Origin of the sequence: Iodobacter sp. BJB302 (assembly GCF_002735645.1) — a bacterium.
Taxonomy (GTDB): Bacteria; Pseudomonadota; Gammaproteobacteria; order Burkholderiales; family Chitinibacteraceae; genus Iodobacter.
Map to the genome: position 1 here is coordinate 1 of NZ_PDZG01000031.1, position 53997 is coordinate 53997.

Below are 53997 nucleotides of genomic sequence, written 5' to 3' on the forward strand. Positions count from 1 at the left end.
TAAGTAGTCAGATATTCGAATCGAATCTTCCAAATGTGCAGCTCTGCTCGCCATACTTCATGATTAATGAAAAAAAGAAATTATCTATCAATTATCCATCATTTGACTATAAAGTGAACAGCATTGCGGTCATACCCTTTAGTAAAACAGATCTCATTTATATCATGCCAAATTCATGCATGACATAAACGTAATCAGATAAGATCAGCGTTCTTCACACACTTAAGAGATGCTCATGACTCAGGAATATAAAGGTGCATGTTTATGCGGTGCAGTGCAATTAAGTGCAAAGGCAAGGAACCCCAAAATTGGGGCTTGTCATTGCAATATGTGCAGAAAATGGACCGGAGGCCCTTTTCTGGCCACAGACTGTGGCACCGATGTCACGTTTTCAGCTAGGAATATGATCAGCCGCTATGCCTCTTCTGAATGGGCAGAGCGGGGTTTTTGCAAACAATGTGGCAGCCATTTATTTTATTACTTAAAAGAAGCACAGCAATATATTGTTTCTGCTGGTTTATTTGAGCAACAGGACGAGTTTATTTTTGATCACCAGATTTTTATTGATAAAAAACCTGCTTTTTATGATTTTGCTAATGCAACCCATAATATGACCGAAGCCGAAGTTTTTGCCCAGTACGCGCCAGGCGAAGAATAAGCGGAGCACGGGGCTGAATACACTTTAAAACAACGGTCTAATTTTTAGTCTTAGGCAAAATACCCGTGTTTTTTGCCTCTTTAATTGTTTTATTAAACGCATTTAAAAAAGGCTTCATATTCATTGATTTGTGAAAGCCAAGATAAACGGGATCATAAATCAGGGGGTGCTCTAATATCACAAACTGATCCTGATTAGCCAGCAGTTCGGGGTCTGAATTCAGTGCTTGCAGCAGCCCCTGCTGCCCGCCACCAAACACCACACAATCCACGCGGCCATGCAGTAATTTTTTAAACCTGGCAGCAGACAGGTAATTAAAATCGGCAGAAAAAAGGTGTGCCTCAAGTGCTGCGTTAAACTCTGCACCATAGCTGGCCCCATTGGTCATCCCGACCAGCTTACCTTTTAAATCATTAACTGACCGAAAAGGGAATTCTTTTCCTTTCTTAACGACTACAGTCACAATCACATCATAAACAGGCTCTGAATAATCAAACAAAGATAAGCGCTCTTTGGTTTTTGAAAGCCCGATAATCCCACCCTGCCCCTTTAATGCCAGCTCATAAGCACGCCGCCATGAGCTCATCTCTAGTTTAATTTTGTCGCCCGTACGCAATTCATGCCGTTTAATGATTTCAGATGCCACACCAGAAGCCATGCCATGCTGATCTTTGTAGCTAACTGGCCGGTATTCCTCATTGGCAAAAATAGTAAGCTCCACCGCGGCACATACTGATGCAATCAGAGCCATGCATAAAAATGGAATTGAATATTTCATGCCCATACCTCATGCAAAGACCATCCCGATCCGGGATACTGCTTCAAATTGATAGCAAGCCAGTGATTAAGGAATCATTCCTTTTTGCTTTGCATCCTTAATCGCACGATTAAACTCAGTTAAAAATGCCTGCATTTTCATTGATTTATGAAAGGCCAAATGAATAGGATCACGTACCAGCGGCTTACTCAGATAGACAAATTGATCGCGCTTAGACAGTAATTCAGGATCTTTTTTCAGCATAGAATCCAGGCTATTTTCTGCATTATTAACAACTGCACAATCAACCCGGTCATAAAGCAGTTTTTTTAAACGCACATCGGATGTGTAATTCACATCAACCTGAAACAGTTTTGCTGCCAGCGCATGATCAAATTCTTCACCGTAACTGGCCGTATTGGTTACGCTGATTATTTTTCCTTTTAAATCAGCCACCGAGTTAAAAGGAAACTCTTTCCCTTTTTTTACCACCAGCCCCACGATAGATTCATAAAAGGGTTCGGAATAATCAAAAATCTCCAGCCTTGCTTTTGTCTTAGACAGCCCAATAATGCCTCCCTTGCCTTTTTCTGCCAGTAGATAGGAACGTTTCCAGGAGGCCATATCCAAGATGACTTTATTGCCACTTAATTGTTCGTAATGCTTAAGCACGGTATAGCCAATTCCATCTTCCTGCCCTTGATCATTGCGAAAAGTGACAGGCCGGTAATCATCACTGGCAAAAATAGTCACTTCTTCCGCCCAAAGCGCAGAGCAGCAAAAAAACCATACGCATAAACAAACCCCAAGCCTGAATTGCATGCTCTGCACTCCTTAGCAAACCCGAACTAATACCAGACTAGATCATTAAAAACCGGCTCGCCGTGTCTTACTCCCAATAAAAAAGGCTATGTCTGCGTTAAATGTTGAAATTTAGTTAAGTGGATACTTACGCTTTTAGGGGGTAAATTGAAAATTTTTTCTTAAAATTTTTAATTTAAAGCGTAATTGCCACTAAGCAAAAAACAAAAAGACCTTTTTAGTGCCTTCGGCACGTTGATTTTGGGGCGGTAGCCACCGCAGGGCCTTCCTTTCTTGTACGGCCAAGAAACGAAGCCAAAGAAGGCCGCCCCGACCAGCACGAAGGCCCCTCACTGCGGACAATCGAGGCGGCGGCTGCGGGACTCGCTTCGCTCAAACATCCTCGCCGAAACCCCGCCCCGCTTGTTCCTCGCTTCGGCGTGCTTCAAGGGGAGGATTTAAGCCCTGAGCGAAGAGCGCGTTTATTGCATTCCCTGCTGTTTGCTAATAACAAACCTTAATTTCAGTTTTCAACTGTTAACGCAGACATAGCCATAAAAAAACCCCGGAATCTCTTCCGGGGGTTTTCAGGCGTTTAATTCAAAAAGAGAATTAAATCATGCCTTTAGATTTCAGCAGCTCAAGCATAGTCGAGCCCAATTCTGCCGGGCTGCGTGTGTAGGCAATACCTGCACGCTCAAACGCTGCAAATTTTTCTTCTGCAGTGCCTTTACCACCAGAGATAATCGCACCAGCGTGGCCCATGCGTTTGCCCTTAGGCGCAGTTACACCGGCGATATAGCCAACCACTGGCTTAGTCACGTAGGACTGAGCAAATTCAGCCGCTTCTTCTTCGGCCGAGCCACCGATTTCGCCGATCATAATGATGGCATCGGTATCAGGATCGTCCTGGAATAAGCGCAGTGCGTCGATATGGCTGGTACCCGGAATTGGATCGCCACCGATACCGATACATGTAGACTGGCCCAGACCCAGTGCAGTGGTTTGTGCAACTGCTTCGTAAGTCAAAGTACCGGAACGGCTTACAATACCGATGCGGCCTGGCTGATGGATATGCCAAGGCATAATACCGATTTTGCACTCACCCGGAGTAATAATACCCGGGCAGTTAGGGCCAATCAGACGGATGCCGGCTTCATCAACCGCTTTTTTCACGTACAGCATATCCAGTGTTGGCACACCTTCAGTGATACATACAATCAGCTGCACGCCAGCATCAATGGCTTCCAGAATCGAATCTTTAGCGAACGGAGCCGGCACATAGATCACCGATGCGTCTGCTTGTGTTTCACGCATCGCATCTTTCATGGTGTTAAACACGGGCAGATCAAGGTGACGTGAGCCGCCTTTACCTGGTGTTACACCGCCAACCACTTTAGTGCCACACTTCAGTGCTTGTTCTGCGTGGAATGTACCGTTTTTACCGGTGAAACCTTGCACCAATACTTTGGTGTCTTTATTTACTAAAACGCTCATTATTTTTTCCTTTCAGCGGATGTCAGATTAAAGCGCAGCAACAGCAGCGACAATTTTCTCGGCTGCATCGTTTAGGCCTTGAGCCGAAGTCAGCTTCAGACCGGATTCGTTCAGAAGCTTAGCGCCCAATTCTGCGTTATTGCCTTCCAGACGTACCACAACCGGCACAGTTACATTCACTTCTTTCACTGCAGCAATAATCGCTTCAGCAATCATGTCGCAACGAACGATACCGCCGAAGATATTGATCAGTACGCCCTTCACCGAATCATCAGCCAGAATCAGCTTGAACGCTTCGATTACGCGATCTTTAGTTGCACCACCGCCTACATCCAGGAAGTTGGCTGGCTGGCCGCCTTTCAGTTTGATGATGTCCATTGTGGCCATTGCAAGGCCAGCGCCGTTTACCATACAACCGATATTGCCTTCCAGCGCTACGTAGTTCAGCTCGAACTCAGAGGCTTTTACTTCGCGCTCGTTTTCTTGCGATTTATCGCGCTGAGCTAACAGCTCTGGCAGGCGATACAGCGCATTTGAATCCAGACCAATCTTGGCATCCACGCAGCACAGCTCGCCGTTTTCACGCAGAGCCAGCGGGTTGATTTCAAACAGTGCGAAGTCGTTAGCAATAAACGCTTCGGCAGCGCCCAGCATCATTTTAGTAAAATGAGCCACTTGCTTGCCTTCCAGACCCAAAGCAAACGCGCAATCACGCGCCTGGAATGGCTGCATGCCAACCAATGGATCAACCGTTACTTTGATGATTTTTTCTGGTGTTTCTTCAGCGACTTTCTCGATCTCAACACCGCCTTCGGTGGAAACCATAAATACCACGCGCTGGCTGGAGCGATCTACAACCGCGCCAAGGTACAGCTCGCGCTGAACCGGGTACATATCTTCACAAACCAATACGGAATGCACAGGCTGGCCCGCTGCATCTGTCTGGTATGTTACTAAGTTTGTGCCAATCAGGCCCTTAGCAATTTCTGCGGCTTCTTCACGGGATTTAACCACTTTAACGCCACCCGCTTTACCACGGCCACCGGCGTGAACTTGCGCTTTAACTACCGCAAATTTGCCACCTAAAGTGTCGTATGCCGCAGCAGCTTCTTCAGGCGTATGCGCCAGAATGCCGCGTTGTACTGGAAGACCGTATTTAGCCAATAATTCCTTGGCTTGATATTCATGAAGATTCATCTGAGACCCTTTGTAAGGAGAATGTTGTAGGGTGGATTAGGCGGCTTTATGCCCTAAGCCACCATTGGTGCCATGGTGAGTTAGACCTAAACAGCGGAGCTAACCCACACGTATTTACAAATTAAGAATGCAAACCACGCTTATCGCATGCTAAAGCCGCTTCGTGAAGCGCTTCAGACAAGGAAGGATGAGCATGAACAATACGGGCGATATCTTCTGACGATGCGTTAAATTCCATCGCTACTACCGCTTCAGCAATCAGCTCTGAAGCAAACGGGCCAACGATATGAACACCTAAAATGCGATCGGTAGTCTTATCCGCCAGCATTTTAACAAAACCCTTACCCTCGCCCAGCGCTAAAGCACGGCCATTTGCGGAGAACAAGAATTGACCTTTCTTATATTCAACGCCAGCGGCTTTAAGCTGCTCTTCGGTTTTACCCACCCACGCAATTTCCGGGCTGGTATAAATGACCCAAGGGATATTGTTAAAGTCGATATGCGGATGCTGGCCAGCGATACGCTCTGCCACGGCCACGCCTTCGTCAGACGCTTTGTGCGCCAGCATTGGGCCGCGTACCACATCACCAATCGCCCAGACGTTTGGCAAATTACTCTGGCAATCGTCGTTCACATCAATCTGACCGCGATCTGTCAGCTTCAGGCCAACGGCATCTGCGTTCAGGCCAGAGGTGTTTGGCACACGGCCAATCGCCACCACCAGCTTATCAAATACGCTGACCTGCTCTGCACCTGCTACATCAGTCCAATGCACGGTGACGTCTTTTTTGCCGGTTTTAATTTCGCCGATTTTAACGCCGGTATTGATGACCAAACCGGTTTCTTTGGTCAGGAATTTCTTGGCTTCGCGCGCGACTTGCTCGTCTGCTGCGCCAAGGAAAGCCGGCATTGCTTCAAGCACAGTCACGTCACTACCCAAGCGCTTCCACACCGAGCCCATTTCCAAACCAATCACGCCAGCACCAATCACGCCCAAGCGTTTTGGCACAGAAGGAATCGCCAGCGCGCCTTCGTTATCCAACACCAGATGATTGTCGATGGTTACGCCTAGCAATTGGCGAACGCTGGAGCCCGTCGCAATAATCACATGCTTGGCGGTGATTTCTTCAACCGCACCGTCAGCCAGCCTGGCTTCCAGCAGATACGCATCGCCCGCTTTAGCTTTAAACGCGCCAACGCCATGGAAAGATGTGACTTTGTTCTTTTTAAAGAGGTAAGCAATGCCGCCGGTGTTTTTAGTAATGATTTCCTGCTTACGCGCCAGCATCTTGGACACGTCCATTTTCAGCGTGCCGGTAGAGATCCCGTGGTCGCCAAAATGGTGGGCTGCATTGAAGTAGTTTTCTGACGATTGCAGCAGTGCTTTGGAAGGGATACAACCCACATTCAGACACGTACCACCCAGGCTCGCCTTGCCGTCTTTGTCTGAGGTTGCATCGATACATGCAGTATTAAAGCCCAGCTGCGAGGCGCGAATCGCTGCCACATAGCCACCAGGGCCGCCGCCGATTACAACAACGTCAAATTCTTTGCTCATGGTTTGGAAACCTTTGAGATGTGAAGGTAAATGATAAGCCAACACAATATGCGTCTATTTAAGCCAAGCTAAATCTTAAACCACAGAGTAAAAAGAGATCACAGAGCGCCACAGAGAAAAGCAAACCTTGTGTTATCTCTGTGAAACTCTGTGTTCTATGTGGTTCGAGATTTAGCCCCCTTAAATCTAACGATGCATTAGCCTACCTTTATTGCAAACGATTAAATATCAAGCAGCAAACGCGCTGGATCTTCGATCACTTCTTTGATGGCAACCAGCGACAATACGGCTTCGCGGCCATCGATGATGCGGTGATCGTAAGACTGAGCCAGATACATCATCGGGCGAATCACCATTTCACCGTTTTCTACCACCACACGCTCTTTCGTTGCGTGCATACCCAGAATCGCAGATTGTGGCGGGTTGATAATCGGTGTCGACATCATCGAGCCAAAAGTACCGCCATTAGAGATGGTGTAAGTACCGCCTGTCAGCTCTTCAATACCCAGCTTGCCGGCTTGTGCACGTTTACCAAAATCAGCGATGGTTTTTTCGATTTCAGCCAGGCTCAGCTGGTCTGCATTACGAATCACCGGCACCACGAGGCCACGCGGGCTGCCTACGGCCACGCCAATATCAAAGTAGCCGTGGTAAACGATATCGTTACCATCAACAGATGCATTCAGGATCGGGTATTTCTTCAGTGCGTGAACCGCAGCTTTAACAAAGAAGCCCATAAAGCCCAGCTTCACGCCGTGGTCTTTTTCGAATTTATCTTTGTATTTATTACGCAGATCCATTACCGGCTTCATATTGATTTCATTGAAGGTAGTCAGGATCGCGTTAATTTGTTGCGATTCAAGCAGGCGCTCGGCCACGCGTGCACGCAGGCGGCTCATCGGCACACGCTGCTCTGCGCGGTCGCCTTGCGGCACTGGAGCAGATGCCGGAGCGGCTGCAGGTTTTGCCAGATGATTCTGTACATCTTCTTTCAGCACACGGCCACCACGGCCAGTGCCGCCTACATCTGCGGTATTGATGCCCGCATCTGCAGCCAGTTTTTTAGCGGCTGGCATCACGGCTGTGCCAAAACCAATTGCGCCAGCTGAAACACCGGCTTCTTTAGCCGCAGCTGCAACGCGAACGTCTTGCTCGGTCTTTACGGTTTCAGGCACAACATTGGCCGGTGCAGCAACGGTGGCTTCGGTATCAATCGTTGCAATCAGCTGCAGGCTGCCAACGGTAGCGCCCTCCTGCTGAACAACAGAAGCCAGAACACCGGCTTGCGGAGCGGTGATTTCTAATACAACTTTATCGGTTTCGATATCAATCAGCTGCTCATCACGGGCAACCGCTTCGCCTACTTTTTTCTTCCACTGTAAAAGCGAAGCTTCAGAAACGGATTCAGGCAATTGTGGTACTAAAATTTCGATAATCATTTTTCACTCCAAGCGAATCTGGCGAGTCAAAGCGGCGCACGGGGCGCCGCCTCTGGTTTACAGTGTCATTGCTTCTTCAACGAAGGCTTTAAGCTGTGCAGTGTGCTTGCTCATATAACCCACAGCTGGCGACGCCGACGAGGTACGGCCTGCATACAGCAGGGTTTGCTTAGGATGCATGCACGCTTCTAAGCGATGGCGAATCTGATGCCATGCGCCCTGGTTGCGTGGTTCTTCCTGTACCCACATCACTTCACGCGCGTTCGGGTATTTTTCGATCTCAGCTTTAAGCTCTTCCGTCGGGAATGGATAAAGCTGCTCGATACGCACAATTGCGATGTCTTTGATATCGCGCTCTGAGCGGCCTGCCAGCAGGTCGTAATACACCTGACCCGCACACATCACAACGCGTTTCACTTTCTTCGCGTCCAGATTGCCCTGATCGCCAATCACCGGGCGGAATTCACCCTTGGTGAAGTCTTCAATCGGGCTGGATGCCATTTTCGCTTTCAGGAGCTTTTTGCTCATGATGATAATCAGCGGCTTACGGCTTGGGCGCAGCATCTGACGGCGCAGCGCGTGGAACATTTGCGCGGCTTCAGACATCATTAGCACTTGTACATTGTGCTCTGCACAGAGCTGCAGATAGCGCTCAACACGGGCAGATGAGTGCTCCGGGCCTTGGCCATCGTAGCCGTGCGGCAACATCATGGTCAGGCCACACAGACGGCCCCATTTTGTTTCGCCCGAGGTAATAAACTGATCGATCACCACTTGCGCGCCGTTGGCAAAATCACCGAACTGCGCTTCCCAGATCGTCAGCTCATCAGGCGCCGAACATGCGTAGCCGTATTCAAAAGCCAGTACCGCTTCTTCATTCAGAATCGAATCAATGACCGTAAAGTTGGCTTGTTTCTCAGCCAAGTGCTGAAGCGGAATATGAACACCCTGATCCCACTTCTCACGGTTCTGATCGTGCAATACCGCGTGGCGGTGATTAAATGTACCGCGACCGCAATCCTCACCAGAGATACGTACTGCGTAGCCTTCGGTTAAGAGTGTGGCGTAGGCCAGGTGCTCAGCCATACCAAAGTCAACCGGCTGCTCGCCGCTTACCATGGCGATGCGTTCCTTAATGATTTTGTCTACGTTCGAGCGCAGCTTGAAATCATCAGGCACTTTGGTGAATTTTTCAGTCAGGCGAACTAAATCTGCCTGCGGCACGGCTGTTGCCACCGGATGACGCCAGTGCACACCCATATAGCGCGAGAAATCAATCGCATGCGAGCGTTTGTAATCGGTCAGCGTGGTTTGCTCTACGTGCTCACCGCGATCCAGCGCTGCGCGATATTCCTGGATCAGGCTATCCGCTTCATCGCTTGTCACTACACCTTCGGCAATCAGGCGATCGGCGTATTTTTTACGCGCACCCGGATGCTGGCCGATTTTTTTGTACATCATAGGCTGAGTCACAAACGGATCATCCGCTTCATTGTGACCAAACTTACGGAAGCACACCAAATCCACCACCACATCACGGTGGAATTTCATACGGAATTCCAGTGCAGCCTGCATCACCAGAATCACACTCTCAGGATCATCGCCATTCACGTGGAAAATCGGCGCTTCAACCATCTTGGCGATATCAGTACAGTAAATCGTCGAGCGGGTATCGCGGGTGTCCGATGTAGTGAAACCAACCTGGTTATTCACCACCAGATGCACCGTACCGCCTGTACCGTAGCCACGGGTATTGGCCAGGTTAAACGTACCCTGGTTAGTACCCAGGCCAATAAAGGCCGAGTCGCCGTGGATCAGTACCGGCAAGACTTGCTCACCCAGCTTATCGCCACGGCGTTGCTGACGCGCACGCACCGAGCCTTCAACCACAGGGTTGACGATTTCAAGGTGCGATGGGTTAAACGCAAGGCTTAAGTGAATCGGGCCGCCCGGTGTCGGGATATCGGCCGAGAAACCCATATGGTATTTCACGTCACCAGAAGACAAGTCGCTGACCGAGCGGCCTTCAAATTCGCTGAATAAATCACGCGGCTGCTTGCCCAGCGTGTTCACCAGTACATTCAAACGGCCACGGTGCGCCATACCGATAATCAATTCCTGCACACCCACTGCGCCTGCGCCCTGAACTAAATAATCCAGTGCCGGGATCATGGAATCGCCACCTTCCAGCGAAAAGCGCTTTTGGCCAACGTATTTTTTATGCAGGTATTGTTCGAGTGTTTCTGCGGCTGTTACTTTTTGCAGTGTGCGTTTTTTTTGCTCTGCACCATAGGATGGCGTTGAGCGGCGGGATTCAAACCATTGCTGCACCCACTTGCGTTGTTCTGCATTGGTGATGTGCATATATTCCAGACCAATATTACCGCTGTAAGTTTGCTTTAAAAACGCAATGACTTCAGCAAGGGTGGCACGCTCCATCCCCGCAATATTAGTGCCAAAGGTGGTTGCCATATCGGCATCGGTAAAACCATGGTGCTTTGCATCAAGCTCAGGCAAACGCGCCTGATCCATACGCTGCAAAGGATCGAGACTTGCCTGACGCGAACCCATAATGCGGTAAGCAGAGATTAAACGAAGCAGATTGACCTGCTTACGCGTAGCCTCTTCGTCAACTGCGCCACCTTGCTGTACATAGCGGGGTTTGCGAGTCAGCTGGCGGAAGGATTCTTCAATCGGCGCTCGTGGAATATCACGATCAACCACACCCGGGCTTTGCTGCATCTTATCGAAGTAGGAGCGCCATTCCTGATCAACCAGTTGCGGGTCACTCAGGTACTGCTCGTAAAGCTCCTCAACGAAAGGAGCATTCCCGCCAAAAAGGTGGGAATTAGACCTCAACTCTCTCATCATCGCCGTAATCAAATCCAGTAATTTAGCAGGCTTAACACCATGCAAGACCGCCGCCCCTTAGCGAAGCGGCTCAAAACCAATCCATCTTCAGGGTGGACAAGAGGCTTTTCCTGCCCACCTTTCAAACAATTCACAAACTGAGCGAAAAACCCAGTGCTTAGGCACCGGAGGCCTTTAACCTCCATCTCAAAAAACCAGGATTTACTTTTGTAAATGAGGATTTTGAGAGATCTTTAACGCCGCCTTTGGGTTCGCCGCCGTTTGTTAACCGCGCTGATCTGCGGGTACGTAATCACGCTTGGTCGCGCCAGTGTATTGCTGACGCGGACGGCCAATCTTCATGCCAGGATCGGCAATCATTTCATTCCAGTGGCTGATCCAGCCCACAGTACGCGCCAGGGCAAAAATCACGGTAAACATTGGTACAGGGATGCCCAGAGCAGACTGAACAATACCTGAGTAGAAATCGACGTTTGGATACAGCTTACGTTCAATAAAGTAGCTGTCTTCCAGCGCGATTCTTTCCAGCTCCATGGCCAGCTTGAATTTAGGATCATCCTGCAGACCCATTTCATTCAGTACTTCATGGCAAATACGGCGCATAACGCTGGCACGCGGGTCCATGTTTTTATATACACGGTGACCAAAGCCCATCAGCTTATGCGTCTTGGCTTTTACGCCTTCCATAAAGGCCGGTACTTTATCTACCGAGCCAATTTCATCCAGCATCAGCAATACGGCTTCGTTAGCGCCGCCGTGCGACGGGCCCCACAGGCAGGCAATACCCGCTGCAATACATGCAAACGGATTAGCACCAGACGAGCCAGCTAGACGAACAGTGGATGTTGAAGCATTTTGTTCGTGATCAGCGTGCAGGGTAAAGATCACATCCAGCGCACGCACCAAGACCGGGTTAGGCACATATTCTTCGCAAGGCGTAGAGAACATCATGTGCATAAAGTTGGCGGTATAGCCAAGGTTATTGCGCGGATAAACAAAAGGCAGACCCTGGTTATAGCGGTAGCACATTGCAGCGATGGTCGGGATCTTAGAGATCAGACGGAACATCGCTACTTTACGGTGCTCTTCGTTATTGATATCCAGGCTGTCCTGATAGAACGCGGATAATGCACCCACCACACCCACCATCATCGCCATAGGATGCGCATCGCGGCGGAAGCCGTTAAAGAAGCGGGTCAGTTGCTCATGCACCATGGTGTGGCTCATGACCGTTTTATTAAATTCAGCGCTTTGTTCCGGTGTTGGCAACTCGCCGTTAATCAGCAGGTAACACACTTCCAGATAATCGCTTTGCTCAGCAAGCTGCTCAATCGGGTATCCACGGTAGTAAAGCTGGCCCAAATCACCATCGATATAGGTGATCTTGGATTCACAGCTGGATGTCGCCAAAAAGCCAGGATCGAAAGTAAACATACCGGTCTTGGAGAATGAGCGGATATCCACCACATCCGGCCCAAGCGTACTCGGTAAAACTGGCAACTCAAGCGAATCTTTGCCGTCGTTGTAAGTCAGTGTGACTTTCTTTTCCATATCAAATAGCTCCTGGGGTTTCGGTTTGTACCGCTTGTCGTTGTGCGCTTCGTACTTGTTCCAGCATCGGTCTGAGCCGCTCGTCCGGACATTCTGCTTTGCAATTCAGGTAATCAAGCAGATCGTTATCAGAGAGTAAAAGAAGATCCTGAAAAAGAATCAAATCTGTCCCGGATAAAGTGGGAAGCACTTCTTTTACAAAACGCTCCAGCTGAAGATCTACTTCTAAAAGACCTCGGCGTGAGCGCCAGATTATCCGTTTTAATTCAATTTCATCCATCAAACTCTTCCTTACCTCTGACACTTCAAAAGGGGCAAAGCTGCCCCTCTGTTGATTAGCTCATGCGCTTAATCATTAAATCTTTAATCTTGCCAATGGCCTTGGTTGGGTTGAGTTCCTTAGGGCAAACATCAACGCAATTCATAATGCTGTGGCAACGGAACAAACGATATGGATCTTCCAGATTATCCAGACGTTCGTTGGTTTTTTCATCGCGGGTATCCGCAATGAAGCGGTAAGCTGCCAGCAAACCAGCCGGGCCTACAAATTTATCCGGATTCCACCAGAATGACGGGCAGGATGTCGAGCAGCAAGCACATAAAATGCACTCGTACAAACCATCCAGCTCTTTACGGTCTTCCGGCGATTGCAGGCGTTCGCGATCAGGCGGCGGATTATCGTTTTGCACATAGGGCTTAATCGAGTGATATTGCTTAAAGAACTGAGTCATATCAACGATCAAGTCACGAATCACCGGCAAACCTGGCAGTGGGCGAATCTCCACCGGCTGCTTCAGGCTGGCGATGTCTGTAATACAGGCCAAACCATTTTTGCCATTGATATTCATCGCATCTGAACCGCAAATTCCTTCGCGGCAAGAGCGGCGAAAGCTCAGGCTGTCGTCTTGTGCCTTCAGGCGAACCAGTCCATCCAATAATTTCTTGTCGGACGGTTCCAGTTCAACGAGGTAATCCTGCATGTACGGCTTAGCGTCCACATCAGGGTTGTAGCGATAGAGCTTGAAATGCATCTTCATCGGTTTTCTCCTGATGCTTTTAGTAAACGCGTTTTTGCGGTTCGATATAATCGACCGTCAGCGGTTTGGTGTGAACGGGCTTATAAGACAGCGTACGGCTTGTGCCATCAAACATGGTGTGCTTCATCCACTCGTCATGACGATCCGGGAAATCATCATGCGCATGTGCACCACGGCTTTCCTTGCGCGCTTCAGCACAAATCAGCGTTGCAACCGCCACTTCGATCAGGTTATCCAGCTCCAGCGCTTCAACACGCGCGGTGTTAAATACTTTGGATTTGTCTGCAATCTGAGTGCGTTTCACGCGCTCTGCCACAGCTTTGATTTCTTCCACGCCCTTGGCAAGATTCTCTGAGTTGCGGAATACACCGGCACGCAGTTGCACCACTTTTTGCATGGCATTACGTACATCAGCCACTTCTTCGCCACCGGTTTGGTTTTCCAGACGGGCCAGACGGGCTAAGGAAAACTCAGCCGCATTAGCAGGCAATGGACGAAGCTCCGGGCGCTCGTTCTTGATGAAATCAATAATCGAATTACCCGCAGCCTTACCAAACACCACCAGATCCAGCAGAGAGTTTGTACCCAGGCGGTTTGCACCGTGCACCGAAGCACATGCACATTCACCGGCCGCGTAAAAGCCTTTGACGCGCACTTCCGGATCATCACCAATCGGCGCAACCACTTCACCCTTATAGTTGGTCGGAATACCGCCCATTTGATAGTGGCAGGTTGGCACGACTGGAATCGGATCCTGAATCGGATCTACACCGGCAAACTTAATGGCAATTTCACGAATGCCTGGCAGGCGTTGCTTGATGATGTCCGGGCCCAAATGATCAAGCTTCAGCAATACATGGTCTTTTTCTTTACCACAGCCACGGCCTTCCAGAATTTCCAGCGCCATTGCGCGTGAAACCACGTCACGGGACGCTAAGTCTTTGGCGTTTGGAGCGTAGCGCTCCATAAAACGCTCGCCCTCAGAATTAAGCAAGATGCCGCCTTCGCCGCGCACGCCTTCGGTAATCAATACACCCGCACCGGCCACGCCGGTCGGGTGGAATTGCCAGAATTCCATATCTTCAAGCGGAATACCTGCGCGCACGGTCATGCCGAGGCCATCGCCGGTATTGATAAAGGCATTGGTCGAGGCTGAGAAAATACGGCCAGCACCACCGGTGGCAAACAACACGGCCTTGGCATGGATAATCGACACTTCGCCGGTTTCCATTTCTAAGGCAGTCACACCAACGACTTCGCCTGCTTCATCACGAATCAGATCCAGCGCCATCCATTCCACAAAGAATTGAGTATTGGCGCGCACATTGCGCTGATACAGCGTGTGCAACATGGCGTGGCCGGTACGGTCGGCTGCGGCACAGGCGCGTTGCACCGGTGTTTTACCGAATTCGGCCATATGACCGCCGAACGGACGCTGATAAATTTTGCCGTTTTCAAGGCGGTCAAAAGGCATACCAAAGTGCTCAAGCTCCACCACGACTTCGGGGGCCTGACGGCACATAAATTCAATCGCATCCTGGTCGCCCAGCCAGTCCGACCCTTTAACGGTGTCGTACATATGCCATTCCCACTTGTCTTCCTGGACATTACCAAGAGAAGCGGAAATACCACCCTGCGCCGCAACAGTGTGCGAGCGGGTTGGAAATACTTTGGATAAAACAGCGGTTTTCAGGCCCGCTTCTGAGAGCTGCAATGCGGCACGAAGGCCTGCGCCACCTGCGCCAACAATGACAGCATCGAATTTACGAATAGGAACGGTCATCGCTTATGCACCCCACACAACTTTAATCATATAAACCAAGCTACCTGCCAGCCATAACAGCGTCAGCACGTGCATCGTTAAACGTAAACCAACGTGCTGGAGATAATCCATCCAGATATCACGCACACCCACCCATGCATGCCAGAGCAATGCAAACAGGCTGATGGTGGTCAGCACTTTCACCCATGTACAGGCAAACAGCTGCTGCCATGCTTCAAAAGAAGTGCCGCCGGCCAGCAATAAAAACGCAACCAGGGCAACGGTGTAAACCAGCATAATCACGGCAGTTACACGTTGAACCAGCCAATCTTTCAGGCCGTAATGGGCCCCGACTACTTGACGATTTACCATACCAGTCCCCCAATCACGACCGTCAGAACCAAGCTTACCACCAGCACAATTTTGGCTGTAAGGCGTGCCGTTTTCAGCTCCAGGCCCTTATGAATATCTAAAAACAAGAAACGAACGCCTGCGCAGACGTGATGCAAGAAAGCCCACAAAACACCCAACAGCGCAATTTTTACAAGGGGGTTTGAAATACAGGATCTGAATGCATCAAAACGCTCACTCGAGGCTAAAGAACCTTCCAGGGCGTAGAGCATAAAGGGAATCGCCAGAAACATCAGCGCGCCACTCACGCGATGAAGAATGGAGATAATCCCTGGCAAAGGAAGACGAATCTTCGCGATCTCCAGGTGCTTGGGGCGTGTTTTTTGCATGCGCACTTCCTCTTTAAGTTTTACTTCTGTCAGCGTGCACGATCTGTTTCTTAAACCGTCCGACATCACCGACCTGCCTTTTACTACTTACTCAACTACAAATTCATGAAACTCAATTCTGTTTGCAAATTAAGCCTGCTCAGGCGGAGCCTGAAAAGCCAATTGCTCTGATCTGAACCAGGCCACACTCCAAACTTGCGGCTTTCCATCAAAATCTCTTGCAAGACGCACAAGCTGAAGTAAAGGCTCATGTACTTCAACTTGTAATAATCTGGCTTCAGCACTGGCTGCGGGCACTGCACGATAGCGAACCTCGCCATCTTTTAAACGCATCCCAAAGTCACGCCAGCATAGTTCACGCAAATTACCGCGTAACTCCCGAATTCTGCGCATTTCCAGATTCGGAAAATTAGCCTCGGGCAAAAACATTTCTTCCAGACCAATCACAGCACCTGCAACACGTAATAAGCGCCTGACTTGCCATAAGGCTGCACCACGCCTTAAACCCAATATTTCTGCCAGCTGCTCGCCTGCATGAATTCGTACGCAGCCCAGCATTTCAATTTTTGGCTTTTCACCGCCGTAGCCAGATAAAGGGACAAACATCGCCTGCGCCAAAAAATCACTGGCATCCGACACAAAAGTCCCCACACCTTGGCGGCGATATAGAACGCCTTCTAACACCAGCACATCGAGTGCTTTTCTCACCGTTCCCTGGCTTACGCCGAAACGGTGAGCTAAATCATTTTCGCTAGGCAAACTTTCATCTGCATTCCACTCGCCAGCATCCACTGCCGTAGTAACTTCACGAATAACCTGACGATATAAAGGGATGGCTGCAAGTTTGCTCATTGAGGATAGGTTGCTTTTTATCATGTTGTAGCATCATAGTCTACTACAGTCTTATATAAGACAAAAGATACACAACAATATATTTGCTCAGGCAGCAAAACGTGCGCAAAGCACGGATACGCGTGATAAACTTTCTCTGCTAGGCTTACAGAGTAGCTAAAACATACTTTAAACCGTGTAAAAATAAGCATGCGGGGTGTACTGCAGCCGCACTTCATAACAAAGCAGGATACTCACATTTGCTCTACAAATAAGCAGATAAGTGCGTCAGGTCAGCCAGTCCAATTTCTGATTATTTACAAACAAAGTGTTATCTGTGCGGTTGAAGTGCAAGCGCTGAAAACCCCAGCATCGTTCACACACCAATATCGGAGTGATCCTCATGAAGACCCCTATTCGCGTTGCCGTAACCGGCGCTGCCGGCCAGATTGGTTATAGCCTTTTATTCCGTATTGCATCAGGCGCGATGCTTGGCGCAGATCAGCCTGTGATCCTGCAATTGCTGGATATCACCCCTTCCCTGCCTGCACTGAACGGTGTGGTCATGGAGCTGGATGACTGCGCTTTTCCACTCTTGCATGGCATTGTGCAAAGTGATGATCCAAAAGTGGCGTTTAAAGATGCAGACATCGCCCTCTTGGTTGGCGCACGTCCGCGTGGCCCAGGCATGGAGCGCAAAGACCTCTTGGAAGCCAACGGTGCAATCTTTACCGCACAGGGTAAAGCGCTGAACGAAGTGGCTTCACGCGATGTAAAAGTACTGGTAGTAGGTAACCCAGCTAACACCAATGCCTACATTGCCATGAAGAATGCACCGGATCTAAACCCGGCTAACTTCACCGCCATGATGCGTCTGGATCACAACCGTGCCCTGACTCAAATCGCACAGAAAACATCTGCAGCGGTAACCGATGTCAACAAGATGATCATCTGGGGCAATCACTCAGCCACCCAATACCCTGATCTGTTCCATGCAACAGTGAAAGGCCAAAGCGCTTCTGCCCTGATCAATGATCAAAAATGGCTGGAAACAGACTTTATCCCTACTGTTCAGCAACGCGGCGCGGCCATTATTAAAGCGCGTGGTTTGTCTTCTGCGGCTTCTGCAGCCAATGCAGCAATTGACCATATCCGTAACTGGGTACTGGGCACTACAGATGGTGACTGGGTCACGATGGGTGTTCCGGCCAATGGCGAGTATGGCTACAGCGATTTGATTTTTGGCTACCCTGTTACTTGTAAAGACGGCAAGTACACCATTGTTGAAGGCCTGGAAATCAGCGACTTCAGCCGTGCCCGTATGGATGCAAGCGCAAAAGAATTGTCTGAAGAGCGTGATGCAGTGAAGCACTTACTTGCTTAATTATTTTTAACTAAAAAATTTACGTTCTGTTGTATAAAGCACACAACGTAAAAAAGGCGAACCCGAGGGTTCGCCTTTTTTATTCCCGCTAAAGCAGAGTTATTTCGCTTTAATGGTATAGAGCGCTGTCTTACCTGCTTCTACATGGCCAGTTGCAAACTGTGCCACGCTGTCAAACTGATCAACGTTGCTCAACACAATCGGGCTGATGATTGAAACTGCATGTTGTGACAGGTATTCCAGATCCAGCTCAAGCACCGCATCACCCGCTTTAACGCGCGAACCTTGCTCAAGTAAGCGTGTGAAACCCTTGCCGCCCAGCTTCACAGTATCCAGACCAATGTGCACAATCAGCTCAGCACCATTGTCTGCAATCAGTGCAAATGCATGGTTAGTGTTAAAGATTTTAGCAATCACACCATCCACAGGAGCCAGCACTAGGCTGCTGCTTGGACGAATCGCCAGACCTTCACCCACAGCCTTGCTGGAGAACGCCGCATCAGGCACATCCAGCAGCGCCACAACTTCGCCACTCAAAGGAGCAAGCAATACTAAATCGCCTGTAACTTTTTGAGCCGGAGCCGCAACAGCCGCCTTAGCAACAGGAGCCGCTGGCGCTGCAGCAGGAATTGCTGCGCTAATACCTTTACCTGCCAGCAACTGAGTCATGCGTGTTGCAATCAGCTCGGCCTTTGGTCCAACGATAATTTGTACATTTTGTTTATTAAGCTTGATTACACCTGAAGCACCAAGACGCTTAGCTGCAGCTTCATCCACGCCAGCAGTATCGTTCAGTGTTAAGCGCAGGCGGGTAATGCAAGCATCAATCGCCACAACATTTGCAGAACCGCCAATCAAAGCGACATAAGCATGAGCCAGTGAATCTGTATCACCACTTACTGGCGAACCATCACTTTCTGCAGCGCCTTCTTCTTCATCTTCCTGACCCGGTGTTTTTAAGTTGAACGCCTTGATCGCAAAACGGAAGCTGAAGTAGTAGATCGCAAAGAATGCAAAGCCTTGCACGATCAGCATCAGAATATCTTTAGCCAGCGGATTCTTAGTTGACAGCACCAAGTCAACCAGACCGGCACTGAAACCAAAACCAGCAATCCATTGCATACTTGCAGCGATATAAACTGACAAACCAGTCAGCACAGCATGCAGCAAGTAAAGCAGCGGAGCCACAAACATGAATGAGAATTCAAGCGGCTCTGTCACACCAGTAAAGAATGCAGCAAACGCAGCAGCAATCATCAATGACGCAACGCGGGTTTTGTTTTGTGGTTTAGCAGAGTGATAAATAGCTAAAGCTGCACCTGGCAAACCGAACATCATGATCGGGAAGAAACCAGCCTGATACATACCGGTTACACCCAGCACAGCCTTACCTTCAGCAAGGGACTTAGCGCCACCCAGGAAGTTAGGAATGTCGTTAATACCCGCAACGTCGAACCAGAACACGCTGTTGAGTGCGTGATGCAAGCCAACCGGAATCAGCAGACGGTTAAAGAATGCATAGATACCAGCACCCAGAGGGCCCATACCCATAATGCTTTCACCAAAATGTACCAAGCCATTAAATACAAGTGGCCAGATATACATCAGCGGGAAAGCAACAACCAGCATCACAACCGAAGTGACGATAGGCACTAAGCGGCGGCCACTAAAGAAAGCCAGTGCTTTATGCAGCTCAACACCACTAAAGCGGTTATAAAGCTCAGCAGAAATTACACCCACCAAAATACCAACAAACTGATTGTTGATTTTGGCAAAGGCTTTAGGCACCTGATCCAAAGGGATACCCTGAATCTGCGAAACTGCGCCCGGTGAAAGTAATGTGGTCAGTACGTAATAACCAACCAAGCCAGATAAAGCCGCCGCACCGTCTTTATCTTTGGACATACCATAAGCAATACCTACGGCAAATAAAATCGACATATTGTCGATAATTGCAGCACCCGATTTAATCAGGAAGGCCGCTAATGCACTATTGCTCCCCCAGCCGTTTGGATCGATCCAATATCCGATACCCATCAAAATGGCAGCAGCTGGCAATGTAGCCACCGGCACCATCAGCGCACGGCCGATTTTCTGTAAATAGCCCAGAATATTCATAACATCCCCTTTTTATCTTGCTCAAGCAACGAGTGTAAGCGCAGCTTTAATCGTTGAATAACCGCTTTGAAGTGCGAGGCGGCAAAGTTGTCATACCCTTGCAAGTGACCGTAGTCGATACACCTTACATCACCAAACAAAGTGGATTATTCACTGCGCGGTAGTAATTGGCAATCAAAAGATAAACAAGCCCTTGTATAAAAATGACTTGCGCTAACAAATAGCAAGAATATGAAAAAAATAATGCACCAAATTAAAACAACATGACAAATTTTATTAACATAAAACAAATGCTTAACAAATAAACAATCAAAAAGACCACATGATTAATCACTTATTTTTACGCATTGAAATCTACAGAATTCACCTTATGCAGGTATTGAGAAAACTCAAATGCCGGGATCATTCCGGCTGCAACTTACCTTTTGTTACTTTTCTCCCCACCAGGACAATCCAAAATCAGCCTCTTGCAACAAAAAATTACAAAGCAATAAATAAACGCAAATAAAAAGCAGCCCGCGGACGGGCTGCTTATTTTTCTCTCAGCAACATTTATTTGACATAAAACAAAGAAACCAACAATCGCCTATTTCTTACCGTACTTTTCAAAGCGCTCCTGCGCCTCTGTTTCTTTTTCACCCCCAAATGCATGCGTACTCTCAAACCACATTACATTGATCAGGCCAAAAGCCAGGGCCAGACCCACACCTAAAATCCAGGAAAAATACCACATTTGTACACCCCTTTTTGCTGATTTCTTTAACCACAAAGAAGCTCTGATAAATACAAGCCCGCCATCCGGGCCTGCCTTTATGGCACTGAAATAAATTAATAACTGTGAGTATCTTCCTGAAGCCGCTTAACAGACACCGGCCCGCGCATCACCCGATAAACCCATGCGGTATACATCATGATGATCGGCACAAAGATCACTACCACACCCAGCATCACACCCAAGGTTTTCTGGCTGGATACAGCATCCCAGACAGTCAGGCTGGATGCCGCATCCAATGTAGAAGGCAGAATAAACGGGAATAAAGCAATTGCCGTGGTGCACAGCACAGCCACACTGGCTGTGCCACTTAAAATAAACGCAATCAGCGGTGAATGCCGCCAGCTGGCAAACGCCGCCAGCAAAGCTGCAGCCACACCCGCAGCCGGAACCAGCCATGCCGACGGATAAAGGCTGAAGTTACTTAACCATGCCCCTTTTACAATCGCCACTGTTTTATTAAGCGGATTAAGTACATCGCCCGCAGGCCCCATCCTCACAATCTGCCATGCATCCAACTCTTTAAGCCATACACCGCCCAAAGCAAACAGGAGAGCCAAAACGCAACCGGCAATGATGGTTGCCTTTCTCGATCTTTCCTGCACTTGATCCCGGGTTTTCACCGTTAAGAAGCTTGCACCGTGCAAGATCAGCATGGCAATGGCCGCCAAACCACAATAGAGCGAGAATGGATTTAATAAATCATAAAAATGCCCCGAATAACTCACCCGCAGGCTATCGTCAAACTGAAATGGCAGGCCGATAAATAAATTGCCTATCGCCACACCAAACACCAGCGTGGGCACCACACTCCCCACAAACAGCGCCCAATCCCAGCCACTGCGCCAGCGCGGGTTTTCCAGCTTACTGCGATAATCAAAACCAACCGGGCGTAAAAACAGGGCAAACAGCACAAACATCAGCGCAACATACATCACCGAAAACGCTGCCGCATACAGCAGAGGCCATGCCGCAAATAAAGCGGCACCCACCGTAACCAGCCAAACCTGATTCCCCTCCCAGGTTGGCCCGACTGAGTTAATAACTAGGCGGCGCTCATCATCCGTTTTGCCCACAAAAGGCAATAAAATAGCCACGCCCAGATCAAAACCACCGGTAAGGGTAAAGCCGATGAGCAGAAAAACCATCAGCCCCCACCAAATCAACTTCAAGACTTCATAATCGAGCATGATTTTTCCTTAAGCGTGCGAAGTTTTTTCACCAAAATAGCGCCCTGTATGCAGGCTGGCCGGCCCAAGGCGGATATATTTCAGCATCAGATACATTTCTATCGCAAACAGGCTGGTATACATCAGCGTTAAGCCGATCATGCTGAAATGCAATTGCCCGCTGCTCAGCGCAGAAGCCGACATAAAGGTGGGCAAAATGCCCGATATAGTCCACGGCTGACGGCCATACTCTGCCACCAGCCAGCCCGCTTCAATCGCCACCCATGGCAGTGGAATCGACCATACAGCCAGGTGCAATAACCAGCGCTGCGGAGCGAGATTTCTTTTAGCCAGGAAATAAAACGACATACTAAAAATAAATAAGAACAGCATCCCCAGCCCTACCATAATGCGGAAAGACCAGAAAATAGGCGCAACATTGGGAATCGTATCTGCGGCGGCTGCTTTAATTTGTGCAGGCGTTGCATCCACCACATTGCTGGTATATTTTTTCAGCAATAAGCCATAGCCCAGATCCGCCTTATGTGCTTCAAATGCATCATGGGCCGTTTTGTCTCCTGCCTTTAAACGGGTTAATGCTGCATAGGCCTGAATACCATTCTTCACTCTTTGCTCGTATTCAATTTTTAAATCTTTAATCCCGGTTACTTTTTCCGTTGTTGAGCGAGTGGCAATTAAGCCCAGCGCGTAGGGAATACTCACCTCAAAATCAACGCGCTCTTCTTTCTGATTCGGAATCCCAAACAAAGTTAATGCGGCAGGCGCAGGCTGCGTATCCCACTGCCCTTCCATTGCCGCCAGCTTAACTTTCTGCACTTCGCCTGTGGTGTAACCGGATTCATCACCCAGCACAATCACGGATAAAATTGAAGCGAGGCCAAATGCTGAAGCAATGGCAAAAGAGCGCAGCGCAAAACCTGTATCCCTTGCTTTTAACAGATACCAGCTGGATACACCCAGCACAAACATGGAAGCCGCCACATACCCTGCCGCCACGGTATGCACAAACTTAACCTGTGCTACCGGGTTAAAAAACACCTCGGCCAGACTGGTTAATTCCATTCGCATGGTAATGTAATTAAATTCGGCTCCAACCGGATTTTGCATCCAGCCATTGGCAATCAAAATCCATAAGGCCGAAATATTTGACCCCAGCGCCACTAAAAAAGTGACGCCCAGATGTTGTACTTTTGAAAGCCGGTCCCAGCCAAAAAAGAATAAACCCACAAAGGTAGATTCCAAAAAGAAGGCCATCATGCCTTCAATCGCTAATGGCACGCCAAATATGTCGCCCACATAATGCGAGTAATAGGCCCAGTTTGTTCCAAACTGAAACTCGAGGGTTAGGCCTGTTGTGACCCCCATTGCAAAATTAATACCAAATAACTTTCCCCAGAACCGGGTCATGTCCTTATATATTTCTTTACCTGTCATTACATAGGCGGCTTCACAGATCACCAATATCCATGACAAGCCCATTGTTAATGGCACAAATAAAAAATGGAACATCGCGGTTAATCCAAATTGCATACGCGACAATTCCACCACTTCAGCAGCGGGAATCATAAAAGTGTCCTGTGTAATGATTAACTTGATTCTGGAAAACAAGCTCCCCGTCCGGGCGAAGCCATGAAATATTTACCTTGTCACCCGATGCAAACACCCATCAGGCTATACCGGTAATCGATTCAGCTAACGCTGAGCCGGTGCAGAGGCCGCACTCGTAAACCGCTCTGTCATCATGGATTGCGGCACCAGCATATGACGGGCAACAGGCTGAGAAAAAAAGCACTTCCAAATCACAAATAACAAGGCCATTTTAATCAGCAATACAATGGTGATTTCTTGCCACAAAGGCAGACGCTTGCTTATTCGCATAGTTAATCCCTGTTTCCTGGCCGTAACGCTCCGGCAAAGCTCAATACTTTTTGCACCTTTGAACCAAGGCGCATTAAGTTTTCTAAGGTTTCCGGTGAGAGGTGCTGCACCTCGTCAAACCAGCCTGTCGCCAGCTCAATCAGCTCGTGCATTTCGCGCATACGTTGCTGGGCATGGCGGTCTTCATCGCTCATGGCCTCGTCCATCAGGGCATCGCGCAGCAAAGTCAGCGTGGGCTCGATTTCGCGCTTGCGCTTTTCCTCGACTAAAGAGCGGAATATCTCCCAAACATCTTTTGGTGTTTCAAAATAATCACGCCTGTCGCCTGGCTTATGCACTAATTTGCACAGCTTCCAGGACAACAACTCTTTCATTCCCATGCTGACATTAGAGCGGGAAAAACCAAGCTGCTCGGCAATTTCATCTGAATTCAATGGCTTAGGCGAAAGAAACAGCAGCGCATACATTTGCCCTACTGTGCGATTTACTCCCCAACGGCTGCCCATTTCACCAAAATGCAAAACAAATCGCTCATTAATCGGCGAGAGGTTCATGATCGTTCCAATTTTCAGTAATTACTGAAATTATAGTAACTTCTTTGATTATAAGCAATACAAAACTTACCCACTTAGAGCAGGTAGGCTGATGGCATAATCTCTGCGCGCCCAGTCATACCGGCCCGCAGCGTGCAAGCGGCCTGCGCGATGGCTTACTTTAACCCCGCTGTTTAAATCTTGATTTGCTTGCAAAGAGACGCCATGATTACAGCCTCTTTTTGGAGGCAGTAAATGCAAAACCGTGTTGAAGATATTTTGGAAAGGATTATTTTTCAGAGCCGATGGCTGCTGGCGCCCTTTTATTTAGCGCTGATTCTGGGCCTGCTTGCCCTGTTTGCCAAAATGATTAAAGAACTATTTGGCATGTTTAATGCGCTGATTTATGGAGATGGCAATTTAATTATTGCCATCTTAGGCATGGTAGACGTTACCTTGGTGGCCAACCTTTTATTAATTGTGATTTTCAGCGGGTATGAGAATTTCATATCAAAGCTTGATATTGCCCACAGCTCGGTTGATAAGCCATCGTGGATGGGAAAAGTGAGCTATGCGGATTTAAAGCTGAAATTAATAGGCTCAATTGTGGCTATTTCGGCCATTGATTTGCTTAAAGCATTTATGAATATTAAATCGACCGATCACACAGAGCTGGCATGGTTAATCGGCATTCACCTGACCTTTGTGATCTCTGGGGTATTATTTGCCGTGATGGACAGAATTGCGGCAGGCAGCCCAAAGCATTAACCGCCTGGCAAAAAAATAATCATTAAGCCGATTCTGTTCACCACTTCAGGCGATGCATTCTTATCCTGAGGCTGGTGAACAGAATCTTTATCAGACAATTTGCAATCAATCAGAGTACGGCCTGGCAATCAATACATGCCAGCAGCAGGCCAATATGCCATAGGCAAAAAAAACCAGACATTTACCCTGATATGCATTTGAGATAATCACGAGCTGATTAAAAATAAGGCAGCTGTTTTTTTACCCTATAAAACAGCACACTAAGACAGTTATCCACATCTTATCCTTACTCAGACAAGATTTATCCGTGGATAAAGCAGAAGATATCAACATACAGAATCAGCGGGGGCGCTGCCGTGTATTAAATTCATCATTAATACGCTGCTCATTACGCAATTCTTTTTGCATTTCAGCGGATAAGTGCCGCTGCTTTAAAGCCTCAAATGCCTTTACTTTTTTTTCACATTCCAGCCACGCATCACGGCGCGCCTCGTAGACGCTGGCAAGGCGCTCAATCTCCAGTTGCTGCGACAATGCAACATCGTCCAGTTTAGCCAGAAACAGCTGAAAATCCCGCCACTGGATAATGCTCATGCCGCCCTGACCGCTGCCCAGCAAGCGGGCACGATACTCAACCCGATACTGATCAACCTGCTCCAGCTTACCCTGAGCACTCAGCCAATTGGCCTGAGATGCCTGCATAAGCCTTGCAGCGTCTTCTCTTGCATCGATGGCAAGCTCAAGTAAAAAGGCAAAACGAAACTGAGCCACTGCACTCATCCCTGCTGATTACATCAAGAGCTGATAAAGCTTCATTCTAGCCCCATCATAGCGTTCGCACTCGCCAATACCCTGCTGCAAAAAGGCTTCAAAGCTGGGATTACGCCGAATGGCTTCATCCAGAACAGGATCGGAGCCCGGCACATAAGCGCCCACGCTGATCAAATCCCGGCTGCGCTGATAGCGGGAATAAAGATATTTAAAGCGGCGGACCACGGTGAATTCTTCGGGCGAAATAATATCGTTCATCACACGGCTGATCGAAGCTTCGATATCAATCGCAGGGTAATGCCCTGCCTCGGCCAGCTGGCGGCTGAGCACAAAGTGACCATCCAAAATCGCACGGGCATTATCGGCGATCGGGTCTTGCTGATCATCGCCTTCGGATAAAACAGTATAAAACGCAGTAATTGAGCCTCCGCCCTCTTCGGCATTGCCCGCCCGCTCAACCAATTGCGGCAAGCGGGCAAACACCGATGCCGGATAGCCTTTAGTGGCCGGCGGCTCGCCCACAGCCAGGGCAATTTCACGTTGCGCCATCGCATAGCGTGTCAGCGAATCCATAATCAGCAGCACATGCTTGCCCTGATTTCTAAAATATTCGGCAATCGAGGTGGCGTACGCTGCGCCATATAAACGCAGCAAGGGCGGCGTATCTGCAGGCGCTGCCACCACAACCGAGCGCTGCAAGCCTTCATCACCCAGAATATTTTCAATAAAATCTTTCACTTCACGGCCACGCTCACCAATCAGGCCCACCACCACCACATCGGCCGTGGTATAGCGTGCCATCATACCCAGCAGCACCGATTTACCCACACCAGAGCCAGCAAACAGGCCCAGACGCTGGCCTCGCCCTACGGTCAGCATGGCATTAATCGCCCGCACGCCCACGTCCATCACATGCCGGACTGGCTCACGCGTCATCGGGTTATAGGGGCGGGCAAACAGCGGCATATAGTCGTCATGCTCAATCCGCCCCTTGCCATCGAGTGGCCTGCCCAAGCCGTCTAAAACCCGGCCAAGCAAGCCCCAGCCTACCGGCATCTGGCGGCCATGATCTTCTAAACGGCGCTGCGGCGGGCGCGGATGACCATAATCAGGCACCCACGCTTCCACATCTTCATGCGGCACAACCTGCGCGCCAGGCTCTACGCCATAAATTTCAGCAATCGGCATCAGAAACAAGCGGTCTTCATTAAAGCCAACCACCACCGCCTCGACCGAAGCGCCGCTGGGTGTCATCACATCACAAGACGAGCCAATGGCCAGCCGCAAGCCCACAGCCTCAAGCACCAAACCCGACACTCTGACCAAGCGCCCGCGCGGCAACCACGGACGCATCCAGCGCACCGCGTCTTTGCAATCGGCCAGATACTGGCTGCAACCCTGCAAGGCTTCAGTCATGATGTTCGGATTCACTGGCGGGCGCTTCAGCAGCAGGATCAGAATCCTCTGCTGAAAGTCCCTTTGAAGAAGCCTCAGATTCCTCATCAGAAACTAAGGCGGGCTGATTATCAACTTGCGAAGAAGGTGTAGCCTCTGGTGCAGCTTCGGCAGCAGGCAATTCAGCGGGCTCTTTTTCACCGGCAAGCGCAGGCTCAGCAGGCTGCCCGGCCCAGCCAAGGTCGGCTCTGTCACCACGTCCTAAGACCCGCAGAATATTTTGCCAGCGCACAGGCAGGGATAAATCAACCGCAGAATCAGGGGTTTCTATCCGACAACCGCCTGTTTCCAGCTGCTTATCAGGCAGTAAACGCCAAGTATCGCCAGGCAAATCGCCGCCCAGCATGCCCTCAACCGCAATAAGATCATCAGGATTCAGAAACACACGCGATGGAGAACGCGCAGCCGGCAGGCTGGCTAATGCTTCGCGCAAAATAGGCAGTAAACGCTCCGGTGAGTGATTAAGCTCGTCCCTCACCATTTGGCGTGCAATCACCACGGCCAGATCAAGCACTTCATTCGATAATGCCGCCTCAGCTTTTTGCAAAGTACTTTCAACACTTTCCAAAACCGAGCGCAAACGATTTGCTTCGTCTTCAGCCACTAAACGCCCAGCCTCAAGACCCGCCTCAAAGCCTTCGCTTTGGGCGCGCTGAACAATCGCTTCTATCTCTTCCGCAGTAGGAAAAGAAACATCGGCATCCGGCACATCGACCGGCTCTGTAGGGAGCGGTTCTAAATCTTGCTCTTCTTCGGAAAACACCTTTTCACTGGGTGCCTCCAATTCTTCTGGCGCAGGCTCTGCCACCTCTTCCTCTAAAGCAGCGGCTTCCGCCTCAGCCTCATTCAGAGAAGCGAGCTCCCATTTTTCCCATGCGCTTAATTGCTCGCGTGGAATCACGCGCGGATTACTCATCTGGACGCCCCGAAACAGCGCAGTACCCTGGCAAGCCAAAGCAAGCATTTAAAAAATCGACGCGACAAAAATTTAACAGGTATGCAGATATTCTGAGTATGCAGCACCGCACTGCCAGAGCAATGCGGCTTTTTGATAAGACCATTATTCAACTAACCCTTCATCACCCTTACCGCCCAGCACAATCTGGCCTTCATCTGCCAAGCGGCGAACGATTTTAAGGATTTCTTTTTGCTCTGCTTCAACTTCTGACAACTTAACCGGCCCGCGCGCTTCCAGATCATCGCGCAACATTTCCGCAGCCCGTGAAGACATATTTTTGAAAATCTTTTCCTTGAGCGCCTGGCTGGTGCCCTTGAGCGAAATCACAAGGGAATCGGATTGAATTTCACGCATTAACAGCTGAATACCGCGATCATCAATATCCAGAATATTGTCGAAGGTAAACATTTTGTCCTGAATTTTTTGCGCCAGCTCCGGGTCGTAATCGCGGACACTGGCAATGGCTGAGGCTTCCACCACGCCGCCCATAAAGTTGAGAATATCGGCCGCCATTTGCACACCACCCATGGCGCTTTTTTTCAGCTTATCGGAGCCAGACATCAATTGGGTCAGCACATCATTCAATTCTTTGAGCGCCACAGGCTGCACGCCTTCCAGCGTGGCAATCCGCAGCAATACATCATTCCTTTGACGCTCTACAAAATAGCTCAGAATTTCAGAAGATTGATCGGATTCCAGATGCACCAGAATTGTGGCGATAATTTGCGGGTGCTCGTTTTTAATCAGCTCAGCAACCGCAGACGAATCCATCCATTTAAGGGATTCAATACCGTTATTATCGTTACCCTGCAAAATACGATCGAGCAAATTTGCGGCTTTATCTGTACCTAAGGCTTTGGTTAATACAGAGCGAATATACTCATCCGCAGCGCCCAAGTTGGCGCGGTTTTGCGTGGAGGCAATAAAATCACCCAGCACCACGTCAATCTCTTCGCGCTTAACGGCATCCATTCCTGCCACTGCGAAGCCCAGCTTCTGTACTTCCTTAGGACCTAAAAATTTAAAGACTTCAACGGCAACATCTTCGCCCAATGTCATCAGGAGTAGTGCGCTTTTACGCACGCCTTCATCACTTAAATCGGCAGCCATGGTTTGCTCCTCAAGGCGCTTTTAACATCAAAATACGGCTGCTTTACTGCAGTTTATGCTCTACGGCTTTTTGTTCGGATCGCCGCCTTTATCATCGGCATTCAGCATCCACTCACGCAAGATAGTCGCTACCATACGCGGATCATCTTTTGCCAGCTCTTTAGCCTGCTGCAGCAGCTCGGCAAAGGCGGCCATACGGTTTTGATTTTCGTCTTCTTCTGGCGTCTGCTCGTCGGCCTTCAGCTTCTCGCCATCAGGCCCAAGTGTTTCGCCAAAATCCAGCTCCTGAATACGTGCTTCTTCGCGCGTTTTGGCCATATCTTTCATTAATGGCCGCAGTACAAAGAACAATAAATAAAGAACAACGACGGCAATCAGCGCCAATTTACCCACATCAGTGGCATTGGTCTGGATATATGCCAGCGCTTTATCCTGTATTTTCTTTTCTTCCAAAGGCACAGAATCTGCAAATGCGGCATTCACCACATTCACCGAATCACCGCGCTCCTTGTTGTACCCTATCGCTTCCCGTACCAGATTATTAATCTGAGTCATTTCTTGCGGGCTGAACGGCAGATAAGTCATCTTTCCGGATTTATCCTTACCCGGCTTATAGTTCAGCACCACCGCCGCAGACAGCCGTTTCACCCCGCCCACCTGCTGCTTTACATGCTGAATGGTTTTATCCACTTCATAATTAATTGTTGCTTCTTTACGGCTATTGGCCGTGCCCGTAACGGCAGCTTCAGAGGCTCCTGATGCTGTAGGGGCCGTTATAGGTGCAGCAGCAGCGCCTGGTGGCTGGTTTGATAATGCACCTGGCACACCGCCCGCTGATTCATTGCTGGATTTACCTTGTAAATCCAGCGTTTGCTGACTACGCATGGCCGAGCTGTTCGGAGGTGAATTAGGCTTAAAGGATTCTGATGTTTGCTCAACTTCTGCAAAATCAATTTGTGCGGTGACTTCGGCTTTTACATTTTCCTTACCCACGAGAGGGGCGAGAATGGTTTCAACTCGTTCAACAAAGCCTTTTTCCACATGCTGCACATAAAGCAATTGCCGCGGATCTAAATTGTTCTGGCTCATTTCAGGCAATTTAGATAATAAATTACCATCCTGATCCACAATCGTGACGTTTTTAACCGGCAGCTCAGGCACGCTGGACGATACTAAATGAATAATCCCTGCCACCTGCCCGCCATCTAAAATGCGGCCGGGGTGAAGAGTCAGCATCACGGATGCCGTAGGCTTTTGCTGATCACGCAAAAATACAGTTTGTTTGGGCATCGCCAAATGCACGCGCGCTTTACTGACGGATGCAACCGTTTCAATTGAGCGGGCTAATTCACCCTCAATAGCGCGCTGATAATTAACCTGCTCGGCAAATTGCGAAACACCAAATTTTTGATTATCAAGTAATTCAAAGCCCGCATTACCCGATTTAGGTAATCCTTGAGCTGCGAGCTTTAACCTGACGTCATAAATTTTATCGGCTGCTACAGAAATAGTGCCGCCCGGATCAAGCTTATAGGGCACATTCATTTGCTGCAGAGATTGAACGATGGCACCGCCATCTTTATCTGGAATATTGGTAAATAAAATGCGATAGGCAGGCTCTTTTGACCACAGCATATTGCCCACAATTAATGCAATTACAGCAGCCACAGCAACCATCAGGCCGATCTTTCGCCCAGAGGATAACGCAGCGAAACGCTCGCGCGCTACGCCGAAGCCTCTTGCTGTAATCAGATTATTATCTGCCGCTGCACTTACCTCTGCCATACGTCGAAATCCCATGCAGGCTTTGATGAGCCTGTCTAAATTCTAGTCTAAATATTTCAGCAATGCTTTCACGAAATACTCAGGCTAGCTGGGGCTCCGGACAGAGCCGGGGCATCAGACCTGCATACTCATGACTTCCTGATAAGCACTGACCAGCTTATTACGTACCTGCACCATCGTTTGGAAAGAAAGGCTGGCTTTTTGCAAGGATACCATTACATCCTGCAGATTGGCTTCTGGTGCACCGGACTGAAACGCAAGCTGTTGCGCCTGAGCGTCTTGCTGTACCTGGCTTACCTGATCCAAAGAAGACTTAAGCATTGACGCAAAGTCAGGCGCGCCCGCAACAGGCTGCGTCTGGTTTGCGGCCTGCCCTCCAGCGAGTGCAGACATTGCTTTTAATTCGCCAAGAACCTGATCGATTCCTTGCACGCTCATGACTTATATCCCCTTTTAAGCAGTTAATCAATTGATCCGGCCATAAGCATTAATAAAGCCAAAAATGGCAACGGCAACAACGGACTAATGCCCTGTTTTCAAATTGTAGGTGCTCTGACTAAGCTACTGCAAGCAATTCCTGAGCCACCTGCAACTCAAATGGATAAATCCGGGTTTTGTTCACGATACTGCTGTAATTTATAACGTAGCGTTCTTTCACTCATGCCCAGCTTTTCTGCGGTTGATTTGCGCGCACCACCCAGCGACTTGAGTGTTTCCAATATATGTCTTTTCTCCAGCTCTTTGATGTCACTTACGACAGCCGGTACGTCGCTCTGCGGCAAAATATCGATCGGAACCGGCGCACCGGCAATATTTGCCGCCTTAAGAGATGTGGTTTGCGGCAAATAAAGATGCTCAACAGCGATTTCATCGCCCGGAGCCAGAATAAGCGCCCGCTGCATCACATTATCTAATTCGCGAATATTGCCTTCCCAGCCGTTGGCAAGCAATGCGGCCTCTGCCGCACACGACAATACCGGCACGCGCCGTTTTTGCCTTGCCGCATGTCTTGCAAGCATCGCTTTAGCCAGCGGCAAAATATCATCGCTGCGCTCACGAAGACTGGGAAGCTGCAAAGGAAAAACATTCAGACGATAAAACAAATCCTCACGAAAGCGCCCGGCAGCCACTTCCAGCTTCATATCCCGATTGGACGTAGCCAGCACACGAATATCGATTTGCACCGGCTTATTGCCACCCACCCGTTCTACTTCCCGCTCCTGCAGCACACGCAGTAATTTGGCCTGCAGAGCCAGAGGCATTTCTGATATCTCATCCAGCAATAATGTGCCGCCATTGGCCTGCTCAAATTTACCCAGGTGCTGATTTGCAGCACCAGTAAACGAGCCTTTTTCATGGCCAAACAGTGTTGATTCTAAGAGTTGTTCAGGAATGGCCGCACAATTAATGGCCACAAATGGCCGGGCCGCCCTGCCACTATTGCGGTGTAAAAATTGCGCCAGCACTTCCTTACCTGTACCCGATTCACCCGTAATCATGACCGAAGCATCAGAAAGCGCGACACGCCTTGCCATCTCTAAAAGACTGAGCATGGCCGGATCTTCCGCAATCACCTCTTCATCATCGCTGTCCGGCAGCATGTATTTTGCTACTTCCTGCAATAAGCGATCGGGCTCAAACGGCTTGGGGAGATAATGACATGCACCGGAATGTAATGCGGCAACCGCTTTTTCGATCACCCCATAGGCAGTCATTAAAATTACGGGCAAATAAGGGTAGATCAGCTTAATTTCCTGCAACAGCCTTTCGCCATCCATAGGCTGCATTTGCACATCAGAGAGCACAAGCCCCACACGGTGGTTTGCCAGAACCTGCAGCGCATCACGACCATCTTCAGCCACAAGAACCGAGTAGCCGCCCAATTCAAGCGTATCAGCCAGCGCTTCTCTTAAACTATCATCATCTTCAACAATTAATATTGCTAGGTTCATCTGGCATATCACTTTCAAATTCGTACATTACGCCCGCCGTGCAGGGTAAGAAAAGCCAGCACCCGGCCAGAAATTTCTTTCAGTGGCAGCACTTCATGCACACCACCCAGCGCAATTGCTTCTTTGGGCATACCAAACACCACACAGGAAGCTTCATCCTGTGCATAGTTATAGGCCCCCGCCTGCTTCATCTCCAGCATCCCTGCCGCGCCATCTTTGCCCATGCCCGTCAGAATCACGCCAATCGCGTTTTTGCCTGCCAGATTAGCAACAGATCTGAACAGCACATCAACAGAAGGGCGATGGCGGTTTACGGTTTCCCCCTGCGACAGGTGGCAAACATAATTCGCCCCGGATACACCCAATAAAAGATGGGAATGCCCAGGAGCAATATAGGCGTGCCCTGGCAATAACCGCTCACCATGCTCGGCTTCTTTAACCGTAATGCTGCACAGGGTGTTAAGCCTGTTTGCAAATGATTTGGTAAACATTTCGGGCATATGCTGGGCAATCAGAATGGCCGGGGCATCCGGCGGCATCGGCATTAAAAACTCTTTGAGGGCCTCAGTCCCCCCCGTTGAAGCGCCAACGATAATCAGTTTTTCAGTTTTTAAAATCGGCCTAGACACTTTTGGAAGAACCACATCCGCCGAATTATTTGGCATGACATTGCTGCTGAACATTGGCTTCACTTTTGCCCCCGCTGCGCAACGTATTTTTTCCCGAATATCATCGGCATATCCTTGAATCCCACGCACAATATCCAATTTTGGCTTGGCAATAATATCAACCGCCCCCAATTCTAGGGCGCGAAGAGCCGCTTCTGAACCCTGTTCAGTTAAAGAGGATATCATAATCACCGGCGTGGGTTTAAGCCGCATCAGCCTCTCAAGAAATTCCAGCCCATCCATTTTAGGCATTTCGATATCAAGCGTAATGACATCAGGATTAAGCTCACGAATTTTTTCTCTTGCAATAAGCGGATCAGGTGCTGTGGCCACACATTCTAAATCAGGTGCTTCATTAATAATTTCTGTAAGCAGATTCCTCATTAAAGCGGAATCATCAATGACAATCACCCGGACCTTTTTTTTCATGATTTATTTTCCGCAATTAAAACAGATCAACATCTCCACCCTGCTTGGCATATTGCAATCTTGAGCTGTAATCTTTCTCCCGGTCAACAATTGTATTATTGTGTACGGCTTTTAATTTTTTAACCAATACCCGTCCTGTTTGCGGAAAAAAATAAACTTTACGCGGAAATATATCCAGCAAATCTTCTGATACAACGGGTATTCTTTCCAAATCCAGAAACGAGCGGACAAAATCAACATTTTTCTGCCCAATATTAGATACAGTAAAACCTCTCAATACATTGCCGCCGCCAAACACCTTGGCTTCTAATGAGCTTTTAGATCCGCCCATTTTCATAATTTGATTAATCAGCATTTCCATTGCATAAGTGCCATAGCGTGTTGCCAGACCCGCCATCGCCGTTGCCTCATCGGCCGCCTCTGGCAGCATAAAGTGATTCATGCCGCCCACGCCTGTTTTTCTGTCACGGATACACGCAGCCACGCATGAGCCCAGCACGGTCACCAAGAGCATATTCCGCCCGGTTACATAGTATTCACCCGGCAAAAGCTTTGCGGCATCAATATCAAAACTTTTATCAAAGTAAAGAGTGGGTGCCAATACCTCCTCATAGCCCTTACTCATTTTGGCGATCCCCACTCATGAATAGCTTTATCGGTAAGCCGGTAGACCGTTTTACCGCAGGAGTGAAACCACTCAGACATATGATGCAGGTTTTCTGAATGGCCCACATACAATAAGCCATTGGGTTTTAATAGCCTGCCCATTTTTTCAAGCATGACCCGCTGGGTTGCCTGATCAAAATAAATCATGACATTTCTGCAAAAAATCGCATCAAAATAAGGTGTTAAAGGCCATGAATGTGCCAATAAATTAATTTGTTTAAATTCAATCATTTCTCTTAATTCTTTTCTGATCCTAGCCTGCCCGATGTTTTCACCTTTTCCTTTCAGAAAGAAAGTTTTGCATCTTTCAGGGGAAACTTTATCTAATTTATCCATTGAATATATGCCGTTTTTCGCTTTAGACAATACATGGGTATCTAAATCAGATGCAATAATCTCTACCTCAGGCTTGAGCCTGCCATAAGCTTCCACTGCGGTCATAGCCAAAGAATACGGCTCTTCTCCGGTGCTCGATGCAGAGCACCAGATGCGCACCGGTCCATGCAATTTATGCAGCTGATCAGTAAGCATTTCAAAATGATGCTTTTCTCTGAAAAAAAAAGTTAAATTTGTCGTCAAAGCATTTGTAAATTGTTGCCATTCTTCATGCTTTGGTTCTGCCTCAAGAAAATTCAAGTAATCGCTAAATTTTTCTAAATTCAGCGCTCTTAAACGCCGTGCCAAACGGCTGTATACCATGGATTGCTTACTTTCATTTAAGCGGATTCCCGCCCGGGTATAAATGATTTTCACTACCCGGCGAAAATCAGCATCGGTAAATATAAAATCTTGCTCTCGCTCATTGCTCATATTGGCAAACTCATTTTATAGCGACGGGATTTACAGCCGGCCATTTGCACTTTCTTGTATCAGGGCACGATACTAGGAGCTGAATGGCTGAATTAAAAAAGGCAGATCTGCATAATCTGCCCTCCGAAAGACTTGCGGGCTTAATGCCGCTTGAGGCCTCGCCGGATAAGGCCAGATTTCACACATTTTCTCAGTAAACGATTCGCCTCAAAAACCTGTGAAACCAGCCCTCAAACCGTGCCCCTCGCGGGTTTTTAAGCCCTGCAGCCCTCAGGCCAAATCAGATTAAAACTCCTCCCAATCACCATCATCCGCAGTAGGCCCTGGCAATTTTTTACCGGTACTGCCTGACTTTTGCGGTGCAGGTGTACGGCTGATCTGAGGAGAGCGTGCCACTGGTGCACTACTGCGCGGCGCGGCCAGCTGTTTCGTGGCTACTCCTGCATGCTGATAAGCAGCCCCCACTTTAAACACAGCGATGGCATCAGCCAGGCTACCCGCCTGCTCTTCAAGACTCTCGGCAGCGGCTGCGGCCTCTTCAACAAGAGCAGCATTTTGCTGAGTGTTTTCGTCCATCTGCACCACAGCCTGATTAACCTGCTCGATACCCGAGCTTTGCTCTGCACTGGCTGCGGAAATTTCACTCATGATATCGGTTACACGGCGAACAGCCGTCACCACTTCTTGCATGGTGCGCCCTGCTTCATCCACCAAACGTGAGCCCGATTCCACCTTCACAACCGAATCACCAATCAGCGATTTAATTTCCTTAGCGGCTGCGGCAGAGCGTTGCGCCAGATTACGTACCTCGCTGGCCACCACCGCAAAGCCCCGGCCCTGCTCGCCCGCCCTTGCCGCTTCAACTGCAGCGTTCAGAGCCAGAATATTGGTCTGGAAGGCAATGCCATCAATCACAGAAATAATATCGACAATCTTTTTGGCGCTGTTATTAATCTCAGACATCGTAGAAACAACTTGCTCAACAACCCCTCCGCCTTTGACTGCGATATCTGATGCACCAATAGCCAGCTGATTGGCTTGTCTGGCGTTTTCAGCATTTTGTTTCACCGTGCCTGTCAGCTCTTCCATGCTGGAGGCGGTTTCCTCAAGACTGGCGGCCTGTTGCTCGGTACGGCTGGACAGATTGTTATTACCTGCAGCAATTTCCTGCGATGCGGTATTAATCAGGCCAACCGAATCTTTAATTTGCATGACGATTTCAGATAAACGCTCACCGGTTAAATTGCAATCATCTTTTAATTGCCCCAGCGTGCCTTTGTAATCATCATTAATCGTTTCAGACAAATCGCCGCGGGCCAGTGCTCCCAATACCCGAACCACATCAGCAAGCCCCTTTTCATTAGATGACATCAGCTGATTCATGCCCTCACACAATTTGAGCGTAAAGCCTTCTTTGCCTTCTATTTTGGCTCGTTTAGAAAAATCGCCATGGACGGCTGCCGATTCAACAATATCAGCAATCTCTGCTTCCACAGCCACTTCTAAAGTGCGATCAAGCCATTCAACAACCGTGCCTTGACGAACCCCTTCATCATCATAAACAGGATTTGCCACCAGTTTAAAAGTGCGCCCGCCAACTACAATTTCAGTGGTATACGTACTCCGTAAATTAGCTAGCATATCACGCTGATGCGCTGGGTTTTTGTGGAAAATATCCACATTCTGGCCAATCAATTTACTCACATCAAACTGCGGCAATACTTTACGCAATTCATTCTGCGCAAAATTAAGCATACTCGTCACTGATTTATTCATGTAAATGATTTCACGTTCATTATTTGCAATCATCACATTAGTTGTACAGCCATCCAGTGCCGCCTTAATTCTGGCATTTTCCGCAGCCAACTGATTCGCCTTGGTGCTTGCCGCTAATTCATCCGTCCTATCCTGCCATTCTACAACCGTACCTAATCTTGATTTACTCTTAGAAAAAACTGGCGTAACGAGCAAGCGGAAAGTACGCCCACCTAAAACCAGCTGAGCTTCATGAGTAGATTGTAAACCTGCTAATAAATTTCTTTGATAAGCGGGGTTTTTATGAAAAACATCAATACTACTACCCAATACTTTTGAAGCGGAAAACTGCGGCACATCTTTCCGAATTGCAGATTCTGCATTGAGCAGCATTTTTTCCATTGAATCATTTGTATAAATTATATTAAAGTTTTCATCCGCCATCATGACATTAGTTGATGCAACATCTAAGGCGGATTGTAAATTAGCACTTTCTACGGCCTCGGTCATGTCTGAAGCATATTTCACTACTTTATAAGGCTTGCCATTAACATCAAGTAAAGGGTTATAGCTGGCTTGAATCCATACTTTTTTCCCTCCTTTACCAATGCGCTGATAAATTCCGGATTCAAACTCACCCCTTCTTAATTTATCCCAAAAAGCAATATATTCCGATGACTGCCGGTAGGCTGGGTCAACAAACATACTATGATGCTGATCTTTAATTTCATTTAATTTATAACCAAGACAATTTAAAAAATTATCATTTGCTGTTAATATTTTACCATTTAGATCAAACTCAATCACGGCCTGCGCTTTACCTACAGCCACATCTTTCGCCTTTAATTCATTGGCCTCATTAATTGATGATGTCACATCTGTTGCAAATTTAACGACTTTATATGGCTTACCCGTACTATCAAATATAGGGTTATAACTTGCCTGAATCCATACTTCCTTTCCCCCCTGACCGACACGTTTGTATTTTCCTGAATCAAATTCACCACGTCTTAATTTATCCCAAAATGCAGCATATTCTGCAGATTGCCTTTGCACTGAATCAACAAACATACTATGGTGCTGATCTTTAATATCACTTAAGCGATAGCCTAAGCAATTAAGAAAGTTATCGTTAGCGGTTAATATTCTGCCGCTTAGATCAAATTCAATAACTGCTTGTGATTTTTCAATTGCATTCGTTTTAGCTTTTAATTCCAGCAACTCCTCCTGCAGGTTCAAAATTTGCTTTTTAGAAGCTTCTTCTTTAAGCGGATCAAATGCCAGCTCGGCCTTCATGGCTCTGGCTCTTAGTTCTTGTACTTCATCCTGCAAACTGAGAATCTGCTTTCTGCTTGCTTCTTCTTTAGCCGGATCTGAAAAGAGATTAAACATAGTGCTCTCCTTGAATCATCAATTAAACGGTTACGGCAACATGATCGACTAATGACATATCGCTACTGGTCATGAGTTTCTCAATATCAACGAGGATAATCATGCGCTCCTCTAAAGTGCCTAATCCCTGTATATAGGCAGTATCGAGAACCGCACCAAATTCCGGAGCCGGTTTAACGTGATTAGCCGCCAAAGTTAAAACATCAGAAACACCATCAACTACAATACCTACTGTCCGATTAGCCACATTCAGGATAATGACTACGGTGAAATGGTCATACATAATATTACCCAGACCAAACTTAATTCTTAAATCAACAATAGGAACAATATTGCCACGCAAATTAATAACACCTTTAATAAAGGCAGGCACATTAGCAATGCTCGTTACCGCATCATAGCCACGAATTTCCTGCACCTTTAAAATATCAATGCCGTACTCTTCGCTGCCTAATGCAAAAACCAGAATCTCACGAGCGGCATCCGGGTGATCCAAACCATTATCCATCTTCAGTCCTCTATTAAATGAATGCGATCAGAAACACTTAAGCAACAGCCCGCGAGAGCCCCTGACTAATATGCACCAGTTGGGCTACATCCAGAATAAATGCAACGTGGCCATCCCCCATAATGGTGGCACCCGCCACCCCAGGAACTTTTCTATAATTTGTTTCCAGGTTCTTTACCACAACCTGATGCTGCCCAAGTAAATCATCAACAAACATGGCGACTTTCTCGCCTTCTGCTTCTAATATAATGACCAGGCCTTCATGAAAATGAGTCACTTTAGGCGGCACATTAAATATTTCATGCAGTGCTATTAAAGGGAGATATTCGCCACGTACATTAATCACCCGGCCTTTGCCTGCCATGGTTTTTACTTCATCAGGCCGGGGCTGCAAAGATTCGATAATAAAAGCCAGTGGAATTAAATAAATCTCTTCACCAACCGAAATAGACATGCCATCTAAAATAGCCAAAGTCAGCGGCAATCGGATGCTCATGGTTGAGCCAATTCCATACATCGAGCTAATTTCAATCCGCCCGCCCATAGATTGAATATTCCGCCGCACCACATCCATTCCCACCCCGCGACCTGACACATCGGTCACCTGTGCCGCAGTAGAAAAGCCCGCTTCAAAAATCAGCAGCCAGACTTCGCTGTCTGTCATGGCGTCGCTCACCGGAATATCGCGCTCACGTGCTTTGGCTAAAATACGCTCGCGATTTAACCCTGCACCGTCATCAGCAACTTCAATCACAATATTCCCCCCCTGATGAAACGCTCTTAATGTCAGCGTCCCCGTAGGGGATTTACCTTTAGCAACACGCTCGTCTGGTAATTCAATTCCATGATCTAAGCTGTTTCTCACCAAATGAGTTAAAGGATCTGATAGTTTTTCAATAAACCCTTTATCTAATTCTGTGCTTTCGCCAATGAGTTTTAATTCAATTTTCTTATTTAATTTGCCTGCTAAATCTCTGACGAGGCGGGGGAAACGGCTGAATACAAAGGAAATAGGCATCATACGAATCGACATCACCGATTCCTGCAGCTCACGGGTATTACGCTCTAACTGCCCGACACCTGACAGCATATTCTCATGCAGTACCGGGTCCAGATTCAGCGCAGTTTGCACCAACATCGATTGGGTAATAACTAACTCACCCACTAAATTAAGTAATTGATCGACTTTTTCTACGCTGACACGAATAGACGTATCTGCAGCCGCCGCAGCGGGCTTGGCAGCAGTACCAGAAGGCGCTTTAGACTTAGCGGCCTGAGGCTCAGCCTCTTCTGCTTTCACCTCTGCAACTTTAACCACTTCCACAGCGGCACCTGCAGGGGCAAGCACCTTTGGGCGAGGCTCAAAAAAGCCATAACCTGCACCATCAGTCACCGTTTCGGCAGGGGCTGGCGAAGGAGGCGCAGTAATATCCGTAAAGAAACCGTAGCCCTCTCCATCTTGGCTGCCAGCAGCGGGTTTATCATCGCTAAAAAAGCCATAACCATCACCGTCTTCTAATCCAGCTGACTTAGCCGGCTCATCATCGGTGAAAAAGCCATAGCCATCACCGTCGCTAAGCTTGCCAGAGGATGCAGAAATCTCTGGCTGAATAATTTGAATACGTGAGTGCTCTACTGCAAAAGCCAGAGTAGCGATAATTTCTTGTGGCAAAGCCTGAGCCACAATCTGATAAATCCAATCGCTTTCAGCCCCGCCTTCAATACAGGAGCGTAATTCCCCATACCCCTGCAAAGCATGCATAACAGACGAATGATCAAACGGCTCACCAGCAGAAATAATAACTTGTAAACCATTATGATTATCTGCTGCGGCGTTAACTGGATGGGCTTCATCTCCACCTGAATCGTTTGCAAATTTTTCAAGCAAGCTGGTAATTTCTTTTGCCGCATCCAGATCGGCAACACCCCCATCGCGGTGAGCAGACAGGATATTTTGCAGTACGTCGCCGCTGCGCAAAAACACATCGATCATATCCGCCCGAAGATCGAGCTCATTTTTACGAATTCTATCCAGCAGGTTTTCAAGAATATGAGTGACGCCCGCTAAATCAGTAAAACCAAAGGTAGCCGCTCCGCCTTTAATCGAATGAGCAGCACGAAAAATGGCATTTAAATCTTCACTATCCGGCTCATCCAAGCTGAGCTTAAGCAAAATGGATTCCATTGTTGCAAGATGCTCTGCAGCTTCATCAAAGAAAACTGCAATAAACTGGCTCATATCGATCGCCATATCCCCTCCTTCAGTGGCAAGCTGGGCTTTATAACTAACCAATCACTTTGCGTACCACTTCGAGTAATTTCTGAGGGTCAAACGGTTTCACCAGCCAACCTGTTGCACCTGCCGTTTTGCCCTGCATTTTCATGGCATCACTTGATTCAGTCGTGAGCATCAGCATGGGGATGGATTTATACTGTGGCGTGGCACGCAGCGTTTTAATCAGCGTCAGCCCATCCATGCCGGGCATATTCTGATCGGTTAGAATTAAATCAACCTGCATTTTTTTTGCCTGCTGAACGCCTAAATTTCCATCACTGGCCTCAACCACATCGTAACCTGCACTTTTCAGGGTAAACACCACCATTTGCCGAATCGATGCAGAATCATCAACGGTCAGAATCTTTTTAGCCATATTCCCTCCAACTATGTATTAATCGCTATACACGTGTTTAAAAAATCAAGCATTCAACCTTTACTTTTCTATTAAAGGAATCTATGCAAAAAAGACCTCAGCAGGGTATTACAATGAAACCATCAAAATAAATCGATATCGCCACTGCTCATACTTTCCTGAGCTACAGGATTTTTATGCAATGCATCCGCCATTAATAAAGACCGCTCGCCAAGTTCTTGTAATTCTGCTATTTTTTCTTTCCATGCCAAAACCGGGTTTTTCTGATTTGCAATATAGCCATAAATTAATGCCAGTGCTTCCTGTATTTCTGACTGAGCAGCAACACGGCCTTTAGCATGTAATAAAAGCTGATTTACCAAATCCTGAAACTGTAAGCCCCGGACCGCATTAGATACTCCGTGCTCTACCTGATTCGCAATTTTGGCTAATTCATTCACAACTGACTCAACATTTTTATTCATCACCCCAATACTTGCCATTGTTTTCTCTACTTGCACCTTTGACTGCATTGACTTGCTCATATCCTGCGAGGCCAGTTTCATAATTGCCTCCTCTGCTATAGCTACTGATTCATGAATTTGCCGGACATTACCGCGAATCTGCCGACTAAAGTGATTGGTGCGCATTGAAAGCGCCCTCACTTCATCAGCGACCACTGCAAAGCCCCTGCCTGCCTCTCCAGCTCTGGCCGCCTCAATAGCAGCATTTAACGCTAATAAATTAGTTTGTTTTGCAATTGATTCAATTTCATTTAAAACACCCAGTACCTCCTCTACCACTTTGCCCACTTTCTCCATTTGATCCACCAGCCCCATTGCGGTGTAAGAATTGGAGATAATACTATCCACAAAAATAGTCAGAATTTCGGATGTCTCAGTCACAAATGATTCAAAACAACCACCGCTCTCACCGGCTGTATGTTTAAAAAGAGATTCTGCCATTTCTTTTTGTAAGCGTGATTGATCGGCAATTTCAACAAAACCACTGAGTAAAGCAGGAATTGCATCTGCAAAAATCTCTACCGCCCGCTTCATTTCATTATCTGCCAGCTGTAATTGCGATACTGAAAAAAGACACATATCAGATTGTTTTTGTAAGGAGCCCCCCATATGCTGAAGGTCTTTAAACTGTGCCGCTTCTTTCTCTATTGCCGGGGTATGCTCTGTAAATTTCAGAATAAGTAGCGGGCCCCAGGCCGCAATTAAACCGCAGGTGGTGAATAACCACAGAGATGTATTACTCCATACAATCACTATTGTCACCACACTTACAAACACGGCGAAGTAAAACAATAGATGAAGGGACTTTTTAGACATAAAAAACCTCAGATTTAATACAGGCTATCAATAGCAAAATGCCTCCTTCTGCATTTAATAAAGATAGCTTATCCTGTAGGAATTGAAACCAAAACCAGACAAGACAGATTAAAGAATCGGGTATAGAAGGAATATAAGTGGGGGGGACAGACCGGGGATCGAACCAATAAAACAAGAAGCCACATTAATTGTGGCCGGAAGGTGGCTTTAATTTGTAAACAATGAAATACAGGAAGCAGAAAAAAAGAGAGGTGGCAATTTATACGGTTTCAGTACGAGGGATATAGTAAGCAACAACTTCATTACCCGTGCCGTGATATTGGGCTGAAGCACAGAGCGAGCGCACCAATGCAATTCCACGGCCAAAAGCCAGCTGGTGGCTTAATTCTACATTACCAGAATAAAGCTGAGACCAGTCAAAACCTGGGCCACTGTCTTTAACCCGGATTCTTAAAACATCTTTGCCATCATAATGTAATCCGGTTAAATCAATTTCTATCCGGCCCTCAGTCAGCATTTCTAAACGATTAGCACGTTCACATAAATACTGCTCCATCCCGTCTGCGCCACGTTTCATGGCCGAATTAAGGCCCAAAACGCCATGATCAAGTGCATTTACAAATAACTCGGTCAAAATCAGAAAAACATCAGACTGGCTGTGCGCTAATGATCTGACGCCGCCAATAAAATTCATCATAAAGGGCACGGTATTAATATGCCGGATTTCATCTACCCCCAGTGCAACGCTGTATCTCCATGCGCTTTCTCCTAAGGCAGCCAGTGTAGAAATATTTACTTCCTCCGAAACCGCAGGAATTCGCTCTTTAGATCTTGCAATTGGCCTGTCACCAAAATAAGCAAGTACAAGAGAAATATCATCATGATGAGCCTCACCATCTAAAAAATGGGCTAAATCATTTTTTGCATGGAATAAACGCTGATCTGCAGGTGCCGCCGCCAGGACCTGCAGCAGCCGGTCTAAACCATAATCGCCTTTGCTGGAGTGCCTGGCCTCGATCAAACCATCTGAATAAGCAGCAAGACATGCCGGCTCGTTAAAATAATAACGATCCGTCATCACGTCCATGGCGTTGGTTGGCACAATGCCAAGGGGTAAATGCGAGGACTTCCAAGTATGTTTGATTTCACCATCAGGGGACATTACCTGAACTGAAGGCATCCCTCCATTCCAGACCTCAATGCAACCCGCGGATTCATCTATAGAAATAAGGACCAGTGCAACAAATCGCCCTATAGGCAGTACTTGCCTCACTTTCTTATTCATTTCAATTAAAATATCAGAAATGGTATAGCCTTTTTCAGTCATCGTATAAAAAGGCTGGGTAAGGGGCAATACATTCAGTGCGGCGGTCAGCCCGTGGCCAATACCATCGGCCAGCATCAGATATAAAGCCTGACCGGGTGTTCTGGCGGCAGCAATTAAATCGCCTGACAGACTTTCCGCAGGGGACAGGTAGTATTCAAATTGGGGATCATAAAGCAATTCGGCATTGACCATTTGCTCCATTAAATGACTGACTACGCGTTTTTCTTCTTCTGCACGATCATAGTAATCTGCCAATTTAAGAGATTGCTCTCTTACTTTTCGATTTAATTCTAAGGTACGGCTAAATGCTTTTAACTTGGCTTCAAGCACACGAAAATTAACAGGTTTATTGATGTAATCATCAGCCCCCTGCTCAATCGCCTCCGCCAGCTTGTTTTCTTCGCCGACTCCAGTGACAAAAACAATCGGCACCCACGTCTCATGTGCCTCATGCTTTATCGCAACAGCCGCCTCCAAACCCGACATGACAGGCATCATCATGTCCATCAGCACCAGATCAGGCCTTTCCCGCCGCCAGGTTTCCAGTGCCTCCAGCCCATTGTGAGCCTGAATAGCCTTGTGCCCTAACGCCTCTACAAAACGAGAGATGAGTAAGAGTACGGATTCAGTATCGTCAACGACCAGAATTTTCATTGCAAGCTTCAACGTATAATAAAAATCTTACCAAAGCAGGCAATATCCAACACCTGTTTGACCGAATCCCTACAGTTTACAAGGGCTAAGCTTTTACTTGCAGCGCCGATTTTTTCTTTGAGCAGCAACAGCATCCCAAGTGCGGAGCTGTCCAGATAATTTACGTTTTGAAAGTCAACGAGGACTTCTTTGATGCCTGGGTTACTAATCAGCGTTTCACATACTTGGCGAAACTCGCGGTGGGCGCTGAAATCGAACTGTCCGGAGAGGACTACACGGCCCACATCCCCTTCAATCTGCACAGTTGGCGTCATACAAACCTCAACTCCATGAAAGTTACATGTTTAAAATCACAACAAAAAAACAAGACATGAGAAAGTTAAATAAGTGGTCTTGCTTTCATACCTTAGTCGGGCAATACAAAACTGGCAACCGTATCGTAAACGAACTACCGGCTCCAAGGTTGGAATTTACGCCAATCTCTCCGCCTAAGCGAGCCAGCAAATTGCTGACAATGGCCAGCCCCAGCCCTGTACCTTCTTTTCTGGTGGTAAAAAATGGCTCAAATAAACGCTCCTGCACCTCTGAAGACATACCACAGCCATGATCTTCCACCCTCAGCTCTGCCATATTTTCCTGTGCAGATAGAAAAAGCCCGATCACGTCCCCGGGCTTTGAGGCAAGCCTTGCATTATCAATCAGATTAGTCACACAGCCCAAAAGCTCTTTATGATTGGCATTAACAACTAAATGTTCATACTCCAGCGGCAAATCTAAAACACAATTCATGTCCTGAGCCTGTAGCTGCGGCAGCATTAATTGCTGCGCTTCCCTCAATAAACCCGAGAGGATAACAGGCTCTGCAGGCACCTCATGCCCGCGCACAAAGCTCAGCATATTTTGAATCAGTACTTCCAGATGTCTTAAGCGGGCTAAATTTTTTTGCCCGAATTTATGCCTGTCACTGTCACTTAATGCAGGTTTGGCCAGGTGTGTTGAATACAAGAGGGCTGTCGCCAAAGGGGTACGTAATTGATGCGCCAGCCCCGCGGCCATTTCACCCATCGCAGCAAGGCGTTTGTGTTGCGTTAAAGCCCGCTGTAATTCCCATGTATCGCTAATATCATGTACCAGCATGATTTTTCCAAATTCACCCGGCATATTATTCACAACAATACTGAGTCTTCGCTCCCCTTTTGAGGATTGAGACAGCCACAAGTCAGGTACATTTGTGGATTGTAAAAACCCACCAATATATTCCTCCCACACACAGCCAACTGACAGATTCTGCATCATTGAACGTGCTGCAGGGTTCAATTCAACTACAACACCCTGTTCATTTAATTCAACCACGCCTCCTGGTAATCGCTCCAGTAATACAGATAAACGCCTTGATAATGCCGCCTTCTCATCCAGCTCCCTTCGTAAATTGCCATTAGCAATTTCCAATTGACCGGTAAGAGAAACAACTTGCTGCTGCAAATCTGCGTACGCGAGACTAAGCTGATTTGATGCTTCGGTAAAAAGTGAAAAAGCACTTTCTAACTCACGGGGATCAATCGCCATTTTGGGATTAGGCATATAACACCTTTCTTGTTGCTTTTTTGTTTTTACATTATAAAGTGACTAGACAGTTGAGCAAAATAATGATCCACCCACAAATTCGTAAACTCAGTCATAATATTAGTGAAAGTTTATTTAGTTCCTGTCTTACGGCTATAATCGCGTCTTTATTGTGTTTGTACAGCTGCTTCCTAAATGTTCCACCCCTACACACAGTCGGTTAAGAATACTTAAACGCAGCTTGGAGCCACTCCGTGTCTGACTTATTAAAAAATATTGATGCTCGTACAAAGCTTGCTGGTACCAACAAGCTGGAAATTCTCTTATTTACTCTCGGACAGGATGAGCGAACCGGCCGGAGGGAAAATTTCGCCATTAATGTCTTCAAAGTTCGGGAAGTCATGCGAACGCCTGAAATCACGAAGGCGCCTGATATGCCTCCTTCCATTGAAGGCATGGTCAGCTTACGGGGCACCTTAGTTCCCGTTATTGATCTTGCACGATATGCGGGTATATCTACCTCATCGCGGCCTGAAATTATGATCGTTTCAGAATACAACGGTCATACACAAGGCTTTCTGGTTGAAGCAGTAGATACCATTTTGCGGCTTGACTGGTCTCAGATGCGTGTGCCGCCTGATATGCTGATGTCGCAAATGGGAGGCTTAGTTGTCGCTGTAACCGAGCTCGAAAACAACAAGCTTGTGATGATGATGGATGTTGAAAAGGTACTTGCTGAATCGATCCCCGGATCAGACAAAATTGATCCGGACACGATTATCCAGGATAAAAGTTTAACCACAAAAACAGTTTTCCTTGCCGATGATTCCGTTGTTGCACGGCGGCAGATTGAAATGACGCTTGATGCAATGAAAATCAAGCACATATCAACTATCAATGGAAAACGAGCATGGGATGAATTGCAGCGGATTGCGCAATCTGCTGATCTGCAGGGTAAAGTTGTAAAAGATATGGTGCAGCTGGTTCTTACCGATGTGGAAATGCCAGAAATGGATGGCTATATGCTCACAAAACTTATTAAGAGCGATCCACGATTTGCCGGTATTCCAGTGCTGATGCACTCCTCATTATCCGGTGCTTCAAATCAAAAACTTGGGCAATCCGTGGGTGTAGATGGCTATGTAGCAAAATTTGAGCCTCATCGCTTATCTGAAGCCATCGCCAACTTCCTTCTCAGTGAATGAGCAGATTAAAACGCAATATAAGGGAGGCCCTTCATGTCCAGTAATCAAACAAACTTGCTTGAAAGCATCGATGCCAGAACGAAACTGGCGGGCTCCAATAAAATGGAAATCCTGCTGTTTACTTTGGGCACACGCGAAATATTTGGCATTAATGTTTTTAAAGTACGCGAAGTATCGCAAACACCAAAAATTACCAAAACACCCAATATGCCTTTAGGCGTTGAAGGTGTGCTTTCTTTGCGTGGTAATATTATCCCGGTCATCGCACTGGCAAAATTTGTAGCGACGCAAGAAACGCCTGCGGCTGATGCCACAAGCACAATGATTGTGACCGAGTTCTCCAAACACACTCAGGCTTTCCTAGTTCACGAAGTGGATAGAATTATCCGTGTGGACTGGGATAAAGTGCGGGCACCGGAAACCATGTTAGCAGGCAATCAGCAGCTGATTACCGCTTTAACTGAATTACCCGATGGCAAACTTGTTTCAATCTTAGATGTAGAGCAAATATTAGCCAGCGTTATTGGCGAGCCAATTATCCCTGATCTGCAACGCGCCTCCATTAACCCAGAAACATTCATGTTTTTTGTGGATGACTCTATGGTGGCCCGCAAAGAAATCATCAGCGTTCTCGATAAAATTGGCGTGAAATATCATCAGGCAAATAATGGTCGGGAAGCTTGGGATAAATTACAAAACTTGGCGAATCGCGCAACACATGACGGCGAGCGTCTTCGTGAAAAATTAAAAATGATTTTAGTCGATGCCGAAATGCCGGAAATGGACGGATATGTTCTGACAAAGCACATTAAATCCGATAACCGATTCCAAGGCATTCCTATTGTTATGCATTCGTCATTATCTTCAAATGCAAACAGAGCAATGGGTAGCAGTGTTGGTGTAGATGCATATGTGGCAAAATTCGACCCGGTCATTCTAGCCGACACCATCACTCCCTTACTGGTTGGTTAGTTTCAGATTAATAAAAACAAGCCGTTTGCACATTTTATGTAAACGACATGGAGCAACACATGGCAGATAGTAACCTGCGTATTTTAGTGGTGGATGATTTCTCCACTATGCGCCGTATTGTGCGTAACCTTTTGAAAGAGCTGGGCTTTTCAAATGTAGACGAAGCCGAAGATGGCCAAGTTGCTTTGCATAAGCTAAAGAATGGTTCTTTTGAATTTGTGGTTACAGACTGGAATATGCCGAATATGACAGGCATTGAGCTCTTGCGCGCGATTCGTGCAGACGCACAGCTCAAACACTTGCCTGTGATGATGGTGACCGCAGAAGCGAAAAAAGAAAACATCATTGAAGCGGCTACGGCAGGCGCCAACGGATACATCGTTAAACCATTCACAGCCGCTACATTGGATGAAAAACTGAAGAAAGTTTTCGCCAATATGAGCAAGTAGAACAAGAACCTGACAGACGCACCGGAGGCGACTGTGAACGATCATGCACTAAATAGCGGAGATTCCGCTGACCTGGAAGCACTTTTCGATAGTATCGTTCATTCCAATCAGGATAGTGAACCCACAGAGCCTGCGCCGGTTGCCGTTACCGCCCCTGTCGCTACAAGTACTGTGCCAACGCTTACTGCCGAAGAACTCAATGATCCTGCCCGTGCCATGTTTTCACACATCGGGCATTTAACTCGAAAATTGCACGATACGCTCAAAGAATTAGGTCTGGATAAATCACTGGAAAAAGCGGCGAATGATATTCCCGACGCCCGTGATCGCCTTTCCTATATTGCAACGCTAACCGAGCAAGCTGCGGATCGCACACTCAATGCACTGGATGCGGCAAAGCCCATCCAAGACAAAATCAGTGATGATGCCAAAGCATTAAGCGGCCAATGGGATAAGCTTTTAGCAAACCAGCTTTCTGTTGATGAGTTTAAAGCCCTGGTTGAAAAAACCCGCACTCACTTAAACGAAACGGTCGCAGGCTCTGATCAGGTCAGCAGTAAGATGCTGGAAATCATGATGGCTCAGGACTTCCAGGACCTGACCGGGCAAGTGATTAAAAAAGTATTGGATATGTCCAAGCAAATGGAAGCCCATCTGATGGACTTCCTGCTGATGTTCTCTCCACAGGGCGGCGCAAAGGTCGAAGGGCTCAGACCGGACGAAGAAGCATCGCTTCTGAATGGACCAGTAATTAACCCTGAAGGCCGCACAGATATTGTGACCAATCAGGGCCAGGTTGATGACTTATTAGAAAGTCTGGGTTTCTGAGCACCTTTAAAATGAATGTACGCAACCTTTGGGGGAGCGAAGATGAGCACTGACTTTGGCGGCATGGAAGATCTGCTGCAAGATTTTTTAACAGAAGCGTCTGAGCTCCTGTCTGAAGTCGACAACAAGCTTGTAGAGCTTGAAAAACGACCTAATGATAAAAACCTGCTGAATGATATTTTCAGAGGGTTCCACACCATTAAAGGCGGAGCAGGTTTTCTGAATGTCGATGCAATGGTCAGGCTTTGTCATCGAACTGAAAACCTGTTTGATAAGCTTCGCACGCTGGAGCTTGTACTCACCCCGGAAATCATGGACACCATCATGGCCGCTACCGGCGTGGTGCGTGATATGTTTGGTGCCCTTGCCAAAGGTGCACTGCCCAATAATGCACCTGAAGATCTCATTGCCGCACTGGATGCCGTACTTGAAGGCCGCCCGCTTGAAACAGTGGCTGCAGCTGTTGCGGCCCCGGCTCCTGCTGCGCCGGCAGTTCATTTGGCAAGTGAGGGGCCAGATTGGGATGCACTTTATAATGCCTTACTTGGCAAAAACGAAACTCTTGGTGCAGTAATTGCTGCGCCTGTTAATGTCATACAGCATGAGCCTGCAGCCATGGAACAAGTTGTTTCTGACCCAATGAATAGCTTAAAACCCGCGCCTGTTACAAAAACAGCTGTGGCGCCTCCTCCCCAACAGCAACAACAACAGCAGCAACAAACTGCTGCGGCACCGCAGGAAGCCACCATCCGGATTGATACTGTGCGTCTGGATCAGGTGCTTAATTTGTCAGGTGAAATTGGTCTTACCAAAAACCGCCTCACCACATTACGCACTGATATTATGGCTGGCAAGATGGACAGCAACACCCTCAAAGCAATGGATGAGGCCATCAGCCAGCTGGATCTGCTTGTAGGTGATCTGCAAAATGCGGTGATGAAAACCCGCATGCAGCCAATCGGACGTCTTTTCCAGAAATACCCGCGTTTGGCTCGTGACCTTGCACGTCAGCTTGGCAAAGATGTTGAACTGGTTATTTCCGGTGAAGAAACTGAGCTGGATAAAACCATGCTGGAGGATCTGAATGATCCTCTGGTCCACTTGGTTCGTAATGCAGTCGATCATGGTATTGAAACCATGGAAGATCGCAAAACCAGCGGCAAACCGGCAAAAGCCATTGTTGAATTATCCGCCACCCAGGTGGGCGACCATATTCTGATCTCCATCACCGATGACGGACGCGGAATGCGCCCTGATGTGATTCGTAAAAAAGCTGTTGAAAAAGGCCTGATTGATATCGAAACGGCAAACAGCCTCGACGATAAACAAAGCCTGCAGCTGATCTTTATGCCCGGTTTTTCAACCAAAGACCAGGTTTCAAGCGTCTCTGGCCGCGGCGTAGGGATGGATGTTGTTAAAACCAATATCCAGCGTTTAAATGGCCGTATCGACATTCAGTCCATTGTTGGCGAAGGCTCGCGCTTCACGATTTCCTTACCGCTTACACTGGCTATTTTGCCTGTGCTTGTGGTTCGTGTGTGTGGCCAGCCGTTTGCAGTGCCGCTGGCCATGGTGCGGGAAATCATTCCTATCCGCCACGAGCAGATTCAGGAAGTATCTGGCCGGGCCACAATTGTTGTCCGCGACGAAATTCTGTCCGTACGCTCTTTAGCCAGCCTGCTCGGCTGGGAAGAAGTGCAGCTTCCTCAGTTTGGGGTGCTGATGCAATCAGCAGAACACTCGTTTATTCTGGCCGTGGACAGCTTTATTGGCCGGGATGATGTGGTGATCAAACCACTGCAGAACATCCGCCCTAAAGGCGTTGCAGGGGCAACACTGTCTGGCGATGGCTCGGTTGTACTTGTTCTTGATATGGAAGACTTGTTAGGTGCTGCTGATGCAGATAACTCTGCAATCCGTACTTCACGCTTCCTTGAAAAAACGCTTTAACCTTTAAGTAAATACCCGGGGTATGCTCATATCCCGGGTGCAAACTGATATTATTTTCCGATGCGAATGCCAGCCCGGCATCGCGCACAGGGTGTTTCAAAAATATGACGCAAGACCACGCATTTATCGGCAGGCAACCCATCCTCAACCGCCAGCAAGAAATTATTGGCTATGAGCTGCTATTTCGGCTTAATCAAGAAGCGGTTACCGCTAACTTCTCCAGCGATATGCAGGCTGGCACCAATGTTCTGGTCAACACACTCAGTAATATGGGTACGGATTGGCTGGTTGGTAATAAGCTTGCTTTTATTAACGTTGCTGAATCAATGCTTGAAAGTAATTTCCTTGAATTACTTCATCCTGAACGCGTGATTTTAGAAGTTGTTGAAACAACCGAAGCCACTCCGCAATTGCTCGCCCGTTTACAAAACCTTAAAGAGCTGGGTTTTTCAATTGCGCTGGATGATTTTGTACTTACTCCTCAAACTGCACCGTTTTTAGAATTTGCCGACTACATCAAACTGGATATTCAGCTTTTAGGCATGTCGCAAGTGCCAGCTCTTTCTAAAGAGTTGCGCTGCTCAAAAGCACTGCAGGTTGCTGAAAAAGTAGAAACAAAAGATGAATTCAAGCAATGCATGGAATTAGGCTTTGAATGCTTCCAGGGCTATTACTTTGCTCATCCTGAAACACTTGCCGCCAAAGTTATCAACCCAAGTTATGCCAACATCCTTAATTTATTAAATATGCTGCGCAATAATGCAGAATTAAAAGACATTGAAAACGCGCTTAAACGCGATGTGGCTTTGTCCTTTAAATTACTGCGTTATATTAATTCGGTTGGCTTTGGCCTCTCGTGTGAAATTCAGTCATTCCGCCATGCTGTGACGATATTAGGCTATCAAAAGCTTTATCGCTGGCTGACTCTGCTTCTTGTCACGGCAGGCGCAGATAATGGCTCACCCCCTGCATTACTTAAAACCGCAATTACACGTGGCCGCTTAGTTGAATTACTTGGCGCACATTTACTCGATGGACAAGACAGAGATAATTTATTTATTGTTGGTGTATTCTCTCTACTCGATGTGCTGCTTGATATGCCAATGGAAAGAATCCTGGAAACACTAATTCTTCCGGAAAATGTAACCGATGCGCTCATGACCAGAACCGGTATTTACGGTCCGTTTCTGGCGCTTGCCGAGGCCTGTGAAGACCCGAATATGACAGAAGTTCCTTTTCTTTGTGAGCAGCTCCAGCTCACGCCAGATATGCTTAACCGCTCGCATGTACAGGCGCTGAAGTGGGTTGAAGATTTAGGCGTGTAATTTTTCAGACGTAAAAAAAGCCGCGAATTGAACTGCACCCCAAAAGTTGGACACCCGTCCATATTTTTGGGGTGTTTTTATGTCCAAGTACTCAACGCAATTCAAGCTCTCTGTCGTTCAGCAATATTTAACTGGCGAAGCAGGTATCAAAAC

The 53997-nt window shown here is 47.7% G+C and carries 47 protein-coding genes; 9 read left to right on the forward strand and 38 right to left on the reverse strand.

Going from position 1 to position 53997, the window contains the following annotated elements; genetic code table 11:
- The first annotated feature begins 235 nt into the window (after nt 1-235).
- Nucleotides 236-658 (forward strand): GFA family protein, encoded by a 423-nt coding sequence (locus CSQ88_RS11360; RefSeq protein ID WP_099398212.1) that lies wholly within the window; start codon nt 236-238, stop codon nt 656-658.
- 37 nt (nt 659-695) lie between these two features.
- Here CSQ88_RS11360 and CSQ88_RS11365 read toward each other — a convergent pair whose 3' ends face one another.
- The 14 genes from CSQ88_RS11365 to CSQ88_RS11430 form a co-directional block, all read right to left on the reverse strand.
- Entirely contained in the window at nt 696-1436 is a 741-nt protein-coding gene (locus CSQ88_RS11365) for an ABC transporter substrate-binding protein (RefSeq protein ID WP_180273632.1), read from the reverse strand.
- Between the two features lie 66 nt (nt 1437-1502).
- Nucleotides 1503-2237: an ABC transporter substrate-binding protein gene (locus tag CSQ88_RS11370; protein WP_099398214.1), complete on the reverse strand. Its 735-nt coding sequence runs from the start codon at nt 2235-2237 to the stop codon at nt 1503-1505.
- 591 nt (nt 2238-2828) lie between these two features.
- Nucleotides 2829-3713: a succinate--CoA ligase subunit alpha gene (gene sucD / locus CSQ88_RS11375; RefSeq protein WP_099398215.1), complete on the reverse strand. Its 885-nt coding sequence runs from the start codon at nt 3711-3713 to the stop codon at nt 2829-2831.
- 27 nt (nt 3714-3740) lie between these two features.
- Nucleotides 3741-4910 (reverse strand): ADP-forming succinate--CoA ligase subunit beta, encoded by a 1170-nt coding sequence (gene sucC, locus CSQ88_RS11380; RefSeq protein ID WP_099398216.1) that lies wholly within the window; start codon nt 4908-4910, stop codon nt 3741-3743.
- 121 nt (nt 4911-5031) lie between these two features.
- Nucleotides 5032-6468: a dihydrolipoyl dehydrogenase gene (gene lpdA / locus CSQ88_RS11385; RefSeq protein ID WP_099398217.1), complete on the reverse strand. Its 1437-nt coding sequence runs from the start codon at nt 6466-6468 to the stop codon at nt 5032-5034.
- Nucleotides 6469-6689: 221 nt separating this feature from the next.
- Nucleotides 6690-7907: a 2-oxoglutarate dehydrogenase complex dihydrolipoyllysine-residue succinyltransferase gene (gene odhB / locus CSQ88_RS11390; protein ID WP_099398218.1), complete on the reverse strand. Its 1218-nt coding sequence runs from the start codon at nt 7905-7907 to the stop codon at nt 6690-6692.
- 57 nt (nt 7908-7964) lie between these two features.
- The gene (locus CSQ88_RS11395; protein WP_099398256.1) at nt 7965-10778 is read right to left on the reverse strand and encodes a 2-oxoglutarate dehydrogenase E1 component; all 2814 of its coding nucleotides are present in this window, start codon (nt 10776-10778) and stop codon (nt 7965-7967) included.
- Nucleotides 10779-11042: 264 nt separating this feature from the next.
- Entirely contained in the window at nt 11043-12329 is a 1287-nt protein-coding gene (gene gltA, locus CSQ88_RS11400) for a citrate synthase (RefSeq protein WP_099398219.1), read from the reverse strand.
- A 1-nt stretch (nt 12330) separates the two neighbouring features.
- Nucleotides 12331-12609, reverse strand: coding sequence for a succinate dehydrogenase assembly factor 2 (locus tag CSQ88_RS11405; protein WP_099398220.1), 279 nt, complete (start codon nt 12607-12609; stop codon nt 12331-12333).
- A 55-nt stretch (nt 12610-12664) separates the two neighbouring features.
- Nucleotides 12665-13360, reverse strand: a complete 696-nt coding sequence (locus CSQ88_RS11410) for a succinate dehydrogenase iron-sulfur subunit (protein ID WP_306475244.1) — start codon at nt 13358-13360, stop codon at nt 12665-12667.
- Between the two features lie 25 nt (nt 13361-13385).
- On the reverse strand, nt 13386-15149 hold the full coding sequence (gene sdhA, locus CSQ88_RS11415) for a succinate dehydrogenase flavoprotein subunit (protein WP_099398222.1): 1764 nt from the start codon (nt 15147-15149) through the stop codon (nt 13386-13388).
- Between the two features lie 3 nt (nt 15150-15152).
- A complete protein-coding gene (gene sdhD, locus CSQ88_RS11420) occupies nt 15153-15500 on the reverse strand; it encodes a succinate dehydrogenase, hydrophobic membrane anchor protein (RefSeq protein ID WP_099398223.1) in 348 nt (115 codons plus the stop codon).
- Complete coding sequence (gene sdhC / locus CSQ88_RS11425; RefSeq protein ID WP_099398257.1) at nt 15494-15868, reverse strand: succinate dehydrogenase, cytochrome b556 subunit; 375 nt, start codon at nt 15866-15868, stop codon at nt 15494-15496. Before sdhC ends, sdhD begins: the two co-directional genes overlap by 7 nt.
- A 129-nt stretch (nt 15869-15997) precedes the next feature.
- The gene (locus CSQ88_RS11430) at nt 15998-16720 is read right to left on the reverse strand and encodes a GntR family transcriptional regulator (RefSeq protein ID WP_180273633.1); all 723 of its coding nucleotides are present in this window, start codon (nt 16718-16720) and stop codon (nt 15998-16000) included.
- A gap of 382 nt (nt 16721-17102) precedes the next feature.
- On the opposite strand from CSQ88_RS11430, the gene CSQ88_RS11435 reads away from it, so the two are divergent.
- Entirely contained in the window at nt 17103-18083 is a 981-nt protein-coding gene (locus tag CSQ88_RS11435) for a malate dehydrogenase (protein ID WP_099398225.1), read from the forward strand.
- 99 nt (nt 18084-18182) lie between these two features.
- Here the strand turns inward: CSQ88_RS11435 and nagE are convergent, their stop codons facing one another.
- The 6 genes from nagE to CSQ88_RS11470 all read right to left on the reverse strand — a co-directional run bounded on the left by nagE (nt 18183) and on the right by CSQ88_RS11470 (nt 24595).
- Nucleotides 18183-20201 carry an N-acetylglucosamine-specific PTS transporter subunit IIBC gene (gene nagE / locus CSQ88_RS11440; RefSeq protein ID WP_099398226.1) on the reverse strand — a complete coding sequence of 673 codons (2019 nt, stop codon included), beginning with the start codon at nt 20199-20201 and terminating at the stop codon, nt 18183-18185.
- Nucleotides 20202-20787: 586 nt separating this feature from the next.
- Complete coding sequence (gene cydX / locus CSQ88_RS11450; RefSeq protein ID WP_099398228.1) at nt 20788-20934, reverse strand: cytochrome bd-I oxidase subunit CydX; 147 nt, start codon at nt 20932-20934, stop codon at nt 20788-20790.
- Nucleotides 20935-21029: 95 nt separating this feature from the next.
- Nucleotides 21030-22163: a cytochrome d ubiquinol oxidase subunit II gene (cydB, locus tag CSQ88_RS11455; RefSeq protein ID WP_099398229.1), complete on the reverse strand. Its 1134-nt coding sequence runs from the start codon at nt 22161-22163 to the stop codon at nt 21030-21032.
- Nucleotides 22164-22172: 9 nt separating this feature from the next.
- Nucleotides 22173-23729, reverse strand: coding sequence for a cytochrome ubiquinol oxidase subunit I (locus tag CSQ88_RS11460; RefSeq protein ID WP_099398230.1), 1557 nt, complete (start codon nt 23727-23729; stop codon nt 22173-22175).
- 126 nt (nt 23730-23855) lie between these two features.
- Nucleotides 23856-24041, reverse strand: a complete 186-nt coding sequence (gene cydP / locus CSQ88_RS11465) for a cytochrome oxidase putative small subunit CydP (RefSeq protein WP_099398231.1) — start codon at nt 24039-24041, stop codon at nt 23856-23858.
- Between the two features lie 2 nt (nt 24042-24043).
- Nucleotides 24044-24595: a GbsR/MarR family transcriptional regulator gene (locus CSQ88_RS11470; protein WP_099398232.1), complete on the reverse strand. Its 552-nt coding sequence runs from the start codon at nt 24593-24595 to the stop codon at nt 24044-24046.
- Nucleotides 24596-24829: 234 nt separating this feature from the next.
- On the opposite strand from CSQ88_RS11470, the gene CSQ88_RS11475 reads away from it, so the two are divergent.
- Nucleotides 24830-25342: a TIGR00645 family protein gene (locus tag CSQ88_RS11475; protein WP_099398233.1), complete on the forward strand. Its 513-nt coding sequence runs from the start codon at nt 24830-24832 to the stop codon at nt 25340-25342.
- A 339-nt stretch (nt 25343-25681) separates the two neighbouring features.
- Here the strand turns inward: CSQ88_RS11475 and fliJ are convergent, their stop codons facing one another.
- From fliJ to CSQ88_RS11565, 18 genes are all read right to left on the reverse strand, one after another.
- A complete protein-coding gene (gene fliJ, locus CSQ88_RS11480) occupies nt 25682-26113 on the reverse strand; it encodes a flagellar export protein FliJ (RefSeq protein WP_180273634.1) in 432 nt (143 codons plus the stop codon).
- Between the two features lie 18 nt (nt 26114-26131).
- A complete protein-coding gene (fliI, locus tag CSQ88_RS11485; RefSeq protein WP_099398235.1) occupies nt 26132-27529 on the reverse strand; it encodes a flagellar protein export ATPase FliI in 1398 nt (465 codons plus the stop codon).
- Entirely contained in the window at nt 27522-28484 is a 963-nt protein-coding gene (locus tag CSQ88_RS11490) for a flagellar assembly protein FliH (protein WP_180273635.1), read from the reverse strand. Before CSQ88_RS11490 ends, fliI begins: the two co-directional genes overlap by 8 nt.
- 144 nt (nt 28485-28628) lie before the next feature.
- Entirely contained in the window at nt 28629-29636 is a 1008-nt protein-coding gene (gene fliG, locus CSQ88_RS11495) for a flagellar motor switch protein FliG (protein WP_099398237.1), read from the reverse strand.
- 60 nt (nt 29637-29696) lie between these two features.
- Complete coding sequence (fliF, locus tag CSQ88_RS11500; protein ID WP_099398238.1) at nt 29697-31421, reverse strand: flagellar basal-body MS-ring/collar protein FliF; 1725 nt, start codon at nt 31419-31421, stop codon at nt 29697-29699.
- A 114-nt stretch (nt 31422-31535) separates the two neighbouring features.
- Nucleotides 31536-31859: a flagellar hook-basal body complex protein FliE gene (gene fliE / locus CSQ88_RS11505; protein ID WP_099398239.1), complete on the reverse strand. Its 324-nt coding sequence runs from the start codon at nt 31857-31859 to the stop codon at nt 31536-31538.
- Nucleotides 31860-32014: 155 nt separating this feature from the next.
- Complete coding sequence (locus CSQ88_RS11510) at nt 32015-33373, reverse strand: sigma-54 dependent transcriptional regulator (RefSeq protein WP_180273636.1); 1359 nt, start codon at nt 33371-33373, stop codon at nt 32015-32017.
- A gap of 14 nt (nt 33374-33387) precedes the next feature.
- On the reverse strand, nt 33388-34470 hold the full coding sequence (locus tag CSQ88_RS11515; protein ID WP_099398240.1) for a chemotaxis response regulator protein-glutamate methylesterase: 1083 nt from the start codon (nt 34468-34470) through the stop codon (nt 33388-33390).
- 16 nt (nt 34471-34486) lie between these two features.
- Nucleotides 34487-35095 carry a chemoreceptor glutamine deamidase CheD gene (cheD, locus tag CSQ88_RS11520; RefSeq protein WP_099398241.1) on the reverse strand — a complete coding sequence of 203 codons (609 nt, stop codon included), beginning with the start codon at nt 35093-35095 and terminating at the stop codon, nt 34487-34489.
- Complete coding sequence (locus CSQ88_RS11525; RefSeq protein ID WP_099398242.1) at nt 35092-35946, reverse strand: CheR family methyltransferase; 855 nt, start codon at nt 35944-35946, stop codon at nt 35092-35094. Before CSQ88_RS11525 ends, cheD begins: the two co-directional genes overlap by 4 nt.
- 285 nt (nt 35947-36231) lie before the next feature.
- Entirely contained in the window at nt 36232-39093 is a 2862-nt protein-coding gene (locus CSQ88_RS23575; protein WP_099398243.1) for a methyl-accepting chemotaxis protein, read from the reverse strand.
- A gap of 22 nt (nt 39094-39115) precedes the next feature.
- Entirely contained in the window at nt 39116-39601 is a 486-nt protein-coding gene (locus tag CSQ88_RS11535; RefSeq protein ID WP_099398244.1) for a chemotaxis protein CheW, read from the reverse strand.
- Nucleotides 39602-39638: 37 nt separating this feature from the next.
- A complete protein-coding gene (locus CSQ88_RS11540; protein WP_099398245.1) occupies nt 39639-41852 on the reverse strand; it encodes a chemotaxis protein CheW in 2214 nt (737 codons plus the stop codon).
- A 34-nt stretch (nt 41853-41886) separates the two neighbouring features.
- A complete protein-coding gene (locus CSQ88_RS11545) occupies nt 41887-42252 on the reverse strand; it encodes a response regulator (RefSeq protein WP_099398246.1) in 366 nt (121 codons plus the stop codon).
- 122 nt (nt 42253-42374) lie between these two features.
- A complete protein-coding gene (locus CSQ88_RS23580) occupies nt 42375-43571 on the reverse strand; it encodes a methyl-accepting chemotaxis protein (RefSeq protein WP_099398247.1) in 1197 nt (398 codons plus the stop codon).
- 259 nt (nt 43572-43830) lie between these two features.
- Nucleotides 43831-45552 carry a fused response regulator/phosphatase gene (locus tag CSQ88_RS11555; RefSeq protein WP_099398248.1) on the reverse strand — a complete coding sequence of 574 codons (1722 nt, stop codon included), beginning with the start codon at nt 45550-45552 and terminating at the stop codon, nt 43831-43833.
- A gap of 8 nt (nt 45553-45560) precedes the next feature.
- Nucleotides 45561-45866 (reverse strand): STAS domain-containing protein, encoded by a 306-nt coding sequence (locus CSQ88_RS11560; RefSeq protein WP_099398249.1) that lies wholly within the window; start codon nt 45864-45866, stop codon nt 45561-45563.
- An 85-nt stretch (nt 45867-45951) separates the two neighbouring features.
- Nucleotides 45952-47133 (reverse strand): PAS domain-containing sensor histidine kinase, encoded by a 1182-nt coding sequence (locus tag CSQ88_RS11565; protein ID WP_099398250.1) that lies wholly within the window; start codon nt 47131-47133, stop codon nt 45952-45954.
- A 236-nt stretch (nt 47134-47369) separates the two neighbouring features.
- Here CSQ88_RS11565 and CSQ88_RS11570 point away from each other — a divergent pair, with 236 nt between their 5' ends.
- The 6 genes from CSQ88_RS11570 (at nt 47370) to CSQ88_RS11595 (ending at nt 53844) form a co-directional block, all read left to right on the forward strand.
- Complete coding sequence (locus tag CSQ88_RS11570) at nt 47370-48320, forward strand: chemotaxis protein (protein WP_099398251.1); 951 nt, start codon at nt 47370-47372, stop codon at nt 48318-48320.
- A 33-nt stretch (nt 48321-48353) separates the two neighbouring features.
- Entirely contained in the window at nt 48354-49292 is a 939-nt protein-coding gene (locus CSQ88_RS11575; RefSeq protein WP_099398252.1) for a chemotaxis protein, read from the forward strand.
- Between the two features lie 59 nt (nt 49293-49351).
- A complete protein-coding gene (gene cheY, locus CSQ88_RS11580) occupies nt 49352-49741 on the forward strand; it encodes a chemotaxis response regulator CheY (protein ID WP_046351200.1) in 390 nt (129 codons plus the stop codon).
- 33 nt (nt 49742-49774) lie between these two features.
- Entirely contained in the window at nt 49775-50569 is a 795-nt protein-coding gene (gene cheZ / locus CSQ88_RS11585) for a protein phosphatase CheZ (RefSeq protein ID WP_099398253.1), read from the forward strand.
- Between the two features lie 42 nt (nt 50570-50611).
- Nucleotides 50612-52519, forward strand: a complete 1908-nt coding sequence (locus CSQ88_RS11590) for a chemotaxis protein CheA (protein ID WP_099398254.1) — start codon at nt 50612-50614, stop codon at nt 52517-52519.
- 104 nt (nt 52520-52623) lie between these two features.
- Nucleotides 52624-53844, forward strand: coding sequence for an EAL and HDOD domain-containing protein (locus CSQ88_RS11595; protein WP_099398255.1), 1221 nt, complete (start codon nt 52624-52626; stop codon nt 53842-53844).
- The last annotated feature ends 153 nt before the right edge of the window (nt 53845-53997 follow it).

What these genes read in the sequence shown, in the direction of transcription:
- CSQ88_RS11360 (WP_099398212.1), top strand. Translation starts at nt 236, where the DNA reads ATGACTCAGGAATATAAAGGTGCATGTTTATGCGGTGCAGTGCAATTA.
- CSQ88_RS11365 (WP_180273632.1), bottom strand. Translation starts at nt 1,436, where the DNA reads ATGAAATATTCAATTCCATTTTTATGCATGGCTCTGATTGCATCAGTA.
- CSQ88_RS11370 (WP_099398214.1), bottom strand. Translation starts at nt 2,237, where the DNA reads ATGCAATTCAGGCTTGGGGTTTGTTTATGCGTATGGTTTTTTTGCTGC.
- sucD (WP_099398215.1), bottom strand. Translation starts at nt 3,713, where the DNA reads ATGAGCGTTTTAGTAAATAAAGACACCAAAGTATTGGTGCAAGGTTTC.
- sucC (WP_099398216.1), bottom strand. Translation starts at nt 4,910, where the DNA reads ATGAATCTTCATGAATATCAAGCCAAGGAATTATTGGCTAAATACGGT.
- lpdA (WP_099398217.1), bottom strand. Translation starts at nt 6,468, where the DNA reads ATGAGCAAAGAATTTGACGTTGTTGTAATCGGCGGCGGCCCTGGTGGC.
- odhB (WP_099398218.1), bottom strand. Translation starts at nt 7,907, where the DNA reads ATGATTATCGAAATTTTAGTACCACAATTGCCTGAATCCGTTTCTGAA.
- CSQ88_RS11395 (WP_099398256.1), bottom strand. Translation starts at nt 10,778, where the DNA reads ATGATGAGAGAGTTGAGGTCTAATTCCCACCTTTTTGGCGGGAATGCT.
- gltA (WP_099398219.1), bottom strand. Translation starts at nt 12,329, where the DNA reads ATGGAAAAGAAAGTCACACTGACTTACAACGACGGCAAAGATTCGCTT.
- CSQ88_RS11405 (WP_099398220.1), bottom strand. Translation starts at nt 12,609, where the DNA reads ATGGATGAAATTGAATTAAAACGGATAATCTGGCGCTCACGCCGAGGT.
- CSQ88_RS11410 (WP_306475244.1), bottom strand. Translation starts at nt 13,360, where the DNA reads ATGCATTTCAAGCTCTATCGCTACAACCCTGATGTGGACGCTAAGCCG.
- sdhA (WP_099398222.1), bottom strand. Translation starts at nt 15,149, where the DNA reads ATGACCGTTCCTATTCGTAAATTCGATGCTGTCATTGTTGGCGCAGGT.
- sdhD (WP_099398223.1), bottom strand. Translation starts at nt 15,500, where the DNA reads ATGGTAAATCGTCAAGTAGTCGGGGCCCATTACGGCCTGAAAGATTGG.
- sdhC (WP_099398257.1), bottom strand. Translation starts at nt 15,868, where the DNA reads ATGCAAAAAACACGCCCCAAGCACCTGGAGATCGCGAAGATTCGTCTT.
- CSQ88_RS11430 (WP_180273633.1), bottom strand. Translation starts at nt 16,720, where the DNA reads ATGAGCAAACTTGCAGCCATCCCTTTATATCGTCAGGTTATTCGTGAA.
- CSQ88_RS11435 (WP_099398225.1), top strand. Translation starts at nt 17,103, where the DNA reads ATGAAGACCCCTATTCGCGTTGCCGTAACCGGCGCTGCCGGCCAGATT.
- nagE (WP_099398226.1), bottom strand. Translation starts at nt 20,201, where the DNA reads ATGAATATTCTGGGCTATTTACAGAAAATCGGCCGTGCGCTGATGGTG.
- cydX (WP_099398228.1), bottom strand. Translation starts at nt 20,934, where the DNA reads ATGTGGTATTTTTCCTGGATTTTAGGTGTGGGTCTGGCCCTGGCTTTT.
- cydB (WP_099398229.1), bottom strand. Translation starts at nt 22,163, where the DNA reads ATGCTCGATTATGAAGTCTTGAAGTTGATTTGGTGGGGGCTGATGGTT.
- CSQ88_RS11460 (WP_099398230.1), bottom strand. Translation starts at nt 23,729, where the DNA reads ATGATTCCCGCTGCTGAAGTGGTGGAATTGTCGCGTATGCAATTTGGA.
- cydP (WP_099398231.1), bottom strand. Translation starts at nt 24,041, where the DNA reads ATGCGAATAAGCAAGCGTCTGCCTTTGTGGCAAGAAATCACCATTGTA.
- CSQ88_RS11470 (WP_099398232.1), bottom strand. Translation starts at nt 24,595, where the DNA reads ATGAACCTCTCGCCGATTAATGAGCGATTTGTTTTGCATTTTGGTGAA.
- CSQ88_RS11475 (WP_099398233.1), top strand. Translation starts at nt 24,830, where the DNA reads ATGCAAAACCGTGTTGAAGATATTTTGGAAAGGATTATTTTTCAGAGC.
- fliI (WP_099398235.1), bottom strand. Translation starts at nt 27,529, where the DNA reads ATGACTGAAGCCTTGCAGGGTTGCAGCCAGTATCTGGCCGATTGCAAA.
- CSQ88_RS11490 (WP_180273635.1), bottom strand. Translation starts at nt 28,484, where the DNA reads ATGAGTAATCCGCGCGTGATTCCACGCGAGCAATTAAGCGCATGGGAA.
- fliG (WP_099398237.1), bottom strand. Translation starts at nt 29,636, where the DNA reads ATGGCTGCCGATTTAAGTGATGAAGGCGTGCGTAAAAGCGCACTACTC.
- fliF (WP_099398238.1), bottom strand. Translation starts at nt 31,421, where the DNA reads ATGGCAGAGGTAAGTGCAGCGGCAGATAATAATCTGATTACAGCAAGA.
- fliE (WP_099398239.1), bottom strand. Translation starts at nt 31,859, where the DNA reads ATGAGCGTGCAAGGAATCGATCAGGTTCTTGGCGAATTAAAAGCAATG.
- CSQ88_RS11510 (WP_180273636.1), bottom strand. Translation starts at nt 33,373, where the DNA reads ATGAACCTAGCAATATTAATTGTTGAAGATGATGATAGTTTAAGAGAA.
- CSQ88_RS11515 (WP_099398240.1), bottom strand. Translation starts at nt 34,470, where the DNA reads ATGAAAAAAAAGGTCCGGGTGATTGTCATTGATGATTCCGCTTTAATG.
- cheD (WP_099398241.1), bottom strand. Translation starts at nt 35,095, where the DNA reads ATGAGTAAGGGCTATGAGGAGGTATTGGCACCCACTCTTTACTTTGAT.
- CSQ88_RS11525 (WP_099398242.1), bottom strand. Translation starts at nt 35,946, where the DNA reads ATGAGCAATGAGCGAGAGCAAGATTTTATATTTACCGATGCTGATTTT.
- CSQ88_RS23575 (WP_099398243.1), bottom strand. Translation starts at nt 39,093, where the DNA reads ATGTTTAATCTCTTTTCAGATCCGGCTAAAGAAGAAGCAAGCAGAAAG.
- CSQ88_RS11535 (WP_099398244.1), bottom strand. Translation starts at nt 39,601, where the DNA reads ATGGATAATGGTTTGGATCACCCGGATGCCGCTCGTGAGATTCTGGTT.
- CSQ88_RS11540 (WP_099398245.1), bottom strand. Translation starts at nt 41,852, where the DNA reads ATGGCGATCGATATGAGCCAGTTTATTGCAGTTTTCTTTGATGAAGCT.
- CSQ88_RS11545 (WP_099398246.1), bottom strand. Translation starts at nt 42,252, where the DNA reads ATGGCTAAAAAGATTCTGACCGTTGATGATTCTGCATCGATTCGGCAA.
- CSQ88_RS23580 (WP_099398247.1), bottom strand. Translation starts at nt 43,571, where the DNA reads ATGTCTAAAAAGTCCCTTCATCTATTGTTTTACTTCGCCGTGTTTGTA.
- CSQ88_RS11555 (WP_099398248.1), bottom strand. Translation starts at nt 45,552, where the DNA reads ATGAAAATTCTGGTCGTTGACGATACTGAATCCGTACTCTTACTCATC.
- CSQ88_RS11560 (WP_099398249.1), bottom strand. Translation starts at nt 45,866, where the DNA reads ATGACGCCAACTGTGCAGATTGAAGGGGATGTGGGCCGTGTAGTCCTC.
- CSQ88_RS11565 (WP_099398250.1), bottom strand. Translation starts at nt 47,133, where the DNA reads ATGCCTAATCCCAAAATGGCGATTGATCCCCGTGAGTTAGAAAGTGCT.
- CSQ88_RS11575 (WP_099398252.1), top strand. Translation starts at nt 48,354, where the DNA reads ATGTCCAGTAATCAAACAAACTTGCTTGAAAGCATCGATGCCAGAACG.
- cheY (WP_046351200.1), top strand. Translation starts at nt 49,352, where the DNA reads ATGGCAGATAGTAACCTGCGTATTTTAGTGGTGGATGATTTCTCCACT.
- CSQ88_RS11590 (WP_099398254.1), top strand. Translation starts at nt 50,612, where the DNA reads ATGAGCACTGACTTTGGCGGCATGGAAGATCTGCTGCAAGATTTTTTA.
- CSQ88_RS11595 (WP_099398255.1), top strand. Translation starts at nt 52,624, where the DNA reads ATGACGCAAGACCACGCATTTATCGGCAGGCAACCCATCCTCAACCGC.